Origin of the sequence: Streptomyces inhibens (assembly GCF_003389455.1) — a bacterium.
GTDB classification, from domain to species: Bacteria; Actinomycetota; Actinomycetes; order Streptomycetales; family Streptomycetaceae; genus Streptomyces; species Streptomyces inhibens.
The window spans coordinates 1-57671 of sequence record NZ_QUAC01000158.1; the positions used below are offsets into that span (position 1 = coordinate 1).

General features: G+C 70.9%; 48 protein-coding genes and 4 pseudogenes. 25 read left to right on the plus strand and 27 right to left on the minus strand.

Going from position 1 to position 57671, the window contains the following annotated elements; genetic code table 11:
* The first annotated feature begins 252 nt into the window (after nt 1-252).
* From DY245_RS20045 to DY245_RS20055, 3 genes are all read left to right on the plus strand, one after another.
* Complete coding sequence (locus DY245_RS20045; RefSeq protein WP_128508627.1) at nt 253-1188, plus strand: M56 family metallopeptidase; 936 nt, start codon at nt 253-255, stop codon at nt 1186-1188.
* A gap of 45 nt (nt 1189-1233) precedes the next feature.
* Complete coding sequence (locus DY245_RS20050; protein WP_128508628.1) at nt 1234-1938, plus strand: phosphatase PAP2 family protein; 705 nt, start codon at nt 1234-1236, stop codon at nt 1936-1938.
* A gap of 281 nt (nt 1939-2219) precedes the next feature.
* Nucleotides 2220-2918, plus strand: coding sequence for an HAD family hydrolase (locus DY245_RS20055; RefSeq protein ID WP_128508629.1), 699 nt, complete (start codon nt 2220-2222; stop codon nt 2916-2918).
* A 21-nt stretch (nt 2919-2939) separates the two neighbouring features.
* On the opposite strand, the gene DY245_RS20060 is transcribed toward DY245_RS20055, so the two are convergent.
* Nucleotides 2940-3338 carry a VOC family protein gene (locus tag DY245_RS20060; protein ID WP_128508630.1) on the minus strand — a complete coding sequence of 133 codons (399 nt, stop codon included), beginning with the start codon at nt 3336-3338 and terminating at the stop codon, nt 2940-2942.
* Between the two features lie 165 nt (nt 3339-3503).
* Nucleotides 3504-5723 (minus strand): NADP-dependent isocitrate dehydrogenase, encoded by a 2220-nt coding sequence (locus tag DY245_RS20065; RefSeq protein ID WP_128508631.1) that lies wholly within the window; start codon nt 5721-5723, stop codon nt 3504-3506.
* A gap of 469 nt (nt 5724-6192) precedes the next feature.
* Between DY245_RS20065 and DY245_RS20070 the strand changes: the two genes are divergently transcribed.
* The 6 genes from DY245_RS20070 to DY245_RS20095 all read left to right on the plus strand — a co-directional run bounded on the left by DY245_RS20070 (nt 6193) and on the right by DY245_RS20095 (nt 14001).
* Nucleotides 6193-6972 carry an SDR family NAD(P)-dependent oxidoreductase gene (locus tag DY245_RS20070; protein ID WP_128508632.1) on the plus strand — a complete coding sequence of 260 codons (780 nt, stop codon included), beginning with the start codon at nt 6193-6195 and terminating at the stop codon, nt 6970-6972.
* A gap of 127 nt (nt 6973-7099) precedes the next feature.
* Nucleotides 7100-8257 carry an acyl-CoA dehydrogenase family protein gene (locus DY245_RS20075; RefSeq protein ID WP_128508633.1) on the plus strand — a complete coding sequence of 386 codons (1158 nt, stop codon included), beginning with the start codon at nt 7100-7102 and terminating at the stop codon, nt 8255-8257.
* Nucleotides 8258-8286: 29 nt separating this feature from the next.
* Nucleotides 8287-9930, plus strand: coding sequence for a 5-guanidino-2-oxopentanoate decarboxylase (locus DY245_RS20080; RefSeq protein WP_128508634.1), 1644 nt, complete (start codon nt 8287-8289; stop codon nt 9928-9930).
* Nucleotides 9927-11117, plus strand: a complete 1191-nt coding sequence (locus DY245_RS20085) for a Glu/Leu/Phe/Val dehydrogenase dimerization domain-containing protein (protein WP_128508635.1) — start codon at nt 9927-9929, stop codon at nt 11115-11117. The genes DY245_RS20080 and DY245_RS20085 overlap by 4 nt, the downstream gene beginning before the upstream one ends.
* Complete coding sequence (locus DY245_RS20090; RefSeq protein WP_244943151.1) at nt 11114-13198, plus strand: acetate--CoA ligase family protein; 2085 nt, start codon at nt 11114-11116, stop codon at nt 13196-13198. The genes DY245_RS20085 and DY245_RS20090 overlap by 4 nt, the downstream gene beginning before the upstream one ends.
* The gene (locus tag DY245_RS20095; protein ID WP_128508636.1) at nt 13195-14001 is read left to right on the plus strand and encodes an SDR family oxidoreductase; all 807 of its coding nucleotides are present in this window, start codon (nt 13195-13197) and stop codon (nt 13999-14001) included. Before DY245_RS20090 ends, DY245_RS20095 begins: the two co-directional genes overlap by 4 nt.
* A 73-nt stretch (nt 14002-14074) precedes the next feature.
* Here DY245_RS20095 and DY245_RS20100 read toward each other — a convergent pair whose 3' ends face one another.
* Nucleotides 14075-14440: a DUF6234 family protein gene (locus DY245_RS20100; RefSeq protein WP_128508637.1), complete on the minus strand. Its 366-nt coding sequence runs from the start codon at nt 14438-14440 to the stop codon at nt 14075-14077.
* 99 nt (nt 14441-14539) lie between these two features.
* Nucleotides 14540-16165, minus strand: coding sequence for an APC family permease (locus tag DY245_RS20105; protein WP_244943152.1), 1626 nt, complete (start codon nt 16163-16165; stop codon nt 14540-14542).
* A 156-nt stretch (nt 16166-16321) separates the two neighbouring features.
* Here DY245_RS20105 and DY245_RS20110 point away from each other — a divergent pair, with 156 nt between their 5' ends.
* Nucleotides 16322-16930, plus strand: a complete 609-nt coding sequence (locus DY245_RS20110) for a TetR/AcrR family transcriptional regulator (protein ID WP_128508638.1) — start codon at nt 16322-16324, stop codon at nt 16928-16930.
* Nucleotides 16931-17101: 171 nt separating this feature from the next.
* Here the strand turns inward: DY245_RS20110 and DY245_RS20115 are convergent, their stop codons facing one another.
* From DY245_RS20115 to DY245_RS20135, 5 genes are all read right to left on the minus strand, one after another.
* The gene (locus tag DY245_RS20115) at nt 17102-19645 is read right to left on the minus strand and encodes an ABC transporter permease (protein WP_181923772.1); all 2544 of its coding nucleotides are present in this window, start codon (nt 19643-19645) and stop codon (nt 17102-17104) included.
* Nucleotides 19645-20445 carry an ABC transporter ATP-binding protein gene (locus tag DY245_RS20120; RefSeq protein ID WP_128508673.1) on the minus strand — a complete coding sequence of 267 codons (801 nt, stop codon included), beginning with the start codon at nt 20443-20445 and terminating at the stop codon, nt 19645-19647. The genes DY245_RS20115 and DY245_RS20120 overlap by 1 nt, the downstream gene beginning before the upstream one ends.
* 277 nt (nt 20446-20722) lie before the next feature.
* Nucleotides 20723-21850, minus strand: a complete 1128-nt coding sequence (locus DY245_RS20125; RefSeq protein ID WP_128508674.1) for a serine hydrolase domain-containing protein — start codon at nt 21848-21850, stop codon at nt 20723-20725.
* 230 nt (nt 21851-22080) lie between these two features.
* On the minus strand, nt 22081-23412 hold the full coding sequence (locus tag DY245_RS20130; RefSeq protein WP_128508640.1) for a HoxN/HupN/NixA family nickel/cobalt transporter: 1332 nt from the start codon (nt 23410-23412) through the stop codon (nt 22081-22083).
* A gap of 90 nt (nt 23413-23502) precedes the next feature.
* Nucleotides 23503-26952 (minus strand): outer membrane protein assembly factor BamB family protein, encoded by a 3450-nt coding sequence (locus DY245_RS20135; RefSeq protein WP_244943153.1) that lies wholly within the window; start codon nt 26950-26952, stop codon nt 23503-23505.
* A gap of 202 nt (nt 26953-27154) precedes the next feature.
* Here DY245_RS20135 and DY245_RS20140 point away from each other — a divergent pair, with 202 nt between their 5' ends.
* The gene (locus DY245_RS20140; protein ID WP_181923773.1) at nt 27155-27958 is read left to right on the plus strand and encodes a S1 family peptidase; all 804 of its coding nucleotides are present in this window, start codon (nt 27155-27157) and stop codon (nt 27956-27958) included.
* Between the two features lie 23 nt (nt 27959-27981).
* Entirely contained in the window at nt 27982-28794 is an 813-nt protein-coding gene (locus tag DY245_RS20145) for a S1 family peptidase (protein WP_128508642.1), read from the plus strand.
* A gap of 39 nt (nt 28795-28833) precedes the next feature.
* Here the strand turns inward: DY245_RS20145 and DY245_RS20150 are convergent, their stop codons facing one another.
* Nucleotides 28834-29421 (minus strand): cupin domain-containing protein, encoded by a 588-nt coding sequence (locus tag DY245_RS20150; protein ID WP_128508643.1) that lies wholly within the window; start codon nt 29419-29421, stop codon nt 28834-28836.
* A gap of 158 nt (nt 29422-29579) precedes the next feature.
* Here DY245_RS20150 and DY245_RS20155 point away from each other — a divergent pair, with 158 nt between their 5' ends.
* Nucleotides 29580-30746, plus strand: coding sequence for an alanine racemase (locus DY245_RS20155; protein WP_128508644.1), 1167 nt, complete (start codon nt 29580-29582; stop codon nt 30744-30746).
* Between the two features lie 57 nt (nt 30747-30803).
* On the opposite strand, the gene DY245_RS20160 is transcribed toward DY245_RS20155, so the two are convergent.
* Complete coding sequence (locus tag DY245_RS20160) at nt 30804-32447, minus strand: penicillin-binding transpeptidase domain-containing protein (protein WP_128508645.1); 1644 nt, start codon at nt 32445-32447, stop codon at nt 30804-30806.
* A 156-nt stretch (nt 32448-32603) separates the two neighbouring features.
* Entirely contained in the window at nt 32604-33572 is a 969-nt protein-coding gene (locus DY245_RS20165) for a CE1 family esterase (protein WP_128508646.1), read from the minus strand.
* A gap of 85 nt (nt 33573-33657) precedes the next feature.
* Here DY245_RS20165 and DY245_RS20170 point away from each other — a divergent pair, with 85 nt between their 5' ends.
* On the plus strand, nt 33658-34638 hold the full coding sequence (locus tag DY245_RS20170) for a LysR family transcriptional regulator (RefSeq protein WP_128508647.1): 981 nt from the start codon (nt 33658-33660) through the stop codon (nt 34636-34638).
* The gene (locus tag DY245_RS20175) at nt 34629-35507 is read left to right on the plus strand and encodes a serine hydrolase (RefSeq protein ID WP_128508676.1); all 879 of its coding nucleotides are present in this window, start codon (nt 34629-34631) and stop codon (nt 35505-35507) included. The genes DY245_RS20170 and DY245_RS20175 overlap by 10 nt, the downstream gene beginning before the upstream one ends.
* 70 nt (nt 35508-35577) lie before the next feature.
* Here the strand turns inward: DY245_RS20175 and DY245_RS20180 are convergent, their stop codons facing one another.
* Nucleotides 35578-36717, minus strand: a complete 1140-nt coding sequence (locus tag DY245_RS20180; protein WP_128508648.1) for a substrate-binding domain-containing protein — start codon at nt 36715-36717, stop codon at nt 35578-35580.
* 432 nt (nt 36718-37149) lie between these two features.
* Here DY245_RS20180 and DY245_RS20185 point away from each other — a divergent pair, with 432 nt between their 5' ends.
* The 4 genes from DY245_RS20185 to DY245_RS20200 all read left to right on the plus strand — a co-directional run bounded on the left by DY245_RS20185 (nt 37150) and on the right by DY245_RS20200 (nt 41213).
* Nucleotides 37150-39624, plus strand: a complete 2475-nt coding sequence (locus DY245_RS20185; RefSeq protein WP_425329416.1) for a sensor histidine kinase — start codon at nt 37150-37152, stop codon at nt 39622-39624.
* Between the two features lie 25 nt (nt 39625-39649).
* Nucleotides 39650-40081, plus strand: coding sequence for a roadblock/LC7 domain-containing protein (locus DY245_RS20190; protein WP_128508677.1), 432 nt, complete (start codon nt 39650-39652; stop codon nt 40079-40081).
* Between the two features lie 153 nt (nt 40082-40234).
* Nucleotides 40235-40651: a DUF742 domain-containing protein gene (locus DY245_RS20195; protein WP_128508649.1), complete on the plus strand. Its 417-nt coding sequence runs from the start codon at nt 40235-40237 to the stop codon at nt 40649-40651.
* Nucleotides 40599-41213 (plus strand): GTP-binding protein, encoded by a 615-nt coding sequence (locus DY245_RS20200; protein WP_128508650.1) that lies wholly within the window; start codon nt 40599-40601, stop codon nt 41211-41213. Before DY245_RS20195 ends, DY245_RS20200 begins: the two co-directional genes overlap by 53 nt.
* Before the next feature lie 75 nt (nt 41214-41288).
* Here the strand turns inward: DY245_RS20200 and DY245_RS46480 are convergent.
* From DY245_RS46480 to DY245_RS20260, 10 genes and pseudogenes are all read right to left on the minus strand, one after another.
* Nucleotides 41289-41432: pseudogene (locus DY245_RS46480) on the minus strand (GNAT family N-acetyltransferase); the annotation flags it as partial.
* A 502-nt stretch (nt 41433-41934) separates the two neighbouring features.
* On the minus strand, nt 41935-42555 hold the full coding sequence (locus tag DY245_RS20220; RefSeq protein WP_128508651.1) for a sigma-70 family RNA polymerase sigma factor: 621 nt from the start codon (nt 42553-42555) through the stop codon (nt 41935-41937).
* A 309-nt stretch (nt 42556-42864) separates the two neighbouring features.
* The gene (locus tag DY245_RS20225; RefSeq protein ID WP_128508652.1) at nt 42865-43557 is read right to left on the minus strand and encodes a hypothetical protein; all 693 of its coding nucleotides are present in this window, start codon (nt 43555-43557) and stop codon (nt 42865-42867) included.
* Nucleotides 43558-43633: 76 nt separating this feature from the next.
* Complete coding sequence (locus DY245_RS20230) at nt 43634-43774, minus strand: ArsR/SmtB family transcription factor (protein ID WP_342354202.1); 141 nt, start codon at nt 43772-43774, stop codon at nt 43634-43636.
* Nucleotides 43775-43883: 109 nt separating this feature from the next.
* A complete protein-coding gene (locus DY245_RS20235; RefSeq protein WP_244943155.1) occupies nt 43884-44597 on the minus strand; it encodes a YcnI family copper-binding membrane protein in 714 nt (237 codons plus the stop codon).
* 82 nt (nt 44598-44679) lie between these two features.
* Nucleotides 44680-45297, minus strand: coding sequence for a hypothetical protein (locus DY245_RS20240; RefSeq protein WP_128508679.1), 618 nt, complete (start codon nt 45295-45297; stop codon nt 44680-44682).
* Between the two features lie 189 nt (nt 45298-45486).
* A complete protein-coding gene (locus DY245_RS20245) occupies nt 45487-45954 on the minus strand; it encodes a PepSY domain-containing protein (protein ID WP_244943157.1) in 468 nt (155 codons plus the stop codon).
* A gap of 181 nt (nt 45955-46135) precedes the next feature.
* Nucleotides 46136-47161: pseudogene (locus DY245_RS48325) on the minus strand (PepSY-associated TM helix domain-containing protein); the annotation flags it as partial.
* Between the two features lie 6 nt (nt 47162-47167).
* Nucleotides 47168-47926 carry a hypothetical protein gene (locus DY245_RS20255; RefSeq protein ID WP_128508655.1) on the minus strand — a complete coding sequence of 253 codons (759 nt, stop codon included), beginning with the start codon at nt 47924-47926 and terminating at the stop codon, nt 47168-47170.
* Nucleotides 47927-48419: 493 nt separating this feature from the next.
* Nucleotides 48420-48920, minus strand: a pseudogene (locus DY245_RS20260) (transposase); the annotation flags it as partial.
* A 227-nt stretch (nt 48921-49147) separates the two neighbouring features.
* Between DY245_RS20260 and DY245_RS20265 the strand changes: the two are divergent.
* Nucleotides 49148-50338: a lipase gene (locus DY245_RS20265; protein ID WP_220377923.1), complete on the plus strand. Its 1191-nt coding sequence runs from the start codon at nt 49148-49150 to the stop codon at nt 50336-50338.
* Between the two features lie 180 nt (nt 50339-50518).
* Here DY245_RS20265 and DY245_RS20270 read toward each other — a convergent pair whose 3' ends face one another.
* Both DY245_RS20270 and DY245_RS20275 read right to left on the minus strand, forming a co-directional pair.
* On the minus strand, nt 50519-51559 hold the full coding sequence (locus DY245_RS20270; RefSeq protein WP_128508681.1) for a fatty acid desaturase family protein: 1041 nt from the start codon (nt 51557-51559) through the stop codon (nt 50519-50521).
* A 174-nt stretch (nt 51560-51733) separates the two neighbouring features.
* The gene (locus DY245_RS20275) at nt 51734-51922 is read right to left on the minus strand and encodes a cold-shock protein (RefSeq protein WP_128508656.1); all 189 of its coding nucleotides are present in this window, start codon (nt 51920-51922) and stop codon (nt 51734-51736) included.
* Nucleotides 51923-52472: 550 nt separating this feature from the next.
* Here DY245_RS20275 and DY245_RS20285 point away from each other — a divergent pair.
* Complete coding sequence (locus DY245_RS20285) at nt 52473-52745, plus strand: hypothetical protein (protein WP_128508658.1); 273 nt, start codon at nt 52473-52475, stop codon at nt 52743-52745.
* An 83-nt stretch (nt 52746-52828) separates the two neighbouring features.
* Nucleotides 52829-53995: a N(5)-(carboxyethyl)ornithine synthase gene (locus DY245_RS20290; RefSeq protein ID WP_128508659.1), complete on the plus strand. Its 1167-nt coding sequence runs from the start codon at nt 52829-52831 to the stop codon at nt 53993-53995.
* 409 nt (nt 53996-54404) lie between these two features.
* Here the strand turns inward: DY245_RS20290 and DY245_RS20295 are convergent, their stop codons facing one another.
* Nucleotides 54405-54710, minus strand: coding sequence for a hypothetical protein (locus tag DY245_RS20295; RefSeq protein ID WP_128508660.1), 306 nt, complete (start codon nt 54708-54710; stop codon nt 54405-54407).
* Nucleotides 54711-54902: 192 nt separating this feature from the next.
* On the opposite strand from DY245_RS20295, the gene DY245_RS20300 reads away from it, so the two are divergent.
* Nucleotides 54903-55193, plus strand: coding sequence for a hypothetical protein (locus DY245_RS20300; RefSeq protein ID WP_425329417.1), 291 nt, complete (start codon nt 54903-54905; stop codon nt 55191-55193).
* 41 nt (nt 55194-55234) lie between these two features.
* On the opposite strand, the pseudogene DY245_RS20305 reads toward DY245_RS20300, so the two are convergent.
* Nucleotides 55235-55593 (minus strand): annotated as a pseudogene (locus tag DY245_RS20305) (helix-turn-helix domain-containing protein); the annotation flags it as partial.
* A 321-nt stretch (nt 55594-55914) separates the two neighbouring features.
* Here DY245_RS20305 and DY245_RS20310 point away from each other — a divergent pair.
* Together DY245_RS20310 and DY245_RS20315 are read left to right on the plus strand one after the other, a co-directional pair.
* Nucleotides 55915-56469 carry a hypothetical protein gene (locus DY245_RS20310; protein ID WP_128508661.1) on the plus strand — a complete coding sequence of 185 codons (555 nt, stop codon included), beginning with the start codon at nt 55915-55917 and terminating at the stop codon, nt 56467-56469.
* Between the two features lie 20 nt (nt 56470-56489).
* Nucleotides 56490-57020 (plus strand): ATP-binding protein, encoded by a 531-nt coding sequence (locus DY245_RS20315; RefSeq protein ID WP_181923776.1) that lies wholly within the window; start codon nt 56490-56492, stop codon nt 57018-57020.
* Nucleotides 57021-57671: the final 651 nt, after the last annotated feature.

Genomic DNA, 57671 nt, shown 5'->3' on the forward strand with positions numbered 1-57671 from the left:
GGGCCGGTGGCGGGCGGGCCGGCGGCGGCGGCGGGTGCCGGGCCGGCCGGGGTGCTGCGGGCCTGCCGGGTGACGATGGGCATCGGCATGCTGGCGATGCTGCTGGCGCTGTGAGCTGCGCGGAGGCCCTCGCGGCGGCCGGCGGGCTAGCTCGCACGGGGTCCGCGACACACACCTCGGACCAGGGTGGCGTACATCACTTCCGTCGCGCGGCCGTACCAACGAGTAGTCGTCCGCTCATAGGCTGACGCCATGATGGTCCCCCTCGCGCTGATGATTCTCGGCGTGCTGGCCGCGGCAACGGCGCCGCGGCTGATGGCCCGTTCCGACTGGCCCGACCGTGAACCGGTGCTCGCACTGTGGGTGTGGCAGTGCGTGGTCGCCGGCGTTCTGCTGTGCTGTGTGCTCGCGATGTCACTGAGCGCGGCCGCCGCCTGGGAGGCCGTCCGCAGTCCGGTGTTCAGGTTCGCCCCACGGGTGGTCGTCGAGGCGTACGCCCTCAAGGGATACGGGCCTTGGGCCGGCGTACTGGCCCTCCTCCTGGCGGGCGGCGGCGCATGGACGGCCGTCACACTGACCCGCGAGGTACGGGCGGCGCGGGCCCGCCGCCGGCAGCGCCGGGCGGATCTGCTGCTGCGCTCCCCGCTGTTGCCCGGTGAGGAGCCCCTCGGGGAGCGGCTGGTCGTCCTGGAGGGCGACCGCCCGGGGGCGTGGTGGCTACAGCACTCCTCGCCCCAACTGGTCATCACCACCTCGGCGTTGCGACGGCTGAAAGGCCGTCAGCTCGATGCGCTGATCGCCCATGAGCAGGGCCATGTGCGGGCCCGGCACGATCTGCTGCTGTACTGCGCCTCGGCGCTGGCCGTCGGCTTTCCGCAGATCCCGGTGTTCGCCGCGTTCCGCGACCAGGTGCACCGGCTGGTCGAACTCGCCGCCGACGATGTGGCCTCGCGCCGCTTCGGCCGGCTGACCATCGCCCTGGCACTGGTCGAACTCAACGAGGACCGCGGGGTGTTCGGCCCCTGCCCCGCCCAACTCGCCCAGGTACCACAGCGGGTGGACCGGCTGCTGTCCCCCGCGCCGCGCTTCACGCCGGGCCGCCGGCTGCGGATGACGGCGTACGCGGCGCTGGTGCCCGCGGTGCCGCTGCTGGTGACGTTCATCCCCGGGCTGAGCGCGCTGACGTAGGGCGCGGCCTCGCCCGTGGCGCCCGGTATCGGCGAGGATCGTCCCATGCCGCCGACGCCGCGCCCCACCGTCCGGACGTCCACCGTGGGCGACGGCCCCTTCGCCTTCGCGCCCGCTCCCCCCGCGCTGCGCCGGGCGCTGCTCCTCGCCGCTCTCTTCACCCTGCTGCTCACCCTGGTCGTCCTGCGCTGGGGCCCGTTGCTGTCCCTGGACGCGGCCGTGACCGGCGCGCTGCACCGTACGGCGGTCGCCGCGCCCGGCTGGACCCGCCTCAACCGGGTGCTCACCGACTGGGTGTGGGATCCGTGGACGATGCGCGTGGTGCTCGCGGCGGCGGTCGGTCTGCTCGTACGGCGGGGTGCGCGGCTGCTCGGTGTCTGGGTGGCGGCCACCGCGCTCGCCGGTACGGGGCTGCAACAGGGGCTGAAGGCGGTGGTGGGCCGGGCGCGCCCCGTCTGGCCGGATCCGGTGGACTCCGCGCACTACGCGGCGTTCCCCTCGGGGCACGCGATGTCGGTGCTGGTCGCGGGCGCCCTGGTGCTCTGGCTGCTGCGGCTGCACGGGGCGCGCCCGTTGTGGCGGTGGACGGCCCGTACGGTGGTCGTGGTCTCGGTCGTCGGCGTCGGCTTCACCCGGGTGTATCTGGGCGTGCACTGGCCGTCGGACGTCGTCGGCGGCTGGCTGCTGGGCGGCGCCCTGGTGGCCGGGGCGGCAGCGGCGTACCACGGCTGTGTAAGGGCTGTCCCGTAATCCCTGGTGGAGCAGCGCACGGCGTCAGATGCACTGCACTCGCTGCGCTCGCTCCGTCTCGGCTCTTGCCTTCGTGCCCTGGATGCCGAGCTGCATCGCAAGGCGGAGGGACGTCCGGATACTGGGCGTATCCGGATATTCCGACAACGCGGCGTGGGGGCACCTCCCAGCGTTAGCTGGGGGAGTGCCGTAGCTGTCGTCGTGCGCCCGCCAGGGATTACGGGACAGCCCTTACCGCGGACGGATCGGCCCGGCGCCGTGCGCGGGGCAGGATGGCCGTCATGACCACGATCGAGGGTGTGCTCTTCGACTTCTCCGGGACCCTGCTGCGGATCGAGTCCGCCGAGTCCTGGCTGCGCGCGGCCCTGTCCGCGTCCGGCACGGACATGGACGAGGCGGAGATCGCCCGCCGGGCGGCCGAGCTGGAACGGGCCGGCGCGTTGCCCGGCGGCTCCTCGCCCGTCGAGATCCCCGCCGGCCTGGCCGGCCTGTGGGAGATCCGCGACCGCGACGCCCGCCACCACCGCGCGGTGTACACCGGCCTGGCCCGCCAAGTCCCGCTCCCCCGGCCGGAGTTGTACGACGCGCTCTACGACCGCCATATGACGGCGGACGCCTGGCACCCCTACCCGGACGCCGCCGGGGTGCTGGCGGAACTGCACCGGCGCGGCACCCGGATCGGCGTACTGAGCAATATCGGCTGGGATCTGCGGCCGGTGCTGCGGGCGCACGGTCTGGACCGCTATGTGGACTGCTGTGTGCTGTCCTACGAGCAGGGCATCCAGAAGCCGGACCCGCGGCTCTTCGCCGTCGCCTGCCGGGAGTTGGGGCTGGATCCGTCCGCCGTGCTGATGGTGGGCGACGACCGCACGGCGGACGGCGGGGCCACGGCGCTGGGCTGCGCCTTCATGTGGGTGGACCATCTGCCGGTGGACCGGCGCCCGGACGGCCTGCGCCCGGTGCTGGACCTCGTGGGCTGAGGGTTCGGGCGCCGGGCGGGGTCAGTCCGCCGCCCGCAGAGCCAGCCATTGCTGGAGCTCGACGAGGTTGCCTTCGGGGTCCTTGAGGTGGGCGACCCGCATCCGGTCCGTCATCGGGGCCGGGCCGTGGGCGAGGACGGCGCCGCGCGCGGTGATCTCCGCGCAGTAACTGTCGAGGTCGTCGACCCGCAGGACGACAAGGGACCGGTATCCGGCCGGCGCCGCCGACAGCTCACCGAGGACCTGGCCCATCTGTGCGCGCCCCTGCAACGCGATACCCGCGGAGCCGCCATCACAGCTGAACTTCGCATACGGGCCGTCCTCGGCCTCGAACTGCGGCTTCAGCCCCAGGACATCCTGGTAGAAGCGGTAACAGCCGCGGAAGTCGGTGACCAGCAGGCGGATCTGGGCGAGTTCCATCGATACCCCCGTGAGATGTCGTACGTGCGCTGCCGGACCGACGCTACCTCCGACGGCGGCCGCCCGCTCGCGCAGTGTCGCGAAGTCCGCCCGGCGGCGGAAACGAAGCCGCCCCGGCCGGGCGAAGTGCCGGCCGGGGCGGAACGGGGTTGGTGCGCTGACGCGTCAGGCGAGGGTCGCGAGGGCCTGGTTGAAGGTCTTCGACGGACGCATGACGGCCGAGGCCTTCTCGGCGTCGGGCCGGTAGTAGCCGCCGATGTCGACCGGCGAGCCCTGGACCGCGATCAGCTCGTCGACGATGGTCTGCTCCTGCTCGGCGAGCGCCTTGGCGAGCGGGGCGAACGCCTCGGCAAGCTTGACATCGTCGGTCTGCTTCGCCAGCTCCTGCGCCCAGTACAGCGCGAGGTAGAAGTGGCTGCCGCGGTTGTCGATGCCACCCAGCTTGCGGCTGGGCGACCTGTTCTCGTTGAGGAAGGCGCCGGTCGCCCGGTCGAGGGTGTCGGCGAGCACCTGGGCGCGCGCGTTGCCCGTCTTCTGGGCGAGGTGCTCGAAGCTGACCGCGAGCGCGAGGAACTCACCCAGGCTGTCCCAGCGGAGGTAGTCCTCCTTGACGAGCTGCTGGACGTGCTTGGGTGCGGAGCCGCCGGCGCCGGTCTCGAACAGGCCGCCGCCGTTCATCAGCGGGACGACCGAGAGCATCTTGGCGCTGGTGCCGAGCTCCAGGATCGGGAACAGGTCGGTCAGGTAGTCGCGCAGCACGTTGCCGGTGACCGAGATCGTGTCCTCGCCGCGGCGGATGCGGTCGAGGGAGAACTTGATCGCGTGCACCGGGGCCATGATCTCGATCTGCAGGCCGTCGGTGTCGTGCTCGGCGAGGTACGCCTTGACCTTCTGGATCAGCTGCGCGTCGTGCGCGCGGTCCTCGTCGAGCCAGAACACCGCCGGGTCGCCGGTCGCGCGGGCGCGGGTGACGGCGAGCTTGACCCAGTCGCGGATCGGCAGGTCCTTGGTCTGGCACATCCGGAAGATGTCGCCGGCGCCCACGGCCTGCTCGAGCACGACGTTGCCGTTGTCGTCGAGGACCCGCACGGTGCCCGTGGTGGGGATCTCGAAGGTCTTGTCGTGGCTGCCGTACTCCTCGGCCTTCTGCGCCATCAGGCCGACGTTCGGCACCGAGCCCATGGTCGAGGGGTCGTAGGCGCCGTGCGCGCGGCAGTCGTCGAGGACGACCTGGTAGATGCCGGCGTAGCTGCTGTCGGGGAGCACCGCGAGGGTGTCGTGCTCCTGGCCGTCGGGGCCCCACATGTGGCCGGAGGTGCGGATCATGGCCGGCATGGAGGCGTCGACGATGACATCGCTCGGTACGTGCAGGTTGGTGATGCCGCGGTCGGAGTCGACCATCGCCAGGTCGGGGCCCTCGGCGAGCTCGGCCTCGAAGGACGCCTTGATCTTCGCGCCCTCGGGCAGCGACTCCAGGCCCTTGAGGATGCCGCCGAGACCGTCGTTCGGGGTCAGGCCGGCGGCGGCGAGGGTCTCGCCGTGCTCGGCGAAGGTCTTCGGGAAGAAGGCCCGCACCACGTGGCCGAAGATGATCGGGTCGGAGACCTTCATCATCGTGGCCTTCAGGTGCACCGAGAACAGCACGCCCTCGGCCTTGGCGCGGGCGACCTGCGCGGTGAGGAACTCACGCAGCACGGCGACGCGCATGACGGATGCGTCGACGACCTCGCCCTCCAGGACGGGGACCGACTCGCGCAGGACGGTGGTGCTGCCGTCGTCGCCGGAGAGCTCGATGCGCAGCGAGCCGGGCCGGGCGATGACCGCGGACTTCTCGGTGGAGCGGAAGTCGTCGTTGTCCATGTGCGCGACGTTGGTCTTCGAGCCGGCCGACCACTCGCCCATACGGTGCGGGTGCGCCTTGGCGTAGTTCTTCACCGACGCCGGGGCGCGGCGGTCGGAGTTGCCCTCGCGCAGCACCGGGTTGACGGCGCTGCCCTTGACCTTGTCGTAGCGGGCGCGGATGTCGCGCTCCTCGTCGGTCTTCGGGTCGTCCGGGTAGTCCGGCAGCGCGTAGCCCTGCTCCTGCAGCTCGGCGATCGCGGCCTTGAGCTGCGGGATCGACGCCGAGATGTTCGGCAGCTTGATGATGTTGGCCTCGGGGGTCTTGGCCAGCTCACCGAGCTCGGCGAGGGCGTCGTCGATGCGCTGGCCCTCCTCGAGACGCTCGGGGAAGCTCGCGATGATGCGCCCGGCCAGGGAGATGTCACGGGTCTCCACGCTGACGCCGGCCGTCGACGCGTATGCCTGGACCACAGGCAAGAACGAATACGTCGCCAGGGCCGGGGCCTCGTCAGTGTGGGTGTAGATGATGGTCGAGTCAGTCACCGGGTGCTCCGCTCCACGTCTGCAACATTGCTCGACATCAAGATATCTCGTGAGCGACCTCCGTTCGACAGGGGCCCGCCCCGGGCAAAACCGGAGGAACCCGTTCCGACCCGATCCGACCGGGAAAAACCGGTTGCCCGCCGAGCGCGCCCGCTGCGTACGCCGAAGACACATCGACCCTCTCCTACCGGCGGCTGCGCGGCGAGCCGGCGGCGCAGACCGGGCGGGCGCTGGTGCCTCCGGTGTGACCCGCGGCGAGGGCGTAATGGAGTGTGGCTTCGACCGGTATCAGCCGGTCCGGGGCGCGATCCCGACCCGGCCGCGTACGGACCGTGATCCGCTCCATCGCAAGGAGTATCTGCTCCAGGTCGTGCGGCGGGTTGCCGGGCGCCGGGATGATGCGTGATCGTCGCGGCGGACGCCCGGTATCGATCCCGCACGGGCCGCACGCCAGGAGGCATTGCACGCCATGACCACCACCGCCTATCTCGACGCGCTCTTCTCCCTCGCCGGCCGCACCGCCCTGGTCACCGGGGGCAGTTCCGGTATCGGCCGGGCCATCGCCGAGGCGCTGGGCCGCGCCGGGGCCGAGGTGGTGCTGCTGGCCCGGCGCGCGGAGCCACTGCGGGCGGCCACCGCGGAGCTGCGTGCGGCGGGCTGTACGGCGGACTGGCTCGCTGCCGACCTGGGCGACCGGGACGCGGTAGGCCAGGGAGCCGAGGAGATGGTGCGGCGGCACGGCGAGCCCGACATCCTCGTCAATGCCGCCGGGGTCAACCCCCGTCCACCGATGGGCGATCTGACCACGCCCGACTGGGATCGCACGATGGCCGTCAACCTGGAAGCGCCGTTTCTGCTCGGGCAGCGCTTCGGGCCCGGTATGGCGGAGCGCGGCTGGGGGCGGATCATCCATATCGCCTCGCAGCAGGCGGTCCGGGCGTTCGGCAACAGCGGTGCGTACGGGGTGTCCAAGGCGGGGCTGGCGGCGCTGGCCCGCTCCCAGGCGGAGGCCTGGTCGCGGCACGGCGTGAGCGTCAATGCGCTGGCGCCCGGCTTCGTGCGTACCCCGCTGAACGAGGCCGTGTTCGCCGACGCCGGGCGCACCGAGGCGATGGCGCGCCGGACGATGGCCGGGCGCAACGGCGAACTGGACGACTTCGCGGGCGCGGCGGTGTTCCTGGCCGGTCCGGGGGCGGCGTATGTGACCGGGCAGACGGTGTTCGTGGACGGTGGGTTCTCGGTGACGTGACCGGCCGGCAGCCCGCCGATTACTGAACCACAATTCAGCAACAGATCCGTTGACACGGCCGCCGACCGCTCCAGATACTGACTCGCGGTTCAGTTATTTCCCGCGCCGCCGCCCGCCTGGAGGCACCATGTCCGCGCTCCCCACCGAACTGGTCCCGCTCACCCCCGAACAGTCCGACATCATCGACCTCGCCCGTGCCTTCGCCCGCGACGAGATCCGCCCGCGGGCCCGCGCCGTCGACGAGGCGGACACCGTCACCCCGTGGGACCTGTGGCGCTCCGCCGCCGAGGTCGGCATCACCGGATTCATGCTCCCCGAGGAGTACGGAGGCGGCGGCTTCACCGATGTCTTCAGCCAGGTCCTGGTCCAGGAGGAGCTGTGCGTCGGCGACCTCGGCATCGGCAATCTGCTCTGCTCCAACGGGTTCTTCGCCGACCCGGTGCTCGCCCTCGGCACCAAGGAGCAGCAGCACACCTGGCTCACCCCGCTCGCCGGGCCCGGCACCCCGATGACCGCGCTTGCCACCACCGAGCCGGGTGCCGGCTCGGACGCCGCAGGCATCACCACCACCGCGACCCCCGTCGACGGCGGCTATCTGCTGAGCGGCCAGAAGGCCTGGATCTCCAACGCGGGCGAGGCCGAGCAGTACGTCGTCTTCGCCAAGACCGACCCCGCCCTGCGCTCCCGGGGCGTGACGGCGTTTCTGCTCCGCAAGGACACCGAAGGCGTCACCTTCGGCGAGCCGATGCGCAAGATGGGCCAGCGGGCCATCGTCTGCCGGGAGATCTTCTTCGAGGACGCCTTTGTGCCCGCCGAGCAGCGCCTGGGCGACGAAGGCCAGGGGTTCCGCGGTCTGATGCGCACCTTCGACATCTCCCGCACGGTGCTGGGCGCCGCCGCGACGGGCGTGGCCCGGGCCGCGTACGAGTACGCCGTCGAGTACGCCCGTACGCGCACCCAGTTCGGCAAGCCGATCATCGAGCACCAGGCCGTCGCCTTCCGTCTCGCGGACATGCGGACGCGGCTGGAACAGGCCCGGCTGATGACCTGGCGCGCCGCCAAGCGGCTGGACGCCGGTCTGGAGGCGACGACCGAGGCCGCGATGGCGAAGCTGACGGCCTCGGAGACCGCCGCCTACTGCACCTGGGCCGCGGTGCAGACGCTCGGCGGCTGGGGGTACTCGCGCGAGTACCCGGTCGAGCAGTGGATGCGCGACGCCCGGCTGGAGGAGATCGAGGAAGGCACCTCGGACATCATGCGGCTCGTCATCGGGCGGGGACTGTGAGGGGATGCGGCACCGGGACGGGCTCCTCGGTGCTCACCGGCGGGGAGGCGCTCGTCCGGGCGCTGGCCGCCCATGGCACCGACCTCGCCTTCGGCATCCCCGGCACCCACAACCTGGAGATCTACCGCCATCTCGCGCCGTACGGCATCCGGCACCTCGCGCCCCGCCACGAGCAGGGCGCCGGCTATGCCGCCGACGGCTACGCCCGTGCCACCGGCCGCCCCGGAGTCGCGATCACCACCACCGGGCCCGCCCTGCTGAACATCGCGGCCGCGGTCGGCCAGGCGTACTCCGACAGCGTTCCGCTGCTGGTCGTCTCCCCCGGTATGCCGCTGCGCCACCCTCGACTGGCCACCGGGATGCTGCACGAAATGCCCAGCCAGACCGAGGCGTTCCGGCATATCACCGCCTTCAGCCATCGGGTCTCCTCGGTCGAGGAGATCGGTGCGGCCGTCGCCCGCGCCTTCACACTGTTCCGTACGCAGCGGCCCCGCCCCGTCCATATCGAGGTACCGCTCGATCTGCTGACGGCCGCCGAACCGGCTGGCGCGCCCCGAGTGGCGCCACCGCATCTGCCGGTCCGCCCACGGCCGGAGGCGCTCCGGGAGGCGGCCGAGGCGCTGCGCCGGGCGCGCCGTCCCGCTCTGGTGCTCGGCGGCGGCGCCCACGGGGCGGGGGCCGAGGCGCTGGCACTGGCCGAGCGGCTGGGCGCGGCGGTGGCGACGACCGCGAACGGCAAGGGGGCCTTCCCGGAGTCCCATCCGCGCGCGCTCGGCGTCCGGCTGCACACCCCGGCCGTGCAGAAGTGGCTGGCCGGCAGCGACGCCGTCCTCGCCGTCGGCACCGAACTCGCCGAGTCCGACCTGTGGTCCGCCCCGCCCGCGCTCACCGGCACCCTGATCCGGGTCGATATCGACCCGGCGCAGATGTACGCGGTGCTGCCCGCGGACATTGCGCTGGTCGGCGAGGCGCGGGAGACGCTGCGGGCGCTGTTGGACGAACTGCCCCGCGTGCGGGACGAGGACGGCTCCACCACCGCCCCCGCCCCCGTGGACGCCGCCGCGCTGCGCGCCGAGGCCGACGCGGGGACGGCCGGCGGGCGCGACGGGCGCCGGCTGCCGTTCCTCGCCGCGATCCGGTCCGTCCTCCCGCCCGGGGCCGTGCTGACCTCCGACAGCGCGCAGTGCTGCTACTACGGCGCGCTGCCGCACCTGCCCGTCGACCCGCCCGGCCGCTACCTCCACCCCACCGGATTCGGCACCCTGGGCTATGCGTTGCCCGCCGCCATCGGCGCCAAAGCGGGCGCCCCCGAGCGGCCGGTCGTCGCGCTCAGCGGGGACGGCGGATTCCAGTTCACCGTCCAGGAACTGGCCACCGCGGCCGGCCTGGCGCTGCCGCTGCCGGTCGTGGTCTTCGACAACGGCGGCTACGGGGAGATCCGCGACGAGATGGCCGCCCGCGGCGACGCCCCCGTGGCCGTCGACCATCCGCCGCTCGACCTGGGCGCACTGGCCCGCGCGTACGGCGGACACGGCGCCCGCGCGACCACCCCCGCCGCGCTCGCCGAAGCCCTGCGCACCGCCCTGACCGTGCCGGGCCCCACCGTGATCACCGTCCCCGAGCCGGCGGACCACCGCGAACCGGCCCACCCCACCGAGGAGACCGACCTGTGAGTGCGAACGGCACCGCCCCGCTGATCTCCCTGACCTGGACCGACCAGGTCACCGGCCACCGCGGCCACCTCGTCATCGACCGGCTGGTACGCGGGGTGTCCAGCGGCGGGCTGCGGATGCGCGCGGGCTGCACCCTCGAAGAGGTCACCGGGCTCGCCCGCGGGATGACCATGAAGGAGGCGCTGCACTACGACCCAGACGCCCGCTATATCCCGCTCGGCGGCGCCAAGGGCGGCATCGACTGCGATCCGCACGCCCCGGAGGCCTATGGCGTACTGACCCGCTATCTGCGGGCGATGCGCCCGTACATCGAGCAGTTCTGGACGACCGGGGAGGACCTGGGGCTGACCCAGGACCTGGTCGACAAGGCGGCCGCCGAGGCCGGTCTGGTCTCCTCCATCCAGGCCGTCTATCCGCTGCTGGACGACGAGCGCGCGGCCCGGCAGCGGCTCGCCGACGCCTTCGCCGTCGAGGTCGACGGCATCGGGCTGGACGAGCTGGCCGGCGGCTGCGGGGTCGCCGAGGCGGTGCTGGCGACGCTGGACCGGGCCGGGACCCCGTACGCCGGAACCCGGGTCGCCCTCCAGGGGCTGGGCACGATGGGGGGCGCCACCGCACGGTTCCTGGCGCGGGCGGGGCTGCGGATCGTGGCCGTCGCCGATGTGAAGGGGACCGTCGCCAACCCCGGCGGACTGGACGTCGAGGCGCTGCTGCGCGGCCGGGACGCGTTCGGCGCGATGGACCGTACGGCGCTGCGTCCCGGTGATGTCGAACTGCCCCCGGAGGCCTGGCTGTCCGCGGACGCCGAGGTGCTCGTCCCGGCGGCGGTGTCGTACTGCGTGACCGCCGCCAACCAGGCGCGGATCACCGCCCGTTGGATCGTGGAGGCGGCCAATATGCCGGTGGTGCCCAAGGCCGAGGCGCTGCTTGCCGCCCGCGGGATCACCGTACTGCCGGACGTGGTCGTCAACTCCGGTACCAACGCCTGGTGGTGGTGGACGCTCTTCGGCGACATCGGCGCGGACGCGGACGAGGCCTTCGCGCATATACGCCGCTCGATGCGGGCGCTGATCGACCGGATGCTGGCGCGCGCCGCGGCCGACGGCAGCACTCCGCGCGCGGCCGCGCATGCGCTGGTCACCGACCGGCTGCCGGAGATCGCCGCACGCTACGGAAGCCACCGGTGACCGGCCGGCCGTCCGACGGCCCCTGGGAGCCGCTGTTCGACCCGCGCAGCGTCGCGGTCGTCGGGGCGTCCGACAACCCGCAGAAGTGGGGCTACTGGCTCGCCGCCGGGGCGCTGACCGGCCGGCACCGCCGCAGTGTCCATCTCGTCAACCGGCGCGGCGGCAGCCTCCAGGGCGTGCCCTTCCTCCCTGGTCTGGACGCGCTGCCCGGTGCTCTTGAGCACATCGTTGTCGCGGTACCGCCGTCCGGCGTCCGTCAGGTCGTCGTCGACGGGGTGGCCGCGGGGGCCCGCTGGTTCACCGTCATCACCTCGGGGGCCGGTGCGGCGGCCGAGGACCGTGAGCTGGCGGCGCTGGTCACCGCGCACGGGGGACGGCTGCTCGGCCCCAACTGTATGGGTGTCGTCGACACCGGCAGCGATCTGCGGCTGACCTGGGGCGACTTCCCGCGCGGGGAGGTGGGCATGGTGTCCCAGAGCGGCAATCTCGCGCTGGAGACGGCGCGGCTGCTCGCCCGTGCGGGCCAGGGCATCTCCCGTTTCGTCTCCCTGGGCAACCAGTCTGACATCGACGCCGCCGACGCCCTGGAGGCGCTGATCCCGCATCCGGCGACCCGGGTCATCGCGGCGTATGTGGAGGACTTCCGGGACGGGCGGCGGATGGCCCGTACGCTCGGCGCCGCGCGGGCCGCGGGAAAGCCGGTGCTGCTGCTGACCGCCGGCCGCAGCGAGGCCGCCGGACGGGCCGCCGCCTCCCACACCGGCGCCCTGGTCAGCGCGCATGCCACGGTGGCGGCGGTGTGCCGGGACGCGGGCGCGCTGCTGCTGCACGGCGCGGGCGAACTCGTCGACACGGCCGTCGCGTTGCTGGCGCCCGCGCTGCCACGGGGGCGGCGGGTGGCGGTGGCCGGGGACAGTGGCGGTCAGGGCGCCCTGGCCGCGGACGCGCTGACCGCCTGCGGCCTCGACGTACCGAGCCTCTCCCTCGCCACCGCGGCGGCCGTCGCGGACCATCTGCCGCCGGGCTCCCACGCCGGCAATCCGGTCGACCTCGCCGGCGCCGGCGAGGCCGATCTCGCCAACTACGTACGGATCAGCGAGACCCTGCTCGCGAGCGGTGACGCCGATGCGGCCGTGCTGACCGGCTACTTCGGCGACTATGCGACGGCCAATCCCGCCCAGGAACGCCACGAGTGCGCGACCGCGGGTGCGCTCGCCGCCCTTGTCACGGCGCACGGCCGGCCCCTCGTGGTGCACTCGATGGCCCGTGACACCGCCGCCCTGGCCGTGCTGCGCGACCACGGCGTCCCGGTCTACGAACGGATCGAGCAGACGGCCACGGCGCTCGCCAACGCCGCCCGCTGGCGGGCGGGTTCCCCCGAGCCGCCCCCGGTGCCGCTACCGGCCGGGCGCACCGCCCCGCGCGTGCCCGACGGTACGTACGCAACGATGCGCGCGCTGCTGTGCTCCTACGGGGTGGAGTTCCCCGCGGCGGTGTTCGTCGGCACCGCCGACGAGGCCGCGCGCGCCGCCCGCCGCACCGGATATCCCGTGGTCCTCAAGGCCATGGGCCTGGCCCACAAGACGGAGGCGGGCGGCGTGGTGCTCGGCCTGCGGGACGAGGCCGCGCTGTGCGCCGCGTTCGGCGCCGTACGCGCGGCGACCGGCGCCGCGTCCTTCGCCGTCGAGGCGATGGCCGCGCCGCCGCATGCGGTCGAGCTGATCGCCGGGGTACGGCGTGACCCGGCCTTCGGCCCCGTGGTGCTGGCCGGTCTGGGCGGGGTGACCGCCGAGCTGCTCGCCGACACCGCGCTCGCCCTGGCGCCGCTCACCGTGGACCGCGCCCGCCGGCTGCTGCTCTCGCTGCGCGGCGCCCCGCTGCTGACCGGCTGGCGCGGCGCGCCGCCCGTCGATCTGGACGCCGCGGCCACGGCCCTGGTCACCCTCGGTCACGTGGCCCTCGATCACCCCGAGTTGACCGACATCGAAATCAACCCGCTGCTCGTCCACCCGGGCGGCGCCCTCGCCCTCGACGCACACGCCGTCCCGTCGGCCCCCGTCACGAAAGGCCACCACTCATGACCCCCGCCACTTCCGGATTCGACGGCCGTACCTACCTCGTGACCGGCGGCGGCAGCGGCATCGGCCGCGCCATCGCGCTCGCCCTGGGTGCGGCCGGGGCACACGTCGTCGTCGCCGGGCGCACCCCGGACAGGCTCGCGGAGACGGTCCGCCTTCTGGAGGCGGACGGCGCACAGGCGCTCGCGGTACCCACCGACGTACGCGACCCGGCGGCCGTCGACGCGCTGGTCACCCGCTCCGTGGAGCGCTTCGGCGCGCTGGACGGGCTGGTCAACAACGCCGCGGGGAACTTCGTCGCGTCCGGTATCGATCTGAGCCCCAACGGCTGGCGCGCCGTCGTCGACATCGTCCTCAACGGGTCCTTCCACTGCACCCGGGCCGTCGCCCGCAGACTCCGCGAGCAGGGCACGCCGGGATCGATCCTGTCGGTGATCGCGACCTACGCCTGGCACGGCCACCCCGGCACGGTGCACTCCGCGGCGGCCAAGGCCGGCGTGCTGGCCATGACCCGGACCCTGGCGGTCGAACTCGCCCCGCTGGGCATCCGGTTGAACTGCCTCGCCCCCGGCCCGACGGAGACCGAGGGCGCGGGCGCGGCCCTGTGGGCGACCCCGCAGGCCCGTCAGGAGGTCCTGGACAGCGTCCCGGCCGGCCGGTTCGCCGCACCCCGGGAGATCGCCGACGCCGCGCTCTTCCTGCTCGGCGAGGGAGCCTCGTACCTCACGGGCGAGTGCCTGACCGTGGACGGCGGCCAGTGGCTCGGCAAGCAGGTGTACGGGCGGAGTGCGACGGCAACGGCCTAGCTTGCCGTTCGACGTCCGAGCGGGGTCGGTTCGGCAGGGCGGGCGTGCGGTCCTCTGCCGTTGGGGCAGAGCCTCACGCGCCGCCCTGCGCCGCGCCGTACAGCGTCCAGCCCCACAGGCCCCCGGCGACCAGGATCTGCAGCCAGCCGCTGATGAAGAACCGGCCGCGCAGCAGTGGCCACGCCGACAGCCCGGCCACGGCGCCCAGGATGATCAGCGTGAGCACCGTGCTCGTGCTGTCGAAATCGCTGTTCGCGGCGGTGTCGAAGAAGTGGTATCCGGCCTCGTTCATCACCGGGAGCAGCGTGACGAGCACGACGATCACGTCCAGCACGAGCAGACCGACCGCCGGCCCGAAGTCGGCGGCCGGCGCCCGTCCGCGCTCCCCGTTTTCCCCTCCGCGGTGCGGGGGTGTCGGCGGTGTGGGCCCGGTGGTCATGCGCTCAGCTTCCCTCCGCAGCGGTACGGGGTCCTGAGTATCTGTACTCAGGACCCCGTACCGGTGGTGTGTCGGTGCCGGCCGCCCGCAGACTCGGGGTCACCGGCCGGTCGAACGCACCGCACGGCCCGTCGGGGAAGCCTGCCGCCCGTCGCCGTCGGGCAGTTCGCCCGCTGCGGCCCCCGCCCGCATCCGCCGCCGTGCCGGCGCCCCGAGCAGGGCGAAGCACAGGCCCACCACGAGGAAGAGCAGCAGCGGTACGACCTGGCTGAGGGTGTACTGCAGCCGCTGGCCGGCGAAGGCCTCGGGCAGCGAGTCGGCGGCCGAGCCTCCGGTGCCGAACCAGCCGACGCCGAATCCGGGCCAGATCAGCACCACGACGGTGAAGGCGACAAGTCCGGTCGCAAGGAAGGTGATCAGCCGGGCACCGGCCCGGCCGCCCGGCACACGGTACGGGCGCGGGGTGTCCGGGTACTTGCGGCGCAGCACCAGCAGGCTCGGGAAGGTGACGACGTAGGAGATGAAGGTGGTGCTGATGGTCAGCCCGAGGCCGGCCGCGAAGTACTTCTCCCCGTCGCCGTCGGTCAGTTGGAGCGCGACGATCAGCAGTACGGAGGCGAGCACCGCGGAGAGCAGATTGACCCGGACCGGAGTGCCGTGGCGCTCGGAGAAGGTGCCCAGCCAGGCCGGGCCCGCGCCGTCCGCGCACGCCACGGCCTGGGCCCGGTGCGCGCCCATCGCCCAGGTGACGCCGCTGGTGAGCAGGCCGATGATCAGGCCCGCGGCGGCGATGCTGCCGAGGACGGCACCGAAGCCGGTGAGCGTGACCGTGCCGTCGGCCGCGATATGGCCGCCGTAGACGGTGAACACCGCCTTGCAGGCGTCGATGAAGCCGCCCAGGCTGCCGATCCGCTCGGCGGGAAGGACGAAGAGGATGCCGAGGATCGGGCCTCCGTAGAGCAGCAGCGAGGCCAGCCCGGAGCGGAGGATGGACAGCGGGATATCGCGCTTGGGGTTGGTCATCTCCTCAGCGGCGGTGCTGGGGAGTTCGAATCCGACATAGTTGAAGATCAGGACCGGTACGAGGGCGAGGAACCCGGCGTAGGTGGGGGCGAACTCACCGGCCGGCAGGGCGTGTACCCCGTGCCGGCCGGCGTAGACGACGACGGAGACGAGGAAGACGCCGAGCAGCACGATCCGGGCGACGGCGCCGGCGATGGGCACCCACTTGCCGACCCGTACGGACTGCACGACGGCCAGCGCTCCCGCCCAGATGAACGCCAGCCCGGCGGCGTACTTCCACAGGCCCGGCAGCGGGGTGAAGAACTGCTCCCAGGTGGTCAGGGCGATGATGCAGAGACTGCCGCCGAGCCACACGGGGTTGGAGAGCCAGTACAGGACCTGGTTGATGCCGGCGGTCAGCCGTCCGAAGGCGAGCCGGGTCCAGACGTACGGCCCGCCCTGGACGGGAAAGGTCGAGCCGAGTTCGGCGACGAGCAGCCCGTAGGGGAGGAAGAAGACCAGCGCCAGGACCGCCATCCAGGTCAGCCCCTGCGGCCCGGCGGCGGCCACCGAGCCGATGGTGTCCAGTCCGACCAGGGTGCAGATCAGGAAGAAGAAGACATCGAGCCTGCGCAGCTCCTTACGGAGCCGGGAGCGCTGTTCGCGCCATCCCGCGGACAGGTCGGGGGCGTTGGTTCCTGGGGACGGTGGTGCTGGGGTCACGGGCTCGACCTCCGTAAACTGACTGAACGAACAGTTAGTAAGAGCAGACTGTGCGGGGCGCCGCACGGCCCGGTCAAGAGGTCGTCACCAGGTTTCGCCGGCGGATCCGGCGACGGCGCTTCAGCCCTGGCGACCGGTTCTGAGTAGGGTGACGGAGTGGCGAGGGTACGGTTGAGCGTGGAGGAACGGCGCGAGGAACTGCTGCGCGCCGCCGTCGGACAGATCGAGCGGCGTGGTGTGGCGGCCCTGCGCGTATCCGATGTCGCCGCCGAACTCAAGGTGAGCAACGCGCTGGTGCTCTACCACTTCGCGACCAAGGAAAAGCTGGTCGCGGCGGCCTTCCAGTACGCGGCGGAGGCCGACCTGGCCCATCTCCAGTCGATTCTGGGCAGGCGCGGCAGCGCGCTGCGCCGGCTGCGTGCCGCCCTTCGCTGGTACTCCCCCACCGGGCAGGCCAAGGGCTGGAAGCTGTGGATCGAGGGCTGGGCCGCCTCGCTGCGGGAGCCCGTACTGCGCGAGGTGGCCCAGGACCTCGACCGGCAGTGGAAGGCGGCGCTCGCCGAGGTCATCGCACAGGGCGCGGCGGCGGGCGAATTCGACTGCGCCGACCCGGAGGGCGCGGCATGGCGGCTGACCGCGCTGCTCGACGGATTCGCGGTACAGACGATCACTTACGCGGGTGCGCTGCCCCGCCGCACCATGCAGACCTGGGTCGAGGACGCCCTCACCCGCGAACTCGGCCTCGATGCCGAGCAGGACGACTGACGGCCCCTGGGAACGAACCCGTTCGGCGCGCTCGGCCTCGCATTCCGCGATGCGCGCCTTGATACGAGGATCCCCTGCGAATTCGGGCGGGAGCCGAGTCGTCGCAGAGCTTGATGTGAAGTGCGCCGCGCACGGTTCTTCTCTCCTCGGCTGCGGTGCCGGTGGGTGGCGTCACTGCCGTGCCGTGCCGGCTTCGATCGGTCGGGTGCGCAGCAGTGCGCGGGTGGGCAGGCCGGTGGCGGCGAGGGCGAGGAGGACGGCTCCCGCGGCCAGTTGCAGTGCGGTGCCGGTGGGGATGTAGGGGGCGGCTCCGGTGAGGCCGCGGGCGATGGGGACGAGGGTGGTCCAGGCGATGGCGCTGCCGAGGAGGAGGCCGGATGCGGCGACGAGGAGCGCTTCCCAGCGCATCATGCCGCGCACTTGGCGGTGGGTGGTGCCGGAGAGGCGGAGCAGGCCGACTTCGCGGCGGCGGTCGAGGACGGTCATCACGAGGGTGTTGGCGGCCGCGATGGCGGCGAATCCGCCGAGGACAGCGGCCATGACGGTGTTGGCCCAGGAGCTGAGCTCCTGATTCCGGTCGGCTTGGACGCCGTATCCGGCCGCGTCGGTGACGGTGGCCTGCGGGGAGAGTGCGGCCAGCTGCCGGGCCACGGTCTTGGGGTCGGCGCCGGGGGCGGCGGAGACCAGGACCTGGCCGTCCAGGGCGGCGCTCACGTGCCGGGCGACGGCGGCGCGGGGCATCAGGACCTGTCCCACCCCGAGGCCGCGTTCGTACGTGGCGACCACGGTGGGCCGGACCTTGGTGCCGTCGCCCAGCCACAGGGGGACGCGGTCGCCGGTCTTCACGCCGAGGCTTTCGGCGAGCGAGGTGTCCAGCGCGACCGTGTCCCTGGAGGACCCGAGTGCGCTCAATGACCCGCTGTTCACGCCGAGATCGAGCACCTTGGGCAGTTTGGCCGGGTCACCGGAGATGCCCAGGACCGTCGTCGAGGACAGCTCGTTGCCGGACCGGTAGACGGCCCCCGTACGCAGCACTCCGGTCGCGGACTCCACTCCCGGTACCCGGGCTGCTCGTTCGGCGGTGGCTGCGGGCAGGCCGGGGCCGGTCGAGCCGAGCACATGGTCGGCGACGGCTGCGACCTTGACGTTCTGGGCGGAGGCGTGGCGGATGGTGCTCTGTATGAAGATCAGCGTTCCGCAGAAGGCGGTGACCATGACGATCGGGGTGATGGCGGAGGCCAGGCGGCGTGCTTGGGCGCGGGTGTTGTCGGCGGCCAAAGAGCCGGCGGCTCCGGCGGCGCTTGCCCGCAGGGGCAGGCCGAGGACGCTCGTGCACAGGCGGGCCAGCAGGGGGCCCAGCAGGGCGACGGCGAGCAGGAAGCACATGACCACGCCGAGGGCGGTGTTGGCGGCGTCGCTGCCGTTGAGTCGGGCGGCGAGACCGGCCAGGGCACCACCGCCGGCGAGGGCGGCCAGGCCCATCACGATCCGGGTCACGCCGGGCCGGGCGGGCTCCACGGCGGCTTCCCCGAGCGCCTGACTGGGGCGGAGCTTGGCGGGCCGGCGCGCGGCCACCCAGCCGGCCGTCAGCGCGGCCAGCACGCTGGTCCCCACCGCGGCCAGCATCGGCAACACACCGATGTCCAGGGACACTTGCCCGGGTACGGCACCGCGGTCGACGAGTTCGCCGAACCACCAGCGGGCCAGTGCCAGGCCCGGCAGCACCCCCAGGGCCGCAGCGGCGGGTGCGAGGATCACCGCCTCGGTGGCGATGGTGCGACGGATCTGCCCGGGGGTCGCGCCGACCGCGCGCAGCATGGCGAATTCGCGGGCACGCTGACCGATGGCCAGAGCGATCGTGCCGATGACGACGAAGATGGCGGTCATCGCGGCGATGCCGCCGAAGGAGCCGCCCAGCCCGATCAGGACCGTCCTGCCTTCGGCCAGAGCGGGCTCCTCGACGGCCCCGCGCGCGTCACCGGTGGCGACCTCGGCGCGGCCGTCCACGGCCTGGCGGACCTGCCCGGCCAGGGCGGAGGTGGTGATGCCGTCGCGCGGCTTGACGGCGATGGCGTCCACCGTCCCCGGGTGCCCGGAGAGCCGCTCGGCCACACCGTCCGCGAACCACACACTCGGGCCGTCGGCCTGCGCGGCGGCCAGCCCGGAGATCACGTAGTTCCCGCTTCCGCCCGGGGCGGCCAGCGAGACGCGGTCGCCCGGCGCAAGGTGGGCGGCGCGGGCGGCGGCCTCCTCCAGTACGACCTCCCCGGCCCTGGGTGCATGTCCCTCGGCCGGAGCGGAGGAGCCGGGAGCGGTGAGGGCGGCTGCTGAGAAGTTCCGTCCGGTCAGCACGGGCAGTGCGCCTGACTTCTTCTCCGCCTGTACGGGGAAGGACAGGTCCGGCACGGCCGCGGCCACTCCGGGGCGGGCGGCGATCCGTGCCGTCAGTGCGCTCTCGACGCGGCTGCGTTCCGGCAGAGCGCTCTGTTTCGACTCCGTTCCCTCGCTCCCCTGGTAACTGATCCGGGCGTAGGGATCACCGGAGACCACCACCGGGGAATCCGCATAGCGCACGGGCTCCACATGCGCGGTGATGCCGGTCTGCAGCAGGGCCCCGCAGGCGGTGATGATCGCCGCCCCCAGCAGCAGCGCAATAAAGCTGCCCACGAAGGACGCGGGCCGAAAGCGCACGGACGCCCGCGCAAGACCGTTCATCACGCCGCCACCCCGGCGAACCCGCCGGCCGCAGCGGTCAGTGCCATCATCCGGTCGGCCACCGACTGCGGATCAGGGCGCCACAGATTCCCCACCAGCGCCCCTTCGGCCAGGAAGAGCACCTGGTCCGCATGGGACGCAGCCACCGGGTCATGGGTGACCATGACGACCGTGGCACCCATCGCGTCGACCGCACGGCGCAGCAGACCCAGGACCTCCCCGGCGGACCGGGTGTCCAGGGCGCCGGTCGGCTCGTCCGCGAACACCACCTCCGGCTGTGTGATCAGCGCGCGGGCGATCGCCACCCGCTGCTGCTGCCCGCCCGACAACTGTCCCGGACGCCTGCTCCCGTGCTCTGCGAGCCCGACCTCGGCCAGCAGCTGCTGCGCCCGCCGCCGGTCCTGCCGCTCGCCCGCGAGCCGCTGTGGCAGCAGGACGTTCTGCAGCACGGTCAGGGAGGGCAGGAGGTTGAAGGACTGGAAGACGAACCCGATGCGCGAGCGCCGCAGCTTCGTCAGCCGGTTCTCGCTCAGTTGAGTGATCTCCTCCCCTCCGAGCAGCACCTGCCCCGAGGTCGGCCGGTCCAGACCGGCCGCACACTGCAAGAACGTGCTCTTCCCCGACCCCGACGGGCCCATCACCGCGGTGAAGCTGCCCCGGGCCAGCGCCAGGTCCACCCCGCTCAGCGCCCGGACGGCCGAGGCGCCCCGTCCATGAGCGCGCGTGACGGCGCGCAGCTCGATTGCAGGGGGCCCACCCCCATCCCGCTCGGTGTCCATGCGGTCGCGGCGCCAGGCCATCGTGTCCCTTTCTTCGCTGGTCAACTACCTTGTCGACACTAAGCGGGGGGCTATTTGCCGACCATGGAGTCAGCCGGGCTCTTCGAGGTGGGGGTAGCCCCCGGCTCCGCGGGTGGGGATATCCCCCGGCTCCGCGAGTGGGGGTATCCCGCACCGTTTTCCGCCCGGGGCGGCACCGGCGCCCTCGACCCCCGGATGCTCACAAGCAGGCATTGCGGAGCCCGCCAGGAGCCGGTAGGGCCGCCGATGCCGCACGGTCACCACGGAGCGCCGGCCGTCACTTCTTGCACAGGGCGGTGTCGAGGACGGCCTCGACATCGACGGGGCCCTGCTTGGTGGGCGGTCCTGCGTCGGCGGTGACGGCGACCGTGACGGCGCGGCCGTCATCGGTGACACCGGGGCGCGTGGCGTAGCCGTGGATGTCACCGCCATGCCCCCACATCAGGCCGCCACAGCTCAGCGGCGTGCTGCTCACACCCAGCCCGTACCGGACGCCGGGCCCCATACCGGCATTTTCGGGGACCTTGACGGTGGTGCGCAGCTGGGCGAGCTGCGCGGGCCGCAGCAGCTTGCCGTCGAACAGGGCGGCGAAGAAGCGGTTCAGGTCGCTCGGGGTGGAGATCACCTGCCCGGCGGCCCATCCCCAGGAGGGGTCCATCTCCGTGATGTTCTCCAGCGGCCCTCCGGGCTTCGCCGCGAAGTAGCCCTGGGGGTGGGCTTCCCGGATGCGCTCGTCGCCCACACCGGGGAAGTAGGTGTGGCGCAGCCCGATCCGGTCGATGACCCGCTTGGTGATCTGCTCGGCCAGCGGGCGGCTGGTGACCTTCTCGATGAGCAGGCCGGCCAGGACGTAGTTGGTGTTGCTGTACGACCAGCTGGTCCCGGGAGCGAACAGCGCCTTGTGCGCCAGCCCCACGTCGAGCAGGGTGCGGGGCTGGACGTAGGTGTGGCGGCCCTTGCCGGTCAAGTCCCCCAGGAAGTTGGTGTAGTTGGGCAGTCCACTGGTGTGCTGGAGCAGCTGACGTATCGTGATGCGGCGGCCATCGATGCCCTCGCCCCGCACCAGGTTCGGCAGATACCGCTCGATGGGGGCGTCGAGAGCGACCTTGCCTTCACCGACCAGTTGCAGGACGACCACGGCGGTGAACGTCTTGGTGTTGCTCCCCGCCCGCACCTGCCCGTCGACCGGCACCTTCGCCCCGGTCCTCAAGTCTGCGACGCCGGAAGTGTAGTTACGGGTGCGCCCGTCACGGCCGACGGTGGCAGCCAGAGCGGCGGGGTACTTGTCCTTGTGCACCAGGCGGTCCAGACCCTGCTGCACGACATCATCGGAGCCACGGGCCTGCGCCGCGGACGAGGGCAGTGTGCCGCCCACGGCCAGGGCGGCGGCCATCACCGCCGCCATCGCGATCCCCCGCCGCCGCCAGGACGACGAGACGCGAACACGCGGAACCTGATGAGAACGATCGAGCACGGGAACCCCTCCTTGTGCACCCTGCCGGTGCCTCGGAAATCCGGACCCGTTCAGCCTGCGCGCTCAAGATCCACTGAACCATCCGGACAGCGGGCCCTTGCAAAGTAGGGGTAACCCCCGGCCCTCGGGCGGCCGTTCACCCCCCAGCGGCCACGCGAGGACTAGGAAGCCAGAACGCGCGTGAGGGCGAGTACGGAGGCCAGGCCGCCGCCGAGCACAACGGTCGAGGCGGCGATGACCGGCGCTCGTACGGTCCATGCGCGCAGTTTCGGTGAGTTGGTGGCGCGGGTCAGTAGCGCGTCGCGTCCCCGGAGCACGGCGAGGCCGACGCCGGTCAGGGTCAGCGCCATCCCGAGTCCGAACGCCGCCACCATCAGCACCGCGGCGCCCACCCGGCCCGTGAGCAGTCCGCTGAGGAGGACGAGGAACGCTGACGGGGAGGGCAGCAGTCCGCCGGACGTGCCGAGGAGCGCGATGCCGCGCCAGGTGAGCAGGGATGTGCCGGGGAGGGGGTGGGGGTGGGGGTGGGAGTGGCTGTGATCGCGGCCGTGACTGTGGTGGTGACCGTGGCTGTGGCTGTGGCCACGGCCGTGCGTATGCCGTTGGTTGCTCAGATGCCGTCGTAGCAGCCCGAGCCCGACCGCGACCACGACCAGCGCGGCGATCAGTTGTAGCCAGCCGGTCAGTGCTGCGATGTCCGGTGCGTTGTCCGCGGCGAGCCACCATGCGACGGCGAGTGCGGCGACGGATGCGGTGTGCATCACGGCGACGATGACGCCGAGCCATACCGCGTCCCGTGCTCTCCCCCGGCCGCCTATGAGGAAGCCGGCTGCGAGCGTCTTCCCATGTCCGGGGGCGCAGGCGTGGAAGGCTCCCACCGCCGCCGCGACGAGGAGTGCCACGGGCAGTACGACGCGGTGTGCGAGCAGTCCGGACAGGTCTGTCGTCCAGACGCTGAACGGCCCCTGCGGCCCGGCCACCGCACCGGAGTTGCCACTGCCCGACGGGGCGAGCGTGAGCGTACGGGTCGGCTCTTTGGCCGTGTGCAGACCGCCGCTGCCCGACGGTGTGACGGAGATGGTGCGGTATTTCGGGTCGACGTCGTTGAGTGCGGTGATGGTCACGGCGAGCGTGGTCACCTGTCGGGGGCAGAGGTAGCGGAGGCGGGCGCCGTCCTGGACGAGGTGCGTGGTGTCTGCGTGATCCAGTGGGCAGGGCCGGCCGTCCTGGCTCAGCCGGATGTGCGAGCCGAGGTATCGCGCTTCGGACTCGTCGGCAGCGTGGGCTTCCTTGCGGAGTACGGCCAGGTCGTCCTTCGCGGCCGACCAGATGACCTCGACGGCCTTGCCGTGAGCCTTGATCCGGGCGGCGGGCGGCGTACCGAAGGGGTGTGCGTCCGCCGTGCCCGCGAGACCGAGCAGCGCCAGCGTCGTGAGTACGCCGACGAGGACGGGGCGGGCCGCCTTGGAGCAGACGCGGCTGAGGGTGTGCACAGTGGCGTTCCGATCAGGAGTGCCCCGCGGGTGCCTCCCTTGTCGGGGAGGCACCCGCAGGGCGGGAGAGATGTACCGGTCGGTTACCGATCAGCGCCTGGCCGCCAGCGCGTGGATCGTCCCGTCGTCGGTGAGGGCGAATACCCAGTCGCCGCTGAGGGACAGTGCCGAGGCCACTCCGCCGCCGAGGTTGTACTCGGCCAGCCGTTTGCCGGTGGCGCGGTCCAGGACGATCAGACGCCCGTCCCATGTGCCCGCGTACAGGCGGTCCTTGGTCACCACAGCATGCATCGCCGGGGAGCCCTTCCCTGCGCTGGTGCACCCCATGGCCACCCGCCACTTGTCGTCCAGGGGGCTCTCCCCGGGCAGATGGCCGACGGGGGTCTCCCACAGTGGCTTGCCCGGTTCGGCCGCGGTGGTGTCGTAGGCCCGGATGACTCCGTCACGGCTTGCGATGTAGGCGACGTTGCCCCAGATGGCGGGGCTGGTGAGCGGGGCGCGGCCGGGTTCGCAGGTGCTGTCACCGCCCACCGCGGAGTGCCACAGGACCGCGCCGGTCTTGAGGTCGTGCCCGCGGGCACCGCTCTGGGTCATCGTCACCAGCTGGGGGTCACCTTCGGCCGGGTCGGTGAGGGCCGGTGAGGAGTGGCTGTCGATGCCGCCGTCAGTGTTCTGGACCCATAGCTGGCTACAGCTTGCGAGGTCCATGGCGACCAGCGTGTTGCTGGAGTCCGTGTGCAGGTAGGCGGTGTTGGAGCCGGGCCGGCGGACGGCCGTGCTGTGGAACTGGCCCCAGTTGGTCGCTGCGTCGAAGCCGCCCAGCAGGTCACCGCTCTTGGCGTCACGGCACTGGATCTTGTTCCAGTCCTGGTAGACGGCGACGGTACGGTCCGTGCCGTTGACGTCGAAGACGCTGACGGGACCGCCGGCCCGGCCGTAGCGGCGCACGGTGTCGCCGTGCCGTTCCTCGTTCTCGATCGTCTGCCACACGACATGGCCGTCCCCGGCGTCGAGAGCGTAGATCCGGCCGACGGCGGTGGTCAGATAGACCTTCCCGTGGTGGAGGGTGGGCGCCGACTCGGCGTCGCCGTCCAGGTAGGTGCGCCAGATCTCGCGGCCGGAGGTGAGGTCGTAGGCGAGCATCATGCTGTACGGGGAGTCGAACGCCCGGGAGGAGACGATCACCCTGCCGTCGGCGATCACCGATCCATCGAGGTTGAACTGCTCACCGGTGCTCGCAGCCCAGCGCAGATCGAGAGCGCTGCCCGGGTTGTCCGCACTCGCGCCGCGTCCCGCTTCGTCTCGGCCCTGACGGGTCCAGTCCTGGCCGCTCTTCGGCTTCGTCAGCTCCTTGTCGGGCACGACCTTGAAGGGGTTCTTGAGGGTGGGCCATGCCGTGCCCTTGGTGTCGACGGCGGTCATCTGCGCCGTGTACGTTCCCGGCCGCAGTCCGCCGATCCGGTCGCTGACGCGGGTCCAGGAGATCCGGGCGTCGGGGCAGGGCTCCGGTTTGCCGCCGGGCGGCGTGTAACAGTTCTCTTTGCCCGTCCGGTCGTTGCGGGCGCCGAACTTCAGGCCGCTCTCGCGCCGTACCGTACGGCCTTGGCTGTCGCGGATGGTGAGGGTTGCGGTGGCCGGTGTGCGGCCGTCGTCCTCGGCGTACAGCTCGACGGGGATGGCGGCGCCGGCTGCGTGGACACTGCCTGGCGCGGGGCTGACCAGTGCCGCATCGTCATCGACGTCGAACTGCCGGTGGGTACCTCTCACATAGCCGGTGTCTTCGTTGCGCCGGGTGCGCGGGTTGTCGGTGATGTCCTTGAAGCTCAGGATCTTGTAGTCCGGGTGGGAGCCGTCGATGCCGTACGTGCCCTGGTTGTTGATCTCGACCGAGCGGTCGAAGGCGCCACGGCGGTACTCGGCCTGCTGGTTGTGGCCGGCGGCGAACATCCGCACGTCGTACTTCGCGAGTTCGTCGATGGTCGGCTGCATGCCGGCGCCCGGTCCCCACTGGGTGAACAGTGACCGGTGGGCGAAGAGGAGCACCTGCTTGCCGGCCGCGTGGCGCCTGAGGTCCTCTCGCAGCCACTCCAGTTGCGGCTTGAGGCCGCTTGCGTCGTAGTTGTCCTCAAGGACGACGATGTGACGGCCGTTGCGGTCGAAGCTGTACCACTCGGGACCGAGATTGCGGCGGTAGTACTCCATGCTGCCGCCGTAGCCCTGGGAGGTGGCGGTGCCGCCTACGTCGTGGTTACCGACCGTCGGATAGAAGGGCATACCGAGTTTTCCGTCGGTCAGGCCCTTGCGCAGGATGTCGTAGCCGGCCTGACGGCGCGGTTCCTGGGCGTAGTCGGTGACGGTCAGATCGCCGGTCGCGATGGCCATCGTCGCGCCGTCGACCTCGGACATCGCCTCGACCTGGCCGGTCCACTGCGGCAGCGTCCTGCGCGCCGCCTCGTCCGAGGTGTTGGACACCTCGACGTCGGAGTCCATCACCCACTTCTCGGTGGGGTTGGCGGCATTCCTGTCCGGCACGAGGGCGAAGTCGATGCCGGTATGCGGACCGTCGCCGTCGGGCACCGTGTGGAAGAACTGCGGGATGTAGTCCTTGCGCAAGGCAGGGGTATAGCCGTTGGGGGAAACCACGCTGACGAGGTCGGTCTCCCGTCGGCTCGGGTCCATCCGCAGGGTGTACGAGCCGTCGGCGCCGGTCGTCGTCCAGACCGCACCGTCGGTGACATCGACGCCGGGCAGGGGCGCCTCGCCCCCGTCCCGTACGCCATTGCGGTTGACGTCCTTGAAGACCGTGCCCTGGACGGACACCGGGTCGCTGTTCGCCGCAGCCGCGGCCGTCTCGTCGGCGGCAAACGAGGTACCGGCGGTGGCGTACGGCATCAGACCCGCCACGACAGCGGCACCGGCCGCAATCAGCTGTTTACGGCGCCGACGGGTGCTGCGCACCGACGGCTGCGACTGCCGCGGGTGCGGGTGCGGATTGGGCCGGTACTGCGAACGGCGCCGGAGCGCCCAGCGGAGTGCCAGCAGCGCCACGACGGCAAGGGCCGCGCCGAGCCCCGCGGTGCGCCACGGGAAGGCAGTGCTCGCGGGGCCCTCATGGGCGCCCCGGGCATCGACGACCGGGGCCGCCGCGGTCGCATCGACCGTATTGCCGTCGAACTCGACGACGGCCTGGGTCAGTCCGCCCTCCGTCAGCATCGAGGTCAGGTCGAGTTTGTCGACATGGCAACTCCACGCCAGCTCGACCACCACACCCCCGGGGACTCCACCGCTGTCGCCGGCGACACCGGAGCCGGTGGCCGGACAGGAGGCGGTCAGAAGGCGCGACGCCCAAGCGCCCGCCTTGTCGGGCGAGACCACGTCGCGGTGGACGATCAGCCTCCCGCTGGTGACGTTCTCCTTGGTGGATACGACGAGTTCGGCGTGGTGCGGCGACACATGCGCCGACGCGGGCTGCACACCGAAGCCCAGGACGAAGAACAGCAGCACAAGACCGGCTCTGGCTGCTGCGCGGATTGGTTTCATGCGCAGGAACGCTGTCGGCGCCACAAGGCCGGCAGCGAAACGCGCGGCGACAATTCCGCTTCACGACGCCTAACAGGTGCCTCACCGGCGGACACACGGCAAGCAGCGCAACACGCCCGCAAGAGTTGCCATGTCGCAGACAACCGTGCGGCGTTGCACAGCCTCTCCCTGGGTGACATTGCCCGGACGCCACGGAGGAGCAATGAACACAGCGAGAACACGCCACGGTGCCCTGGTGGGCGCGGCGTTGGCCGGGGCAGCGCTGGTCGTCTCAGCCGCCCCACCCGCCGCCGCGGTCGTCGGAGGAGACCGCGCCGACATCAAGAAGTACCCCTGGACAGTGGCCCTGACGTCGTCGGACGACGTGAAGCTTCCGGAGTGCGGGGGCACGCTCGTCGCGCCGAACAAGGTGCTGACCGCGTCCCACTGCGTGAATCCGGCCACCGTCGATCAGCTCCGCGTGGTCGCCGGCCGGGAGGATCTCCGGAAGACCGGCGAGGGCACGGTCCGCAAGGTCACGAAGGCGTGGATCCACCCCAAGGCCAACACCGAAGGGAACGGCGCCACTTACGCGCACGACCTCGCCGTCCTCACCCTCAACGCCCCCATGCCCTACCGCACTCTGCCTCTCGCCACTCCGGCGCAGCAGAAGCTGTACGAGGAGGGCACACCCAACAGGGTCCTGGGATGGGGGTCCACGACCGGCCGCGACGACGATGACCGCGTGCCGCCGTTGCAGACCGCACTGATCCCCAACCGTGGCGACGAGCAGTGCATCACCGCGTACGGCAGCCGTCGCTACCAGAAGCGCTACACGATGTGCCTGGGCTACCCGGCCGGCGGTGTCAACGCCTGCTACGGGGACAGCGGAGGACCGGTCGTCGTCAAGGGGCGGCTCGTCGGTGTCATCAGCGGCGGCGGCAGCTGCACCAACCGCCTCTACCCGGGCGTCGCCGTCAAGACCGCCTCCTACTACGCGCTCCTCCAGAGCCAGATAGCCGGATAGCTGGACAGCCAGGGAGAATCACGATGACTCGACGGCACACGTACGCGCGTATGCCCGCCCTCGCCTGTCTCATGGCGCTCGTTGCCATCGGCTTCGCCGTGCTGCCGGCCCCCGCCGCCCACGCCATCGTCGGCGGACGGAAAACGAGCACGGCGCAGGCACCATGGACGGTCGCGGTCAACCTGTGGCGGCAGACCGACACCTACCCGCGTTCGGGCCAGTTCTGCGGCGGCACGCTGGTCACCCGCACGAAGGTCGTCACCGCCGCCCACTGCGTGGTGACCGAAGCGCCCACCGATCTGGGCGTCCTCGCGGGCCGCACCGACCTGCGCCGCCATGACGGCACCCTGCGCAAGGTGACCAAGGTCTGGATCCACCCGCGGTTCGGCCGCCATCTGGAGAACGACGTCGCCGTCCTCACCCTCGATACGCCCATGCCCGCGAAGTACACGCCGCTGCCCATCGCCACCGCCGCCGACACCGGCTTGTACCGCCCGGGCACCGGCGCACGGGTCTACGGCTGGGGCTTGCTGGACTACGAGAACCGCGAGGCCAACAGCCTGCGATCGGCGAACCTGCGCATGCTCCCCGACAGGACGTGCCGGCGACTCAATCCCGGGGGCGACTTCGACCCCAGGATGCACGCCTGCGCCAACGATCCGGTCACCGGCGCCCACCACGCCGAGGGCGACAGCGGCGGTCCACTGGTCGCGGGCGGAAAGCTGATCGGGATCGTGAGCTGGCTGGCCAACAGCAACGCCACCACGCCCACGCCTGGCGTCTACACCCGCGTCTCGGCCTTCGCCCGCGAGATCGCCGGCCAGATCCGGCAATAGGCCTCTGAGGCACCGCAGGCACCGCAGGCACCTCAAGGATCAGAAACTCGGCGGGGTTTCGGCCCAGACGCAGACGGCCGGGACGTCACCGGGGTTGCTGTAGCGGTGCGGGGTGGCGGAGGGGAAGCTGACGCAGTCGCCGGGGCCCAGGCGGTAGGGGACGCCGTCGACCCAGTAGTCCAGTTCGCCGCTGAGCAGGACGCCGACCTCCTCGCCGGTGTGGCTGTGCGGCCGGTCCCCGGAGGAGGCTCCCGGGGCCACCTCCAGCAGCATCATCTCCAGCCTGCCGCCGTGCTCGGGGTTGAGGAGGGTGTAGGTGACCCCGTCCACACCTGCCCGGGTCAGCTCGACGCGCTGGTCGGGACGGGTCAGGACGCGCTGCTCGCGGTCGACGGCGTGCAGCAGCCGGCTGAGGGTGGTGCCGAGGGCGTTCACGATGGTGCGCAGCGTGTTGATCGTCGGGCTGTTCACGTCCCGCTCGACGTTGCTGAGATAGCTCCGGGACAGCCCGGTCTTCTCGGCGAGCTGTTCCAGGGTCAACCCCCGCGCCTGACGTTCGCGGCGCAGGTGCCGGCCGATTCCCTCGCCCGCTTCGGGTGCCGCGCCCTGAACGCCGTCCTTCGCCACGCGCCCTCACCTCTTTCCCCGTGTCGAGTAAACAGGACATCCCATCCACTATATCGTTTGCCCGAATGTCTCATATCCTCTACTGTCCGTCTTCTATAGAAGACGCCGACGCGGGCGTCCGCTCGTCGGGCGTACTGCCGAGAACTCCTTGAGGACAGATGGACTCCGCTCCCGCTTCCCCTGCCCACGACCAAGTCCGCGCGCTGCCCGAACTCCGCCTCCATCTGGGCGCGTTGGAGCACAATGTGCACCTCATGGCGGACTGGTGCCGCGCGCACCGCCTCGAACTGTGCCCCCACATCAAGACCACGATGACCCGCCCCGTGGTCGAGCGGCAGCTGACCGCCGGGGCATGGGGCGTGACGGTGGCCACCGCCCGCCAGGCCGACACCGCGCTGAGCTGGGGCGTACGCCGGATCCTCATCGCCAACCAGGTCGTGCACCCCGCCGACCTGGCGCTCCTGCGACAGCGCCTCGACGCCACACCTGACCTGGAGCTCTACTGCCTCGTCGACTCCGTGGCCGGGCTCCAGTACGCCCGTGCGGCCTTGAACGGCGCCGACAACCCCCTCCGGATGCTGGTCGACGTCGGCGTGCCGGGCGGCCGTACCGGAGTGCGCGGTGCCGAGGAGGCGTACGAGCTGGGGGCAGCCGTGGCGAAGACGGGAGACGGACTGCTGCTGGCCGGTGTCGCCGGGTATGAGGGGGTGCGGCCCAACCGCCGGGACGCCGCCACGCTCGCCGCGGTCGACGCCCACTGCCGTACGACGGCCGACGCCTTCGCCTCCCTCGCCCCGCTGTACCGGACCCCGCGGCCGGTCTTCAGCATGGGCGGCTCCGCCTTCCCCGACCGCGTCGCCGACACCGTGGCGGACCTCGCACGCCGGTTCCGCGACCTGCCCCTGGTGCCGGTGCTGCGCTCGGGCTGCTATGTCACCCACGACCACGGCACCTACGCACAGGTCTCACCCCTGCCCGGCCTGCGCCCGGCCCTCACCGTCCGGGCCGCCGTACTCTCCACCCCCGAGCCCGGCACCGCCGTCATCAACGCCGGGAAACGCGAACTCCCCTACGACGCCGGCCTGCCCGTCCTCCTTGCCGCATACACGGCGGCCGGCGCCCCGCGCCCCGCGGCACAGGCCACCGCGGCCCAGATCTACGACCACCACCTGGTCCTCACCGACACGCAGGGCCTGGATGTGGGCGACACCGTCGACCTCGGCATCTCCCACCCCTGCTCGGCCTTCGACCGCTGGCCCGACATCGCCGTCACCGACGACAGCGGAGACGTACGCGACGTATGGCACCCGCAGTTCCACCGGTAGCCACCCTGTACTGAGGGGTTCGCCGCCGGTTTTGCGCGGTGCCTCGGCGTCTCCCGTTCAAGAGGGGTCGGTGGGGACGGCGGCCAGCAGGTTGCGGACGACGGGCCCGGCGGAGCCACCGCCGGTGACCCCCTGCTCGACGACGCAGGCCACGGCGACGTTGCCGCGATGGGCGGCGAGCCAGCCGTTGTTGGGTTCTCCCTCCGCGACCTCGGCGGTGCCGGTCTTCGCGCCGACGCCGCCGGGCAGGTCGGACAGGACCCTCGCCGTGCCGTCGGTGACGGTGGCGCGCATCATCGCGCGCAGTTGTGTGACGACCTTCTGCGGGAGCGGGGTGGTGGTGGTCGTGTTCCTGTTCCCGCGGGTGATCGAGGGCTGGTGAAAGGTGCCGGAGACCGCGGTGGCGGTGACCGACGCCATGATCAGCGGGTTGGCCTGGACCCTGCCCTGCCCGATCATCGAGGCGGCCTTCTCGGTCTCGTCATGCGGCGCCGGCACCGACCCGTCGTACGAGGGGATGCCGACGTGCCACTCCTGGCCGACGCCGAAGTACATGCTGGCGACGGCACCCAGTTCCTGGTCACCGAGCTTGCCGCGCAGGCTGATGAACGCGGTGTTGCAGGACTCGGTGAAGTCCTTCAGGAAGGTGGCGTTGCGGTGTTCGGAGGTCTCCACGTTGTGGAACTCCTTCCCCACCGTGAGGTACTTGGGACAGTCCACGATGTCGGCGGGTGCGACGGCGCCCTTGAGCAGCAGGGCGCTGCTGGTGACGATCTTCCAGGTGGAGCCGGGTGCATAGGTACCGGAGACGGCGCGGTTGAAGCCGGACGACGGGGAGTTGGCCATGGCCAGGATCTCGCCGTTGTCGATCCGGAGCGCGACGAGCGAGGCGTTCTTGCCGTGGGCACCGGAGGCGAGGGCCTTCTCCGCGGCGGCCTGCCAGGTGGCATCGAGGGTCGTACGGACGGGCCGGTCGGACGGCTGGTCGGACGGCCGGCCGGTTTTCTTCCCGAAGGTGGCTTCCGTGCGCTCGACCTTTCCGGTGGCCCGGTCGACGAGCTGGATCGCACCGCGCGGGCCGGTGCCGCCCCTGCCGTCGTCGATCTGGGCCAGGACGGGGCTCAGGGAGGGGAACGTGTCGCCGGAGAGGGCCACCCCCTTCCGGTCGGTGACCTCGGGGGCGTCCGTGTCCTCGCGTTCGAGGTGGAACTTCTTGGCTCCGCTCAGACGCGGGTGGACCAGTGACAGCGTCCAGTCCACCTTCCAGCTGCCGTCACCCTGTTTGCGGAGCGGCAGTTTCGACGTGTACGTCCAGGTGCCCAGGTCGGTTATGGGCATCTTGGCGGTGAAGGGGACGCTGACAGTGTCGCCTTCGGCCTCCGTGGGCGCCGCCGCGGTGAGCGTCGGTTTGCCGATGTCGAGGCCGGCGGTGAAGTTGCGCAGCACGCCCTGCGCCGTAGCAGGTCTGGTGGTGCGGCCGGCCGCGTTCGGCAGGCGCCCGGCGGCCCAGTCGGCGAGGAACGCGCGCGCCTGGGCCAGGGCCGCGGGATCGGGGCCTGCGGCGCCACGGGCGAAGGGACCGAGACCGGCCGCGTACGTCCCGCCCACGGCGACCGCGCTCACCACGGCCACCGAGGTGACGGCCAAAACCATGGTGCGCGGCTTGCGACGGCGAGTGGTGGCGTACGCGGATTTCGGCATCGGGAGGTCCTTGTCTTGTCGGTCTTGTAGGTCTGGTCCGTCGGTCTTGTCGGTCGGTCTTGTCGGTCGGTCTTGTCGGTCGGTCTTGTAGGTCTGGTCCGTCGGTCTTGTCCGTCGGTCTTGTCGGTCGGTCTGATCCGTCGGTCTTGTCGCTGCTCAGAGGCGGAAGAAATCGAGGATCGTGCTGGTCGCGTTCAGTGCGGTGCTGGTGCGCCCGAAGCCCTTGGGCGGAGTGATGCGCGAGCCCGGCCAGGTGTGTCCCGCGTCGTGCATGACGAGGAGCTGAACGGTGGCTCCCGGGTTTTTGAGGCGCCACACGGTGCGGTCGTAGCCCGCTTCGGCCTCCGTGGCCGGTTTGCCCGCCCCGCCCGCGGCCGCGAACGCCCCGGCGCTGTCCCTGGCCGACATGGTCGGTGTGACCGGTTCTTCACCGGCGGGCGCGGGGGCGGGGCTGGGCATTCCGGCGAGCGGGCGCACCGGGTCGTCGGCCCCGTAAATGATCATGGCGGGCACCGGTCCGGTGGGCTTGACCGCGGCGGCTCCCGTGGGGAGCTCGCCGGACACCGCGGCCGCTCCCGCCAGCAGTTCGGGGTGCTGGGCCGCCACGCGCAGCGCCATCGAGCCGCCGTTGGAGAACCCGACGACGTAGACCCGCTCGGGATCGGCCCGCTCCTTGCGCACGAGTTCGTCGATCAGCGCCTTGGTGAACCGTACGTCGAGGTCCGGATCCGGCCGCTGCTCGGTGGCCCGGGTGCCGGCGCCCCACAGCTTGTCCAGTCCCTCGGGATAGGCGATCAGCATGCCGCGCGCCCTGGCGTCCTCGTCCAGGCGGCTCTGCTCGCGCAGATACGAGGCGGTGGAGCCGCGGCCGTGGAAGGCGATGATCAGGGGCCGGGGCTTGCTGCCGTTCGCGGCGGGCCGGTGCAGCTGGTACCCCCGCGTACGGCCGTCCACCCGCAGCTGCTTTTGGGGTTCGGCCGCTGCGGTCGGAGCCGCGGAGCCGCCGGCCGTGGCGGTGGGCGGCTCGGTTGTCGTACCGCAGCCGGCGAGTGCTAGGCCGAGCAGCAGCGCGTGGCACCAGGCACGCACGGTGCGGCCGCGGCGAGAGGGGGCGAAGGAATCCATGTCCTGAGGAGAGCAATGCCTCCCGGTATCTGTCCAAGATGCATATCGATCTCGAATCGATCAATTGTCGATATGATTGCTGTTCATGGACCTGGTTCGGCATCTGGAGTGCTTCGTGGCTGTTGCAGAACAGTCACACTTCGGCCGTGCCGCGGCTCATCTGGGCATGGCCCAGCCGCCGCTGTCGCAGCGCATCCAGCGGCTGGAGCGGGAGCTGGGCGTCCGGCTGTTCGAGCGCACCAGCCGACAGGTGACGATCACCGAGTCCGGGACGCTGCTGCTGGCGGAGGCCCGTGAACTGCTCGCCCGATCCGAGGCGTTCATGGCCACCGCGCGCCGCATACGGGACGGCGAGACCGGCTTGCTGCGCGCCGCCCTGTCACCCGATATCGCCGGCGAGACCGTAGCCGCGGTGCTGGCGGACTTTCCGCGGCGCCATGCCGGCCCGGAACTGGAGCTGCACGAGCTGTCCACCGCTCAGCAGCTCGCCCGGTTCGCCTCCCACGACCTGGACGTAGGGGTCATCCACCACCCCTGTGACGTCTCCGGTCTGGAACTGGGCCCGGTTCTGCGCCGCGAGTTGGGGGTGCTGCTGCCGCGCAGCGCCGCCGCGGCCGTGCTCGACGAGGTGCCGCTCGCGTCGCTCACCGGGTACGACCTGATCCTCTTCCCCCGGAACAGCGCTCCGGCGCTGTACGACGACCTGCTGACCACCTGCGCCCGCAACGGCTACACCCCCGCCGCCGTCCGGCACGGCCAGGGCGCCAGTTTCGTCCGCGGCCTGGTCCTGTCCGCCGGGGCCGTGGCCCTCGGCCCGTACGACGCCCAGCCCGCGGACGTCCGCGACCGGAACGCGGACGCCGGCTCCGGCGTCGTATGGCGTCCGCTCGCCGGTGCCCCACTGGCCTGGCGGCACTCCGTAGCCTGGCCGAAGGGCCGCGGCGACGCCGCCGTCAACGCCTTCGCCGAAGTGGCCACGCACGCGCTGCGGACGACCGCCGGCGCGCGGGGCGAGGCGCCCGCAGGGCCGCTGCACCTTCGCCCGGCATCGGAGTACTGGCTGTGACCGACACCGCCGCCCGCATTCACGCGGCCTTCGCCGAAGCCGGTGGCACCGGCTGGCTGCACGCCCTCGACATCGACTCCGGCGCGCAGATCGACGCCGGTGCGGACCAGCCGGTCTGCACCGCCAGCGTCCACAAACTCTGCCTGCTCGTCACACTCCACGAGCTGGCCGCTTCGGGGAGTCTGGACCTCGGCGAACAGATCGAGTGCCCGCCGGCCGGCCGCACCGCGGGCCCCACCGGGCTGGCCGCCATGCTCGACCCCGTCCGCATATCCGTGCGCGATGTCGCCTACCTGATGATGGCGGTGAGCGACAACGCCGCCGCCGACCTCCTGCTGCGGCACGTCGGCCTCGACGCCGTCAACCGCGCCATGACCCGCCTCGGCCTCACCCGCACGCACGCCGTCCACACCTTCGGCGAACTCTTCGCCACCATCCGGGAGGACGCCGGCCCCGGCGGCGCCCAGGCACTGACCGACCCGCACGTCATCACCCGGCTCAGGGCCCTCGACCCGGCCCGCACCAACCGCAGCACCCCGCGCGATATGACCCGCCTGCTCGGCGCCGTCTGGCGCGACGAAGCCTGCACCCCCGAGCACGGCGCCGCCATCCGTCGCATCCTCGGCCTGCAGGTCTGGCCGCACCGCATGGCTTCCGGCTTCCCCTTCGACGATGTCCACGTCGCGGGCAAGACCGGCACCCTGCCGACCGTACGCAACGAAGTCGGCGTCATCGAGTACCCCGACGGCGGCCGCTACGCCGTCGCCGTCTTCACCCGCACCGCCAACACCGCCGCCACCCTCCCCGCGGCCGACGCCGTCATCGGCACGGCCGCCCGCATCGCCGTCGACGCACTGCGCGCGTCCTAGGCGAGCTTGAAGGCGCTACGCGGCCGAGGCCCGCACGCCGGTGCCGGCCCGGCCCCGCCGGGAGAGCACGTCAATCGCCCCAGATCTTGCGGTAAGCCTGGCGGTAGCCCTCGGAGTCCCAGGACAGTGCGCCGCCGCTGTTGGCGGCGGTGGCGATGTGGACGGGGGCGACGTACCCGCTGTCCGGGGCGCCGGTGAAGGCGCGGTTGAACTCGTCGACGATCTGCCAGCCCTGTTCGGAGAGGGGCTCGGGCACCGTGGCGGCCTGGAAATCCTTGCCGTTGACGCGCTGGAAGGCCGACGGGTCGCCGTCACCGGCACCGATGTTGAACGGGGCGCCGGCGCCGTCCTTGCCCGCGGCGCGCAGGGCGGGGGCGGCGTGGCCGAAGTACAGGTCGTTGATGGCGGCGGAATAGGTCCACTTGCGGCCGAAACGGGACAGCAGGGAGCGGACTTCCCCGATGGAGCGGCTGTTGACTTGGGGAATGGGGATGTTGGTGTAGCTCAGCAGCTTGGTGCCGGAGCAGGTGGCGAGTTCCTTCTTGATCAGATCGGACTTGTGCTTCGCGAAGGGTACCGAGGCGTCGGTGAACAGGACGACGCCCGCGCGGCCGTTGGACCGGGCGATGATCCAGTCGGCGCTGATCTTCGCGACGTCCTCGACCCGGGAGGTGATGTTGCTGAAGAGTTGCGGATCTTTACTGGGGCCGGGAGTTGCGGCGGCGTGCCAGCCGATCAGCGAAATTCCCGCCGAATTGGCCTTTTTGACGTCCGCTGCGGCTATCCCGGGATCGAAACCGCTGATGACGATGCCGTCCGGCTTGAGGCGCAAGGCCTGCTTGAAGGCGGCCCGCTGACCGTCGGGCGTGCCCTGGCCGTTGAGGGTGCGGGCGTGCCATCCGACGATCTCGGCGGCTTCCTGGACACCTTGGGCGACTCCGGCGACGCCGGGGTTGGTCAGGGTCTGGGCGATGTAGACGATGGTCTTGCCGTGGACTGCCTTGGGTCCGGTGGTGGGGCCCCTCCAGGGGGCGTTGACCTCCTCGGCCTTCTTGACGGCTTGCTTGGCCCTGGAAAGGGCGGCGGGGCATCCGGGCTTGGAGGAGCTCCCGTGGGATGCGGTGGCTCCGGCGCCGGGTTCACAGCCGACGGCGGTGGCCATGACCAGGAGTGCGGCGGCTGTCACGACCGCCTTGCGGGTGGGGTGCACGGGTCTCCTCGCAGGGCAGGATGAGGATACGGGTTGGGGTGGGGGGAGACAGATTACGGGTGGCGATGCTCCGCGGCGCAGCCACCTCCGGGAGGTACGGCGTATGCCACCGACGCCGGGCCCGATGCGGAACGAGCCGTCCGCGCCCTGCTCCCCTACGGACACCGGCCCATCGGCCGGCATGGCACACCACAACGGGGTAACGGGCCAAAAGTGACAAAGAGTTGAATACCGCTTGGCCGTTGATGGTCGTGTGTTGCATGCGCGTGCACAAGCGGTAATGTTCGCGGCCGGTTGGGCATGTGGCGCAATCCTTTCGCTCGCATTTTCGGGCGAACTACGCAAGCGTCACGATCCCCCGTCGTCGGCGGTCGGCAACAACAACCCCTCGGTCACCGCTCAGGAGCACGTCGTAAGGAGGCCTGGGTGTCTGTGGACACAGTGGACCCGCCACACGAACCGGACCCGTCCCGGCGTTCACCGTCGAGGCCGCGGTTCCGTCAGCAGGCGGGCGCCCTCCTGGACCGATGGCCGTTCCGCCGGAAACTCAACGTTCTGGTGATCGCGCCCGTCGCCGTCGTCGGCGTGCTTCTGGGCATCGGCGTCAACACCCAGGTGGAGAAGGCCCGGGACGCCGACCGGACCGCGGAGCTGGTGCGCGACAGCGAGCAGGTCACCAGGCTGATCAACGACGTGCAGGCCGAACACCGGCAGGCGCTCCTGCTGTCCGTGGAGCAGGAGTCGGCCCGGCCCGGCGCCGCCCTGCCGTCGACCGCCGCCTACCGCGGGACGCAGCGGGACACCGATGAGCAGGTCACCGCCGTGCGTTCCGCGTTCGGGGCGGGCCTGCCGAAGGAGGAGGCGCGGGCCCTTGAGTACATCCGGGGCCTTGCCGTGCTGCGCGACAAGGTCGAACGGGGCTCGGTTCCGGCCGCCGGCATCGATCCCGCGTACGCTGCCGCGGTCGGCTACCTGATCGACGGCATCGGCCTCGACCGCTTCGACGGCACCTCGTCGTCCTCGGTCACCCATCTCCTCGACACGGTACTGCGCGCCGACGCCGCCCACGCGGCCTTCGAGAGCGGGGTGTTCTCCGCCCAGACCCGGGATGCCAACGCGCTCACCGAGTACACCCGGGCGGTCGGCGCTCACGAGCTCTACGAGGAGCAGACGGAACGGTTCAGCAGGATCGCCGACCCGGACCAGGTCCTGCGCCTGAGCGGGATCGAGCGAGATGCCGAGGAGAACGGCATCGAGGCCCAGTTCGCGGAGCTCCAGATCGATCCGGGCTCCCTGCAGGGCCAGACCCCGGAACAGCTGCGCAAGGCGATCACCGCCGGAACCCGGCAGGCCGCGGCCCGCCTCGACATCACCCGGTCGCTGATCGATCAGATCGCCGCCCGGGCCGACGGTCTCTCCCAAGGCGCCCTGGACAACGCGCTGGCGATGCTCGGCCTCGCCCTGCTCGGCTTCGCCTCCTGGCTGACCTTCTCCGTCCTGGTCCGGCGCTCGGTCGTACGTCCCCTGGCGGCCCTGACCGGCGCCGCCCAGCAGGTGGTCGACGTGGCCGGCGAGGAGCTCGCCAGGGTCGAGGACGACGAGTCGCCGGAGCGCACCCCGCTGCAGGCGCGGCCGATCCCCGTTCCCGTCCGCGACGAGATCGGCCACCTGGCCGAGGCGTTCAACCAAGTGCAGGTCACCGCCGCGGCGCTGCTGGAGCGGCAGGTGCTCAGCCGCCGCAACGTCGCCGAGATGTTCGGCAACGTCGGACGCCGTGTCAGCAACCTCACCTCACGCCAGCTGATGCTGATCGACGCGGTGGAACGCGAGGAGACCGACGCCGGCGTCCTGGAGCGGATGTACCGCATCGACCACATCGCCGTGCGCCTCCAGCGCAACGCCGACAGTCTGATGCTGCTCGCCGGAATCCGGGACCCCGAGGTGGAGTCCCGGCCGACCACCCTGGTCAACGTCATACGGGCGGGGCTCGGCCAGATCGAGGGGTATCAGCGGGTGTCCCTGCGGTCCGAGACCGAGGTCACCGTCGCGCCCGACATCGTCGACGATCTGACGCTGATGCTCGCCGAACTGCTGGAGAACGCGGTCTCGTTCTCCCCCTCCGACACGCCCGTCGAAGTGGTCGTCCGGCCCGGCACCGACGTCACCTCGGACGGTGGTGCCCTGATCGAGGTCATCGACCACGGCCTCGGGATGAGCACGGAACGCCTCGACGAGGAGAACTCCCGGCTGGTCCGCCGGGAACGGCTCGACCTCGTACCGACCAAGGTCCTCGGCCTGTTCGTGGTCGGGAACCTCGCCCGGCGCTCGGGCATCCGGGTCACCCTGAGCCGCACACCGGGCGGCGGGGTCACCGGCACCGTCTGGCTCCCCTCCGCGCTGCTGCTGGCCGTGAGCCCCGCCGCGACACCGTCCCCGGCAGCGGTCGCGGACGTGGCCGAGGCCGCGCCAGAGCACCCGGCAACGCCCGAGCAGGAGTCCACCGCGCCCGCACCCGAGCCCGCGCCGGCCTCCGCCACGCCCCTGCCGGTGCGGACCCCCGGCACCACGCCCGAACAGCGGACGGGCGACCTCCCCCGGCGCCTCCCGTACCGCACGGACGCGGAACAGACCGCCCCCGCGGTCGAGCCGCGGCCGGCACAGTCCGCCCGGCCGCTGCGACGGCGGGTACGGGGTGCGACGCTCGATATGACCACCCAGGCCGCCGACCGGGAGACCCAGGCCGTGCGCCGACCTGTCGACGCCGACGCGGTCCGTTCGGAACTCGACGAATTCGAGGCCGCCGTACACAGGGCAGAGCAAGAGAGTGCTCCTGCCCCGAGGGATTCAGCCCCATCACCACACCAGCAACCCCGGAAGGAGTCGGGCAGTGACCACGCCGACAGGTAAGAGCAGTTCCGAGCGGGACGAGCCCATGGATCTGACAGCCGCCGCGGCCGACTTCACCTGGCTGCTCGACCGGTTCGCCACCCAGACCGCCGGTGTCGTCGACGCCATCGCGGTGTCCTCCGACGGTCTGCTGATCGCCGTCTCCCAACTGCGCGAGCAGGCCGACTCCGAGCGGCTCGCAGCGATCGTGTCGGGCATCACGAGTCTGGCCGCCGGTGCGTCCGGCAACTACGGCCTCGGCGGCCTCAACAAGGTCATCATCGACCTGGAGGGCGGCCATGTACTGGTGTCGGCCATCGGCTGCGGCGCCGTCCTCGGCGTGGTGACCTCGAAGGAGGCGAAGCTCGGCAACATCGCCTACGAGATGACCCTCTTCGCCAACCGGGCCGGGAGCGCGCTCACTCCCCAGCTGGTGCTGGAGCTCAAGAAGAACGCCGGCGCCGCACCGGCCCGCTGACCCGTCCCACACCGCGGAGGCAGGGGTGCAGTCGCCGAGAAGAGGATCATGATGGCCGCCGGTGAACCAGGGCCGAACGAGGGTGGGGGTCCCCCCGGCGCATGGGGGTCCCCCCGCTCGAGCGGAGCCGAGAGTGGGGGAGGAGCCGAGAGCTTGGGGGAGGGCAGAGCCCAGGGTCCGTCGGAGCCGGCCGGCCGCGCTCCGGCGATCCGGCCTTTCCTGCTGACCGCCGGCCGGGTGGCGGGGGGCGGCGCCGGCCCGCCGCTCCCGGTCGAGACCCAGATCGTGGCGACCTCGTCCGGGCTCTCCGTCCTGGGCTCGCTCGCCTTCGAACAACACGACATCGTCGCCGCCTGCCGACGGCCGCAGTCGGTGGCGGAACTGGCCGCCCGGCTGCGCCTCCACCTCAACGTGGTCCGGGTGTTGGCGGAGGACCTGTGCACCGCCGGGCATCTGGCGGTCCATGTCCCGAACGCCAGGACAACCCAGGACATCTCCGTACTGCGAAGGGTTATTGATGGTCTCCGTGCCGTCCCCGACTCACGGGACACACTCCGTGACAGCGGTTGAACAGCCGCCGGTACCGGTCAAGTTGGTCATCGCCGGCGGCTTCGGCGTCGGCAAGACCACGGCCGTGGGCTCGATCTCCGAGATCCGGCCACTGACCACGGAGGCCGCCATCACAGAGGTCGCGGCCGGCGTGGACGATCTCTCACACACCCCCGGCAAGACCACCACCACGGTCGCCATGGACTTCGGCTGCATCACCATCGACCCGACGCTGAAGCTCTACATCTTCGGCACGCCGGGCCAGGACCGGTTCGGGTTCATGTGGGACGACGTGGTCGAGGGCGCTCTCGGCGGCCTGGTGATCGTGGACACCCGCCGCCTGGACGACTGTTACGCCGCAGTGGACTACTTCGAGCACAAGGGCATGCCGTTCGCCGTCGCCGTCAACGCGTTCGACGGCGAAGTCCACCACAACCTCGACGAGGTGCGGTGGGCGCTGGACGTCTCCGACCACGTACCGCTGATCGTCTTCGACGCCCGCAAGACGGGCTCGGTCCGGGACGCACTGCTGGTCGTACTCGAAGTCGCCCTGTCCCGCGTGGAAAACACCACAGCGGGCTGACTCCCGGCCCCCTCTCGGACAGGCCCCCCGTACCGCCGTGCCTCGAAGGCCCGGATCAGTGCGGGCGGTTCCCGGTCACCACCACCTGACCGGGTCGGCGGCGAAGGCCGTCGTTGCCGCGCCGAGCAGTTCCTCGGAGGCAGCAGGTGCCTCCTTCGGGTGACGTGCCTGCCACTTCGCGACGTACGGGCACAGGGGCGCGACCGCGAGCCCCTCGCGGCGGATTGATGTTCGCCAACGCCGCCTGGAACAGCGGCTCGCCCGGCGCAGGCACGGCGAACCGCTCGTACAGCTCCTTGGCCTCCGCCTCGCTGACGGCGTTGGCGAAGGCGTAGCGGAACTGGTCGTAGGTGAGCGGAACGGCCCGGTGGTAGTTCGCCGGGTTGCCGAGGACCACGGGACCGGATCGCCGGCCTGGACCTCAACGTCCTCGGCTTCGCCATCGTGGGCATCTTCTTCGCCACCTGGATCCTCGCGCTCGCCGTGTGGAAGTTCGGCCGGATCGAGAAGAAGTGGTCGGCGGACGTCCGCCCAGTGGATCAGAGGACCGACTGAGGGCTCCTTGCCGTAGACCCGTTCCGCTGGCTCACCCACGCCGTCGGCTCGGAAAATGCCGGTACGCCGCGCTACGGGACGCGGTTCCCCCATGGGCGGCGTACCGGCGCATCGTGATCGCCGGAACCGAACCGGAACGGACGGCACCGGCTGAGCATCGGACGGCCTACACCGCGACCACCTCAGGGAGTCGCGCGCACGCCTCGGCAGACTTCAGCCATCCGGTGAGGTCTGCGCGGGCGCGAGCCACCCGGGAGCGGACGGTGCCGATGGGGCAGCCCACGGCCGCAGCGGCATCCGCGTACGGCATCCCGACCAACTGTGTGAGAACGAATGCCTGGCGCCGCTCGCCATCCAGTGCGTTGAGCAGCTCGCCCAGCGCCAGGCCGTCGTCGAATCCCGGTAGCCCGCTGGGCTGGCGGCGTTCCGCGACCGTCTGCCAGTCGTCGACGTCGGCGATGCGCGGACGGGCGGCGGCGGACCGGTAGCGGTCGATCACCACCCGGCGGGCGATGGTCAGCAACCAGGTGCGGGCGCTGGAGCGCGCGGCAAATCCCGGCAGGCTGGTGAGGGCACGCAGAAACGTCTCCTGGGCGAGGTCATCGGCGCTGTTCGTGTCGCAGGTCAGGTGCGCCACGAATCTCCAGACATCACGGTGGGAGGCGCGTATGAAGCGCTCGACGGCGACCGGGTCACCGTCCCGTGCGGCCAGGGCCAAGGCGGTCAGCTGCTCGTCATCCACGGTGGTCCGCTTGCCACGGGCCGGACCAGCAAGGGCAGGAATCATCGCCACATGTCCTTTGGGGGGCACGGGCCGTACCAAGACATGGCACGGCCCTGTCGGTGAGCGGCACTCCGAGTACCCGTACGAAAGCCGGTGCAGACGTCACGGGGCGACGCTCGACGGGGATACGTGTACGGGCAGGCCGGAGGGCCGCGGGCCAAGGGCCGGCGTGTGCTCAGCTGCGCTCACAGAGACATGAGGAAGGCAGCCGTGCGGACACGCCGGTACTCCGCCCGCCACCGATTCGATGCGCCTTGCAGAAAGGTGGAGTGGGGATCCCGGGCGGTGCCGGGAGAGTCCCAGGACGGGCGGTCAGCAGCAGACGAGATGCGTCGGCGGGCCCCTGCGGGAGAGCACGTGGTGCAGGCGCACCCCACCCGGACGCACGACATGACCGGCGCCGGTCACCGGGCGAGCGGACGGCATCAGCCCGGCCCAGCGCTGCGTCGTCAGGACCAGGAGCAGGGGCGCGAACAACACCGCGGCCACGGTGCGGGCGAGCCGGAACGCTGCCGCCTCGCCGCGCCACAGCCACAAGCCGCACATCAGCGCGGCCAGCGCGTGGGCAAGGGTCATGCCGGGGGTTCCAGGGCCGGAGTGCGCCAGGTGCAGCTCGCTCATGTCGCCGTGCACCACGGCCATTTGCCCAAGGTGCGCTGCGGAGCCGACGGGTACGGCAGCCATGCCCGCCATACCGCTCATCTCCGGCGTGCCGTCCATCGGCGTCGGCGCGGAGACCGAACTGCCTGGGCACGACTGCGCCAGGCCGAACAAGGAGTGCAGACCGAGTTGGGCCATGACCGTGGAACCGGTGACGACCAACCCGCCGCGTTCCTGCCCCGCCAGCCGCCAGGCCATCGTGCCCGCAGCGCCGAATGCGGCGACGAGAGCCCACCAGGGCAAAGGCTGCACGGACATGAACGCATGCCCCAGGGCTGCGGTCGTCACGCACACAGCCGCGAAGATCGCGGCGCGCACGGCACGTGAAACCGACCCGGCAGTCATGTTGGACATCGTGCCAGGGGGTTCGCCCGCCCGGGAGGGGGCATGGTGCCTCGGGCTCGGTTGTTGTCCAGATCCGCTAAAGCACGCGGTGCTTCAGCAGTTCCGTACTCGCATCATCGACCACGCGGTAGCGCACTCCCCGGCCGTCTTTGTCGCCCTCGACGACTCCGGCGGCCCGTAGGAGGCCCAGCGCCTGGGAGACGGCGGGATCCTTCATGCCGGTGGCGACTGTCAGGTCGGAGACGGCGAAGTGGTCTCACGCGGAAGCCCTGGTGGGGCGGTAGCACTCCGTCCGCCCCACCAGGGCTTGCCTGGCTTCCGGTTGGTTACGGGCGGGCGGAGCGGCTGCGGTGGAGGGCGACAGCGGCCGTGCCGATGCCCAGGACGCCCGCGATCAGGCCCGCGATGCCCAGGCCTCGCGTGGTCGAGTCGCCGGCGGCGGCAGCCTTGGGCGCCGCGGAGGCCGAGGTGGCGGCTTCGTCTGCGGCCTTGGTGAGGTGCAGCACCGGCGCCGGGTTCTCCGGCTCCGCCTGACCGGCCTTCGGCTCTTCGATCCAGCGCACGACCTTGCCGTCGGAGTAGGTCTGCAGCGTCTTGAAGGCCAACTGGTCGGCGTCGCCGGGGAGTTGGCCGAAGGCGACGCTGAAGTCCTGGTACTGGCCGGGCTGGATCCTGCCCTTGGTCCAGGTGATCTGCGAGACGGCTTCGTTGATGGTGCCGTCGTCGGTCTTGATCGGGTTCTTCAGCCTGGTGGTCTTCACCTGCGCGGTCCAGCCGGGCTCAGGGGTGACGAGCACCGAAGGGATGGGGTGATCCGTAGGCAGGAAGACCTGAACCTCTGTGGTGCCGGCGTTGTTCTCCTCGTTCGGGACCCGGAAGGTGAGGGTGCCGTCGCCGGCGCCCTTCGGGTAACTGCCGGGGTGGACGGTCACGTGCGCGAAGGCCGAACCCGCGGCGGTGAGCAGCCCGGCTGCGGCGAGGGTGGTGACGAGGGTGGTGCGGCGCAGAGCGCGCCGGAGGGTGGTGTGTGTCGGGGACACGGGGACTCCGTACTGGTCGGCCGGCGGCGGTGAGCGGCCGCCGGGGGGAGGCATGGGTGAGCAGACCGTTGCGGGGAACGGCTCACACGAAGAGCGCTGGGTACGGGTCCGGAAGGGGTGGGCCGCGGCGTGACACCGCGTGGCGCAGCAGTCCCTGGCGGAGAATCCGCTGCCCTGCTGTCAGCCCGTGGGGTACGACCGCGTACGCAAGAGCGGGCAGCCGGCCCTCACGAGCACCCCACCACGCCACCAGCCCCGGCACCAGCGTGACGGCCCTGCGGAGCAAGGACCACAGCGCTGCTTCGCCCCGCCGCAGCCACCAGGACGCGAGCAGGGCCGCCGCCAGGTGTGCCGCGGCGGCGTGGGCACTCATCGGGTGGGGGTGCGCCATCATCCGCGTCCCGTGCAGGCCCATCGGCGCGCTGGTCGCGGCAAGGCGCCGGGCCGGCGCCTGGGCAGCGTCGAAGGCCAGGTGCAGCCCGCCCTGGGTGGTGAGCATGGCGCCGCCGATCCCCAGCAGCGACCGCTCCCGGGTGCTGAGCAGGTAGCCCAGAACGAGGACGGCGAGGAACCCCGTCGCGTCGGCCCACGCCGGTGGCGCCGAGCCTGCCGCGAGCTGGTGGCCCGCGGCGGACAGCGTGAGGCACACCGCGGCGAACACCGCAGCGCGCAGGATCCGCATCGCCGGGGACGCAAGCATGACGGCCGGATCGTCCCATGCAGGCCGTAGTGCGTACCGGTCCCTTGTCCTCATTCGCAAAACCTTTGTTTCCACCCGTGCCTCGCTGTGCCCACACCCAGGGCACAGCCGGGACGAGGAGTACGCACCGCGGAGTGGGGGCGTACTCCTCGCTCGGCACGCGGCTCAGCTGCTCAGCTGCTCAGCTGCTCAGCCGAAGAAGCGGCGCAGCGGGGCGATCCGGCGGATCAGCAGCCGGTCCAGGGTGAGGACGATCAGCATGGAGATCCCGGCAAGGGGCATGGCCACGCCGAGGATCAGCATGATCAGCGCGACGCCGCGGGTGGTCCGGGCGTCCTGCGCGCGGCGGGGTGCGCCCAGGCCCTTGCCGGTCGGGCGGCGGCGCCACCACATCACGACGCCGCTGATGGCCATGCCGATGACGGCGAGGCAGGTGCCGAGGGCGACCAGGAGGTTGGGCAGGCCGAAGCGTTCGCCCTGGTGGAGGGCGATGCCTTCTTCGACGAGCTTGGACAGCAGGCCGTACTGGGGCCAGCCGTAGGAGGCGAGCACCTTGCCGGAGTACTGGTCGAGGAAGAGGGTGCGCTGCTTGGCGGGGTCCGCCTCGGACTTGCCGGAGATCGTGTAGACGCCCTTCGGGCCCTGCGGCAGGGTCACGGTGGAAGGTGCCAGGCACGCGCTCGTGGTGGGCGATGGCGACGGCCCGCTCGATGGACAGGCCGCCGGGCGCCGCGCCGCCTCCACCATGGCCTCCCATGTGGCCGGCGTGCCCCTCATGTCCTTCATTCCCGCCAGCAGTCTTCGAAGCCGGAACCTGGACCTTCTCCGCCGCCCAGGGCACGGAGGTGTCGGGGTTGGAGGTGAGGTGGTCGGCAGTCGTGGGGACCTTCGAGGAGACCTTGTACTCCTCCGCGCTCGGCGTGCCCTGCTTCGTAGCGGTGATGACCTTCTGCAGCTGCTCGCCCCAGATCCCGGTCCACGGCAGGCCGGTGGCAATGAGCAGCAGCAGGAAGACGGAGACGGCCGCGCCGACGGTGGCGTGCCAGCGGCGCAGGCCGCGCCGTCCGGTCCGGCCGCGGCGCGGGCGAGCCCGCCACCACAGGTACAGGCCGGTGAAGGTCAGGATCGCGGCCCAGGACGCGGTCAGCTCCATCAGGCGGTCGCCGAGCGTCCCGCTGAGCAAGTTGCCGTGGAGCTCGCGGACGGTGTGCATAAAGGTCTTGCCGTTGTCGACGGACCCCAGCACCTTGCCGTCGTACGGATTCACGTACACCGACACGGTCGGCGCCCACGGCCCTCCGCCGTCCGCGGCGAGGGTCACCATCGTGCTGTGCTCGCGGTCGCTCGGCGGCGTTACGGACTGGATGGTCGCCTCTGGCTTTGCCTTGCGCACGGCGTCCACCTGCTCGGCCAGCGGCACCGGCTTGGCGCGCTCCGTGGCGTGGACGGTGCGCAGGTCCTTGTAGACCCAGTCCTCGTAGGCGGGCTTGAACAGGTAGATGCCGCCGGTGACGGCGAGCAGCACCAGCAGCGGGGTGACCAGCAGGCCGGCGTAGAAGTGCCAGCGCCACAGGGTCTTGTACAGCTGGTTGCGGGAGGGCCGTGCGCGGTCGTTGCCGCTGTCCGGCGGGGTGTCGGGTCTGTCCTCGGACAGGCTCGGGGCGTGCGTCATTACGGGCTGTCTTTCGTCGTACCGCGCGGCCGGGCAGCGCCGACCGCACGTGAGGGCAGGAAGAATCCGGAGGGCCGTGGGGGGAATGGCGACCGCCCAGCGGGCGGGCACGCGAGGCGCTTCCGGGTTGCCGCGTGCGCCGCGCAGGGCACGGCGGAGCTCAGGCCCCGGGCTACGGAGCCTGCACGACATGCGGGATCAGTACGAGAAGGACAGCGGGGGTCCACGGCGGACGACCGCATGCCGGACCACCGCCAGGTGCAGTTGCCCGGCCGTTACGGGCCGCTGGAAACGCAGGGGTCCAGGGGGTGCCACCGGCACCGTGGCACGCGCGACGAAGAGACGCAGCAGGCGGTGCAGCGACCGGTCGGTGGCGGCAGCCAGAGCCGCCAGCAGTGCGAACACCGCGCGCTCGCCACGGTGCAGCCACCAGGCGCACACCAGGCCCGCCAGAACGTGCGCCGCCAGCATGCCGAAGCCCATGTGGTGCATGGTGGGCATGGCGTCCGCGGTACGGCCGCCGAGCCCCATGTGCGCGCCGTGCCGGCGAGCCGGAGGGCTGTGCCAGTCCCAGCCCGCGTGCCGCACCATCTGGTGCATCGATCGGCTGAGAAGGGGCGTCGGACGCGCCGAGCCGGAGTGACTGCACAGCAGCAGATCCGCCCAGGCCGCAGCCTTGCTGGTGGCCTGAACGGGTGCTGCGATCCCCTGTGCCCAGGAGAAGAACAGGTGCAGCCCGCCCTGGCAGGCGAGCATCCCCCCGGCGATGGCCGGCAGGGACCGCTCACGACCGGCAGCCAGTCCAGCGCACACGAACACCGGCACCGCAGCTGCCGCGAACGCCCACCCCGGCAACGCAGGACCGGACATCACGGCATGCCCCGCCGCGGACAGCACAACGCAGACCACGGCGAACACCGCGGCCCGGACATATCGCAGCGCGGCGGTGACAGGCATGACGCCGTCATCATGACAACGCCCTCACCAGCCCTCTACAGGGGGGTGGCTGAATATCGACCCCCATAGCAGACATAAAGGACTACCTTCACCGACTGGCGGCAGCGACAAGGGCGACGAGCACCGCAAGGGGGGCCGCGAAAGCCACCGCCACCACCCCGACAGGCAGGCAGGCAGACAGGCAGGCAGGCAGGCAGGCAGCAAAATCTCCACTCCCGGCAGCGTCACTGATGGGCGAGCCCGAGCGCCCCGGAGGGCGAAGCCCGGTTCAATAGCCGGCCGGCCAACAGATCAGGAAAGCCGCAGTCATGCGACCAATTCCAGAATGACCCGTTCCGCGATCGGTGCACGGTCCCCCGGGATCGAGCAGGGGCAATGGCCGGCGGCCGGAGAACGCATCCCCGTAGCATCCGTCGGTCCGCGAGCGACGACTCCTTGCATTGGGTCAGCATCAGGCTGACCAGAGGTGGTTACAGACGACCAGGACCGTGTCCTATGGGGTGAGGCGGACGTATCGCTTGTAGCAGCAGATGGCGGCGGCGAGTCCGAGAAAGGCCAGCGAGTTGCGGTGGCCGCGTTCGTAGCGGGGGCCGAGTCTGCGGTAGCCCGACAGCCGCGACACGGTGCGCTCGATCACCCATGTACGCCGCCCTAACCGTTCCTAACCGTTCGCTGGACTCGATGCCTTTGCGGGTGATCCGCACTCCAATCCGCTTACCACGCAGCCATTTCCGCAGGTCGGGCCTGTCATACGCCTTGTCGGCGTGCAGGCGGCGCTCGGGTTTGAAGTACCGGCCGCGGTGAGGGTCGCGTCTCGTTTGGTGACCCTCGATCATCGGCTTCAGCCCTTCGCTGTCATGTGTGTTCCCAGCCGAGACGTCGACGACCAGGGGCAGTCCGTTCGCGCCCGACAGGATGTGCATCTCGGAACCCGGCTTGCCCCGGTCCATGGACGACGGGCCTGCGAGTTCACCCCCTTTTGGGCCCTGACGGGGTCGCGCAGGGCGAACGTAGGGGTGGCCTCCGTAAGGCCCGGGGGACTGCACCAGTGCGTCAGAGATCGCGGTGCCTGAGGCTGAACGGGCCCTCGCCGAGCCTCACTTGGAGGAACCCGTGGTTGTCTACGGTTCAACGTCATCGCGCAACGCACACCGGTATCGGGCCGGCTTTCGGGTGAGCGTGTCGGTGCTCTGCTGCGGTCTGCTGTTGGGAGGTCCGGCCGTGGCCGACGCTGCCGCTGCGCCGACCACCCATGCCCAGGTGGGGCACGAGGAGCACGGCCGGGGCACGCTGGTGTCCGCCGAGAAGCTGTACACGCTTGAGTCCGCGCAGGCTGTGGCCGCCGAACTGGGCCGGGCCGGTTTCGATGACGGCATCGTCCGGCACGGAGTGGTCGCCTACCGGCTGGTGTACCGGACGGTCGATCCCCATGGGCGGCCCACCACCGCGAGCGGGCTGTTCGTGCTGCCACTGAGCAGCGAGCGGCGGCTGCAGGCGGTCTCCTTCGCACACGGCACCGGGAGCCACAAGGACGATTCTCCGTCCATGAGCCGAGGAGAGTTCGTTTCCGCGCCGGCTGTCGCGCATGCGTCGGCGGGGGCCGCGGGTGTCGCGCCCGACTATCTGGGGATGGGCAAGGGACCCGGTCCGCATCCGTGGATGGACGTCACGTCCGAGTCCACGGCATCCCTGGACATGTTGCGGGCGGCCCGCGCCTTCGCACCGCGTACCGGGCACGTGCTGGAGCGCACGGTCCAGGTCACCGGATTCTCACAGGGCGCGTCGGCGGCCTTGGCGCTCGGCAGGGCCCTTCAGGCGGGCGAGGACCGCTGGTTCAGGTTGGGCGCGCTGGCACCGGTCAGTGGCGCATACGACTTCGGGGGCACGGAGCTGCCCGCGCTGCTCGCGGGCCGGCTGGAGCCCAAGTCCGGTGTGGTGTACGCGGCTTACACCCTGGTGACGTTCAACCGGCTCCATCACTTGTACGACAGCCCTGGCGAGGTCTTCCGGGCCCCGTACGACCGTACGGTCGAGGCTCTCTTCGACGGGGCGCACACAGGTGAACAGCTGATGCGGGGTACCCCCGGCACACTCGACGACCTCCTGACCGCGCACGGCCGGGAGCTGCTCGCCCATCCGACAGGGCCCCTCGTGGCGGCGCTGCGCACCACCGACGCCGTATGCAGGAACTGGATTCCCCGCACACCGACCAGGCTCTACATGGCGACCGGGGACGAGCAGGCTGTCACCGCCAACACCGCGGAATGTCACAAGGCGCTGCTCAAGAGCGGCGTGGACGTCCCGATCGTCGATCTCGGGCCTGTCGATTACCACGGCTCCCGTCACCTGGGGTCCAATGTCGCGGCCACGACGGCGATCGTGCGCTGGTTCGGGCAGGTGCGCGCGCAGTGACCAGCTGAGCCCACGGTTGTCGTAGGCGCCCGAGTGGGCAGAAGCGAAGTCCCCCTCGACTGCAACCGTTTTCCCCGGCGCGATGTCCGTCAAGACACACGTCGCGTACATCCTCGGCAAGTACCAGCTCCGCGTCAGGGTGCGGGCACGTGATCGTGGCCTACGGCAGCGGAGCGGCGGTCAGTATTCCAGTTCGGGGCGCAGGGGGCCGCCGACCGCGTGGAGATACCGCACGACCTGGGCGTAGGAGCTGAAGAGTCCGGTCTCGTGGTAGGCGATGCCGTTCCGGACGCAGAACGTGCGGACGAGTTCCTGGGCATGGCGCAGGCTGGGCCGCGGCATGGAGGGGAACAGGTGGTGTTCGATCTGGTAGTTCAGCCCGCCGAGCGCGAAGTCGGTGAACCGGTGGCCACGGATGTTGCGTGACGTCAGTACCTGCCGACGCAGGAAGTCGATCTTGTCGTCCTTGGCGAAGAGGGGCATGCCCTTGTGGTTGGGGGCGAACGAGCACCCCATGTACAGCCCGAACAGCCCTTGGTGCACGGCGAGGAAGACCACGGCCTGGACGGGGGACAGGACCAGGAACACGGCGGCGAGATAGCCGCCGAGATGCGCCGTCAGCAGTCCCGCCTCGGCCAGCTTGGTCCTCCGCGAGGTTGCGGTGCCGGTGCGGTCGAGCAGCGCCCGTACGCCGGCGACGTGCAGGGCGAGTCCTTCCAGGAGCAGCATCGGGAAGAACAGCCATGCCTGGTGGCGGGCCAGCCAGGCATACACTCCGCGGCGGACGCGGGCCTGGTCCTGGGTGACGGCGATCGGGCCGTCGGCGATGTCGGGGTCGCGGTCTACGTGGTTGGGGTGGGAGTGGTGACGGTTGTGCTTGGAGATCCACCAGCCGTAGCTGAGGCCGATCAGCAGGTCGGCGTGCACACGGCCGATCAGGTTGTTGACGCGCTTGGAGGCGGCGATCTGGTGGTGTCCGGCGTCGTGCCCGATGAACCCGGTCTGGGTGAACATCACCGCGAGGAAGGCGGCGGTCACCAGCTGCCACCACGACTGCCCGATCAGGGCGAACGCGGTCCAGCCGGCGGCCAGCAGGAGCAGGTTGGCCCCGACCTTGACGGAGTAGTAGCCCGGCCGCCGCTTCAGCAGCCCGCTCTGCTTCACCTCGCGGGACAGTGCGGCGTAGTCGCTGCCCCGGCCGGCGGGCGGGGGTTCGGTCATCTCGGCGTGGTCCGCCGGACCGGTGCCCCGGTAGCTGCTGTCAGTGGTCACAGTGGCCCTTTCGGCGTGCACGGGCGCTGGTTCCGGCGCGAGGGCGGGCGCCGGAAACGGCACCCGTTCGGAAGCAGCGCGAGGCGGGCCCGCGGTGCGGGCCTGCCTCGGAATGGGGTGTCCTCAGAGCGCGCTGACCTGGTCGGCCTGCCTACCCTTGGGGCCTTGGCTGGCGGTGAACTCCACCCGCTGGTTCTCCTCCAGGGAGCGGAAACCACCCGTGTCGATCGCCGAGTGGTGGACGAAGATGTCGGAGCCGCCCTCATCGGGGTCGATGAAGCCGAAGCCCTTGTCCGGGTTGAGCCACTTCACGGTTGCCTTGAGCCATGTGACGTCTCCTTCGAGATGGCGAGGAGGTCGGGGAACGCGCACTCGCGCGATCCCGGGCTGCTGGTCACCAGCCGTCGAAGGAAACCCCGTAGACGGCGAAGCACCCGCTGTCAGAACTCCGCGGGCGCTTCCACGTCGCAGACTTCAACTACAACCACTCGCTACAACGTCCGGAGCGCCGAGAACGTTCCCGGTCGGTCGGGGAAGGGTCCGGCGACACCCTCACGGGTCGGCTGCAGGTCAGGAGGGGAGTACGGTTGCGGCACCGAGCGCACCTCGCATGCCGTCATCCGTGTCGGCGTCGCCCTCGGGGAACGGCAAGGCCGGAGCGCATCGCGTCCGGCCGGAAAAGAGCCGCACCATGCCCCCTGGCTCGTCTTGTCGCGCTGTCCTCCGTATCCCGTTCCGTATTCCGTTCCGTATCCCGTTCCGCGTCCCGCGGTAGCGGATTTTTTCCTTGTTCCCGGGGCGTCCGAGAGACATTCCGGCGCCTCATGCACGCCCTGAACCGATACAAGAGGATGCGGTACGCATGTATTCACAGGACGCGATCTCCGGCCGCCGCCGCGGCCGCCCCGAGCCGACCGCCGAGATGCTCTCCGGATTGGCGTGCCTCATCTGCGGCACCGACTACCGGAGCGCGCCGGCCCCGGAGGCGGTGGTGGTCTCCCACCGCGACGACAGGCAACTGCTCGCCTGCCACGGGACGTGCGCACGCATGGCGAGCGGGTCGGTCAACGGTCTGGACGAGACACCCCTCCCGCTGGCCGAGCGCGTACGCAGGCACCAGGCCGACCACTCCTGACCCGGAAACCCGGCAGCCACAACCAGCACAACCAGCACAACCAGCACAACCAGCACGACAAGAACGAAATGATGAGGAAGCGCATGAGCCTGATGAGCCTCGGTGTACTCGCCTCCTCCCGCAAGGAGAACGAGTTCCGGCTGCCGTTGCACCCCGGTCACCTCGGCCGGATCGCCCCCGACATACGCGAGAGGATCTTCCTCGAACAGGGGTACGGCGAACGGTTCGGCGTTGCCGACGACACACTGCGCCCCCTCGTGGCCGGCCTGCGCTCCCGCGAGCAACTCCTCGCCGAGTGCGACGTTTTGCTGCTGCCCAAACCCATGCACGAAGACGCTGAGGCGCTGCGCGAAGGCCAAGTGCTGTGGGGATGGCCGCACTGTGTGCAGGACGAGAAGATGACTCAGATCGGCATCGACCGACGGCTGACCCTGATCGCCTGGGAGGCCATGAACCACTGGACCTCCACGGGCGCCTTCAGCGTCCATGTGTTCCACAAGAACAACGAGCTCGCCGGTTACTCCTCGGTGCTGCACGCCCTGCAACTCGGCGGGCTGACCGGCAGCTATGGGCGTCGCCTGCGGGCAGTGGTCATCAGCTTCGGTGCCACGGCGCGCGGAGCGGTCACGGGCCTGGGCGCCATGGGGGTCTCAGACGTCACGGTGCTCACTCAACGCGCCGCAGCGGCGGTGGCGTCGCCGATGCCGTCGGTCGTGATTGGCCACTTCCAGGAGGAGGAAGGCGATCCGTCACGTCTGCAGACGCTCAGCGCGGCCGGTCCCGTGCCGCTCGCGGAGTACTTGGCCGGTTTCGACATCATCGTCAACTGCATCCGGCAGGACACCGACGCGCCGCTCGTGTTCGTCTCCGACCAGGAACTCGCCCTGTTCCGGCCGGGAACCTTCTTCATCGACGTCGCCTGCGACGAAGGCATGGGCTTCGAATGGGCCCGACCGACCTCCTTCGGCGACCCGATGCCCACGGTCGGGCCGGGCTGCCACTACTACGCGGTGGATCACAGCCCCTCCCACCTGTGGAACTCGGCCACCTGGGAAATCAGCGAGGCGCTCCTGCCCTACCTGCGCAAGGTCATGAGCGGCCCCGCGGTATGGGAGACCGACGCCACGGTCAGCAACGCCATCGAGATCCGCGACGGCGTCGTCCTGAACCCGAAGATCCTCTCCTTCCAGAACCGGACAGCCACCTACCCCCACGCTCCCGAGACCCCGGCCCCGCTTCCACCGCGGTGATGAGCTCCTCCGCCCAGCCGGCCTGACATTCCTCCGCCGACCGGACCCGGCCACCTCCCTGCGGGAGAGCCACCGGCCGGGTGTCCCTCAGCTCCGCGAAGAGTTTCCACGCGCCCCTCAGCGCCAGGTGATCGGCCGACGCGCATGCTCCGGCAAGGCGCCGACGCGCTCGAATCCCCCGACTGCAACAGTTAGCCCGGGCGCGATCTCGATCAGGCCGACGTCGTCGAGCCGGTGCAGGACCACCTCGTTCAGGCCGAAGGTCTCGACGCTCTTGCCGCGCTGGGCGTGCTTGGGCTCATTGGCGTCCAGGGCCGCGACGGATGACGCGTCCCAGATGTGGGCGAAGGAGAGGTCGCTGACGACCTTTTCCGGTCGTCAGCGTTATGGAGTCGTTGTGGCGCCCCGGCTACAGCGACGGGTGGTCCGGCACGGGGGAGGCAGCGACCGCGTCGTCAAGGATCTGCTCCCGCGCAGCGGCGGTCATCGTGTTGATGGCGGCGGCCAGAGGGAGAAACTCACCGGCCGGGACCGGATTCGTGAGCTGGTCGCCGGATTCGCCGAGCGTGGTGATGGTCCTCCTGATCAGGCTCATCGCTTCGGGAGTCCTGGGGATCGCGTCGGCTTTCAGGAGGTTCAGCATCGTCTCCAACGCCTCGGCCAGCTCGCGGACCGCGTGGCGCAACTCGTCGGTATCGGGGAGTTCATCGTTCATGGCACAACGATCCCGCGCCGACCGTGGATAGGCCAGCGCCCGGATCCGCCCGGGGGCTGGCGCTTCAGGTATGCCTGCGTGCGCAGGGTGGGTCTTGCCGGTGCCGGGTATCCCGGTCCCCCGGCTGCGAGGCCAGGACGGTGCGGGCAAGCGAAATCTCGCGACCCTGGCCTGGCGCGTATACATCTTCAGGTGAGTTCGGTGATCCGTCGCACCTCAATCTGGCGGGCGTTCGGCCTGCAACCGTGGCGAACCGAGGACTTCGAGATCTCCCCGGGCCCGCAGCTGATCGACAAGATCCGGGACGTGGTCGGTCTCGACCGGGCCCCGCCGGCGAACCCGGCGGTGTTCGCAGTCGACGAGAAGCCGCAGATCCAGGCACTTGAGCAGACCGCACCGGTGCTGCCGATGGTCCCCGGCACGCCCAGCGGCGCAGTTTCGACTCCGTTCGGCACGGCACCGTGGACCTGTTCGCCGCGCTGAACACTGCCACCGGCAAGGTGATCGGGAAGCGGTCCCCGCAGCATCAGGCGGTGCCAGGCAGGAGTAGTGAAGGGCTGACCGAGCTTGGTGGGGCGGGTGATGGCTGTCTCGTTGACGAAGGTCTCGTCGTCATCCTGAGCAGGCGGGGACGGCCTCCCGCCCCTTGAGGGTCCAGGCAGGCCAGACCGATCTCGTTGAACCGGTGGATCACCTCCCGCACCGTGTCCTCGTCGGCCTGGACCAGCTGAGCGATTACCGGGACGCGGTTTCCGCCGGCGGACGCCAGCAGCATCATCGCCCGGCGGTAGCGCACCGAGCTGGTAATGCCCCGGCGCACGGTCTGCTGCGGCTTCTGCCCTTCTTGATCGGACAGTCTGCGCACCCGCACAGGCTCGGACACCACACCTCCAGCGGTCGCAACGGACGTCACCACACATCCCACCGCTCCGACCGTCACCCCGCGAACCTATGCGGTCACAGCACTAGCTGATTGACCGGACCGCTCGTTGGTAGTGGGTTTCCTCTCGCTGCGTTCGCTTTCACAGACTTTGGTAAGCCTCTTCGCCACTTAGGTGCGTCAGGAAGGAGGCCGGTGAGAACCACGACAATTTTGAGGGACTTTCGGCTCGCCTCCGGCCGGCCGTTCCCGGCGTTCGGTCCATGTCAGGCCCCGATCTGCCCGCGCCAGGCACAAAATCCATTACGGTTGTGCCGACCGCACGTGGTTCTCTACCGGGTTCTCGACCAGCGGGAGGGTATGCCCGGCGGGGCCGCCCTCGAACACGGACGGACCTACAAGGTAGGGGAAGAGCCTGTCGCCGTTTCCTACCAGGCCGAGGGCGAGTCTTGGCGCTGGGTGAACCGACAGACCCCTGTTCGCCGCCTGGACAGGCAGGTGTCCTTGCTCGGACTACCACCCCTGGTCAAGGCCGAGATCCAGAGGGCGATGTTCCCACACACGCATGCCCCGACAGAAGGAGCCGCCTGGCCGCTGAGCAGCCAGCAGCAGTTGACCGACCACTGCCGGCGACAGAAGGTCGTTTCGCTGGCAGATATCAATTTCGACGGACTGCCTCACCGGACGGCCACAGTCGCCCAACTCCCCCTGAAACACCCGCAGGCCGTGTACTTCACCCGCGAGGAGACGAAGGCCGCAGGCTTCCTTCAAGTACAGCACTTCGGTGTCGGCTGGGGACCGGTCGCCGGTCACCTGCATCTGACGAACGTGACTCAGCAATCGCTCCGTGACTACATCGCCCATCGGCCGACGCACTGAGGTGAGACATGGAGCATTTCATGGGCCGTCTGGTCGGCCGTGAGGCCGAGACGGCGACATTGAAGGGACTGGCGGCATCGGCGGTATCGGGTGCGGGGCACGCGGCGTTCGTGGTCGGCGAGCCCGGTGTGGGCAAGACGGCTGTGCTGGGGCTGGCGGCGGTAGCGGCAGAGCGTGCGGGGATGCGGGTACTGCACGGAGCGGCGCAGGAGCTGGAACAGCGCTTCCCGTTCGCGTTGATGTCGGCCTGTCTGGGCGTGGACGCAACCTCGGCTGATGTGTCCCGGGCTCGGGTCGCCGAGGTCTTGCGTGGCGACGCCCGCTACGGGCTGCCGGGTGCGCAGGGTGCGTCGGCCGGGGCGGTGGACTTCGCCACCGTGGAGGCGATGCTCGCTCTGGTCGATGAGCTGTGTGCACAAGGGCCGTTGGCGCTGCTTCTCGATGATCTCCAGTGGGCCGACCCGGCGAGCCTGCTGGTGTTGCAGCGGCTGGTGCGCACGGTTCAGCAGCTTGCAGTACGGCATGACATGGAGGCCCGTGAACTCGGCTGACGCCTCAGGTCTCACTGCTCTGCCCCGGGAGAGGCAGCCAGTTTCACAGCGCCCACAGCTGGCCTGCTGGTCGCCCGGGGCGAAGCCACAAAGGACGGCGTCCGGACCCGCGTCCGGCTTACGAACGCCGGTGATGCTGCCGAGCTTCGTCGCCAAGAAGACCACGAGGCAGCGACGAAGTCGCCGGCCTCCGGGAGTAATTGGATGGCCTGGCGGGCATCGTGTGGGCAGCCGTCAAAGGCACACAGCGGCTACGCGGGCCGACAGCCGTAGCGCGCCAGTTGTATCGGGACCTCATTCAGGGCCCTGGGGCCCCGCAATGTGATCACATCGCGTCCAGCACTTCGCTGTCCTCCCAGCAGGACGAGGCCACATCGCCGTCTGGATTTCCGGGTGCACACACCGGCCCAGTTCCTCACGGGTGAAGGGTGCCCCGCCCATGGCGAGCCCATCAGCAGATGGCAACGTGACGTGCGGGCGCAGGCGCATCCACCCGCCTCTCACCACCTCATGCAAAGGCTCCCGGCTCTGCGGCGACCAGTCGGCCAGCGGCACCATACGGTCCTGGACAAGGGAGCTGGTTCACCTGGAAAGCGCTGGGTTGTCCGCTACCGGGAGCCCGGCGGGCGCAGTGCCCGGCAGCGCAAGAAG

Bases quoted from the DNA above. Each gene is read 5' to 3' on its own strand.
- DY245_RS20045 (WP_128508627.1), top strand. From the start codon at position 253: ATGATGGTCCCCCTCGCGCTGATGATTCTCGGCGTGCTGGCCGCGGCA.
- DY245_RS20050 (WP_128508628.1), top strand. From the start codon at position 1,234: ATGCCGCCGACGCCGCGCCCCACCGTCCGGACGTCCACCGTGGGCGAC.
- DY245_RS20055 (WP_128508629.1), top strand. From the start codon at position 2,220: ATGACCACGATCGAGGGTGTGCTCTTCGACTTCTCCGGGACCCTGCTG.
- DY245_RS20060 (WP_128508630.1), bottom strand. From the start codon at position 3,338: ATGGAACTCGCCCAGATCCGCCTGCTGGTCACCGACTTCCGCGGCTGT.
- DY245_RS20070 (WP_128508632.1), top strand. From the start codon at position 6,193: ATGACCACCACCGCCTATCTCGACGCGCTCTTCTCCCTCGCCGGCCGC.
- DY245_RS20075 (WP_128508633.1), top strand. From the start codon at position 7,100: ATGTCCGCGCTCCCCACCGAACTGGTCCCGCTCACCCCCGAACAGTCC.
- DY245_RS20095 (WP_128508636.1), top strand. From the start codon at position 13,195: ATGACCCCCGCCACTTCCGGATTCGACGGCCGTACCTACCTCGTGACC.
- DY245_RS20100 (WP_128508637.1), bottom strand. From the start codon at position 14,440: ATGACCACCGGGCCCACACCGCCGACACCCCCGCACCGCGGAGGGGAA.
- DY245_RS20115 (WP_181923772.1), bottom strand. From the start codon at position 19,645: ATGAACGGTCTTGCGCGGGCGTCCGTGCGCTTTCGGCCCGCGTCCTTC.
- DY245_RS20120 (WP_128508673.1), bottom strand. From the start codon at position 20,445: ATGGCCTGGCGCCGCGACCGCATGGACACCGAGCGGGATGGGGGTGGG.
- DY245_RS20125 (WP_128508674.1), bottom strand. From the start codon at position 21,850: ATGGCGGCGGTGATGGCCGCCGCCCTGGCCGTGGGCGGCACACTGCCC.
- DY245_RS20135 (WP_244943153.1), bottom strand. From the start codon at position 26,952: ATGAAACCAATCCGCGCAGCAGCCAGAGCCGGTCTTGTGCTGCTGTTC.
- DY245_RS20140 (WP_181923773.1), top strand. From the start codon at position 27,155: ATGAACACAGCGAGAACACGCCACGGTGCCCTGGTGGGCGCGGCGTTG.
- DY245_RS20145 (WP_128508642.1), top strand. From the start codon at position 27,982: ATGACTCGACGGCACACGTACGCGCGTATGCCCGCCCTCGCCTGTCTC.
- DY245_RS20155 (WP_128508644.1), top strand. From the start codon at position 29,580: ATGGACTCCGCTCCCGCTTCCCCTGCCCACGACCAAGTCCGCGCGCTG.
- DY245_RS20160 (WP_128508645.1), bottom strand. From the start codon at position 32,447: ATGCCGAAATCCGCGTACGCCACCACTCGCCGTCGCAAGCCGCGCACC.
- DY245_RS20165 (WP_128508646.1), bottom strand. From the start codon at position 33,572: ATGGATTCCTTCGCCCCCTCTCGCCGCGGCCGCACCGTGCGTGCCTGG.
- DY245_RS20170 (WP_128508647.1), top strand. From the start codon at position 33,658: ATGGACCTGGTTCGGCATCTGGAGTGCTTCGTGGCTGTTGCAGAACAG.
- DY245_RS20190 (WP_128508677.1), top strand. From the start codon at position 39,650: ATGGATCTGACAGCCGCCGCGGCCGACTTCACCTGGCTGCTCGACCGG.
- DY245_RS20200 (WP_128508650.1), top strand. From the start codon at position 40,599: ATGGTCTCCGTGCCGTCCCCGACTCACGGGACACACTCCGTGACAGCG.
- DY245_RS20220 (WP_128508651.1), bottom strand. From the start codon at position 42,555: ATGATTCCTGCCCTTGCTGGTCCGGCCCGTGGCAAGCGGACCACCGTG.
- DY245_RS20225 (WP_128508652.1), bottom strand. From the start codon at position 43,557: ATGACTGCCGGGTCGGTTTCACGTGCCGTGCGCGCCGCGATCTTCGCG.
- DY245_RS20230 (WP_342354202.1), bottom strand. From the start codon at position 43,774: ATGAAGGATCCCGCCGTCTCCCAGGCGCTGGGCCTCCTACGGGCCGCC.
- DY245_RS20240 (WP_128508679.1), bottom strand. From the start codon at position 45,297: ATGCTTGCGTCCCCGGCGATGCGGATCCTGCGCGCTGCGGTGTTCGCC.
- DY245_RS20255 (WP_128508655.1), bottom strand. From the start codon at position 47,926: ATGCCTGTCACCGCCGCGCTGCGATATGTCCGGGCCGCGGTGTTCGCC.
- DY245_RS20270 (WP_128508681.1), bottom strand. From the start codon at position 51,559: ATGACCGAACCCCCGCCCGCCGGCCGGGGCAGCGACTACGCCGCACTG.
- DY245_RS20285 (WP_128508658.1), top strand. From the start codon at position 52,473: ATGTATTCACAGGACGCGATCTCCGGCCGCCGCCGCGGCCGCCCCGAG.
- DY245_RS20290 (WP_128508659.1), top strand. From the start codon at position 52,829: ATGAGCCTGATGAGCCTCGGTGTACTCGCCTCCTCCCGCAAGGAGAAC.
- DY245_RS20295 (WP_128508660.1), bottom strand. From the start codon at position 54,710: ATGAACGATGAACTCCCCGATACCGACGAGTTGCGCCACGCGGTCCGC.
- DY245_RS20315 (WP_181923776.1), top strand. From the start codon at position 56,490: ATGGGCCGTCTGGTCGGCCGTGAGGCCGAGACGGCGACATTGAAGGGA.